This is a genomic window from Promicromonospora sp. NPDC050249 (assembly GCF_040656015.1).
Lineage (GTDB): Bacteria > Actinomycetota > Actinomycetes > Actinomycetales > Cellulomonadaceae > Promicromonospora.
The window spans coordinates 1-53,899 of the sequence record NZ_JBFAKY010000037.1; the positions used below are offsets into that span (position 1 = coordinate 1).

Annotated in this window: 46 protein-coding genes; 37 read left to right on the forward strand and 9 right to left on the reverse strand. The window is 71.9% G+C overall.

Translation table 11 applies throughout. From position 1 onward, the window contains the following. Positions 1-64 precede the first annotated feature (64 nt). Complete coding sequence (locus AB0I32_RS22910) at positions 65-931, reverse strand: hypothetical protein (RefSeq protein WP_357510263.1); 867 nt, start codon at positions 929-931, stop codon at positions 65-67. Positions 932-1,056: 125 nt separating this feature from the next. Continuing rightward, positions 1,057-1,338: a YciI family protein gene (locus AB0I32_RS22915; RefSeq protein ID WP_116675615.1), complete on the reverse strand. Its 282-nt coding sequence runs from the start codon at positions 1,336-1,338 to the stop codon at positions 1,057-1,059. Positions 1,339-1,465: 127 nt separating this feature from the next. Here AB0I32_RS22915 and sthA point away from each other — a divergent pair, with 127 nt between their 5' ends. Continuing rightward, a complete protein-coding gene (sthA, locus tag AB0I32_RS22920) occupies positions 1,466-2,884 on the forward strand; it encodes a Si-specific NAD(P)(+) transhydrogenase (protein ID WP_357510265.1) in 1,419 nt (472 codons plus the stop codon). A gap of 119 nt (positions 2,885-3,003) precedes the next feature. On the opposite strand, the gene AB0I32_RS22925 is transcribed toward sthA, so the two are convergent. Continuing rightward, positions 3,004-3,240: a hypothetical protein gene (locus tag AB0I32_RS22925; RefSeq protein WP_357510267.1), complete on the reverse strand. Its 237-nt coding sequence runs from the start codon at positions 3,238-3,240 to the stop codon at positions 3,004-3,006. Positions 3,241-3,511: 271 nt separating this feature from the next. On the opposite strand from AB0I32_RS22925, the gene AB0I32_RS22930 reads away from it, so the two are divergent. The 25 genes from AB0I32_RS22930 to AB0I32_RS23050 all read left to right on the forward strand — a co-directional run bounded on the left by AB0I32_RS22930 (position 3,512) and on the right by AB0I32_RS23050 (position 33,850). After that, complete coding sequence (locus tag AB0I32_RS22930; protein WP_357510269.1) at positions 3,512-6,304, forward strand: tetratricopeptide repeat protein; 2,793 nt, start codon at positions 3,512-3,514, stop codon at positions 6,302-6,304. Between the two features lie 93 nt (positions 6,305-6,397). Continuing rightward, positions 6,398-9,343, forward strand: a complete 2,946-nt coding sequence (gene uvrA, locus AB0I32_RS22935; protein WP_357510271.1) for an excinuclease ABC subunit UvrA — start codon at positions 6,398-6,400, stop codon at positions 9,341-9,343. A 133-nt stretch (positions 9,344-9,476) separates the two neighbouring features. Further along, positions 9,477-9,962, forward strand: a complete 486-nt coding sequence (locus tag AB0I32_RS22940; protein WP_357510273.1) for an OsmC family protein — start codon at positions 9,477-9,479, stop codon at positions 9,960-9,962. A gap of 120 nt (positions 9,963-10,082) precedes the next feature. Next, the gene (uvrC, locus tag AB0I32_RS22945; protein ID WP_357510275.1) at positions 10,083-12,044 is read left to right on the forward strand and encodes an excinuclease ABC subunit UvrC; all 1,962 of its coding nucleotides are present in this window, start codon (positions 10,083-10,085) and stop codon (positions 12,042-12,044) included. A 19-nt stretch (positions 12,045-12,063) separates the two neighbouring features. After that, the gene (gene rapZ / locus AB0I32_RS22950) at positions 12,064-13,002 is read left to right on the forward strand and encodes an RNase adapter RapZ (RefSeq protein ID WP_357510277.1); all 939 of its coding nucleotides are present in this window, start codon (positions 12,064-12,066) and stop codon (positions 13,000-13,002) included. Beyond that, positions 12,999-14,009, forward strand: a complete 1,011-nt coding sequence (gene yvcK / locus AB0I32_RS22955; RefSeq protein WP_357510279.1) for a uridine diphosphate-N-acetylglucosamine-binding protein YvcK — start codon at positions 12,999-13,001, stop codon at positions 14,007-14,009. Before rapZ ends, yvcK begins: the two co-directional genes overlap by 4 nt. A gap of 457 nt (positions 14,010-14,466) precedes the next feature. Next, positions 14,467-16,098: an ABC transporter substrate-binding protein gene (locus tag AB0I32_RS22960; protein WP_357510281.1), complete on the forward strand. Its 1,632-nt coding sequence runs from the start codon at positions 14,467-14,469 to the stop codon at positions 16,096-16,098. Further along, positions 16,098-17,060, forward strand: a complete 963-nt coding sequence (locus tag AB0I32_RS22965) for an ABC transporter permease (protein WP_357510283.1) — start codon at positions 16,098-16,100, stop codon at positions 17,058-17,060. The genes AB0I32_RS22960 and AB0I32_RS22965 overlap by 1 nt, the downstream gene beginning before the upstream one ends. Beyond that, entirely contained in the window at positions 17,057-17,869 is an 813-nt protein-coding gene (locus AB0I32_RS22970; protein ID WP_357510285.1) for an ABC transporter permease, read from the forward strand. Before AB0I32_RS22965 ends, AB0I32_RS22970 begins: the two co-directional genes overlap by 4 nt. Next, positions 17,866-19,659, forward strand: a complete 1,794-nt coding sequence (locus tag AB0I32_RS22975) for an ABC transporter ATP-binding protein (protein WP_357510287.1) — start codon at positions 17,866-17,868, stop codon at positions 19,657-19,659. Before AB0I32_RS22970 ends, AB0I32_RS22975 begins: the two co-directional genes overlap by 4 nt. Then, a complete protein-coding gene (locus AB0I32_RS22980) occupies positions 19,656-20,543 on the forward strand; it encodes a DUF1684 domain-containing protein (RefSeq protein ID WP_357510289.1) in 888 nt (295 codons plus the stop codon). The genes AB0I32_RS22975 and AB0I32_RS22980 overlap by 4 nt, the downstream gene beginning before the upstream one ends. Continuing rightward, on the forward strand, positions 20,540-21,175 hold the full coding sequence (locus AB0I32_RS22985) for a GNAT family N-acetyltransferase (RefSeq protein ID WP_357510291.1): 636 nt from the start codon (positions 20,540-20,542) through the stop codon (positions 21,173-21,175). Before AB0I32_RS22980 ends, AB0I32_RS22985 begins: the two co-directional genes overlap by 4 nt. After that, positions 21,172-22,281, forward strand: coding sequence for an amino acid ABC transporter permease (locus AB0I32_RS22990; RefSeq protein ID WP_357510293.1), 1,110 nt, complete (start codon positions 21,172-21,174; stop codon positions 22,279-22,281). Before AB0I32_RS22985 ends, AB0I32_RS22990 begins: the two co-directional genes overlap by 4 nt. Further along, entirely contained in the window at positions 22,278-23,042 is a 765-nt protein-coding gene (locus AB0I32_RS22995; protein WP_357510295.1) for an amino acid ABC transporter ATP-binding protein, read from the forward strand. The genes AB0I32_RS22990 and AB0I32_RS22995 overlap by 4 nt, the downstream gene beginning before the upstream one ends. A gap of 95 nt (positions 23,043-23,137) precedes the next feature. Next, complete coding sequence (locus AB0I32_RS23000; RefSeq protein WP_357510297.1) at positions 23,138-24,154, forward strand: ABC transporter substrate-binding protein; 1,017 nt, start codon at positions 23,138-23,140, stop codon at positions 24,152-24,154. An 8-nt stretch (positions 24,155-24,162) separates the two neighbouring features. Further along, entirely contained in the window at positions 24,163-25,392 is a 1,230-nt protein-coding gene (locus tag AB0I32_RS23005) for an LLM class flavin-dependent oxidoreductase (RefSeq protein ID WP_357510299.1), read from the forward strand. A 55-nt stretch (positions 25,393-25,447) separates the two neighbouring features. Next, complete coding sequence (locus AB0I32_RS23010) at positions 25,448-26,584, forward strand: LLM class flavin-dependent oxidoreductase (protein ID WP_357510301.1); 1,137 nt, start codon at positions 25,448-25,450, stop codon at positions 26,582-26,584. Further along, on the forward strand, positions 26,584-27,741 hold the full coding sequence (locus AB0I32_RS23015) for an LLM class flavin-dependent oxidoreductase (protein ID WP_357510303.1): 1,158 nt from the start codon (positions 26,584-26,586) through the stop codon (positions 27,739-27,741). Before AB0I32_RS23010 ends, AB0I32_RS23015 begins: the two co-directional genes overlap by 1 nt. Further along, positions 27,738-28,271: an NAD(P)H-dependent oxidoreductase gene (locus AB0I32_RS23020; RefSeq protein ID WP_357510305.1), complete on the forward strand. Its 534-nt coding sequence runs from the start codon at positions 27,738-27,740 to the stop codon at positions 28,269-28,271. Before AB0I32_RS23015 ends, AB0I32_RS23020 begins: the two co-directional genes overlap by 4 nt. 101 nt (positions 28,272-28,372) lie before the next feature. After that, a complete protein-coding gene (gene whiA / locus AB0I32_RS23025) occupies positions 28,373-29,353 on the forward strand; it encodes a DNA-binding protein WhiA (RefSeq protein ID WP_357510307.1) in 981 nt (326 codons plus the stop codon). A 322-nt stretch (positions 29,354-29,675) separates the two neighbouring features. Further along, complete coding sequence (gene gap, locus AB0I32_RS23030) at positions 29,676-30,680, forward strand: type I glyceraldehyde-3-phosphate dehydrogenase (protein ID WP_357510309.1); 1,005 nt, start codon at positions 29,676-29,678, stop codon at positions 30,678-30,680. 132 nt (positions 30,681-30,812) lie between these two features. Then, complete coding sequence (locus AB0I32_RS23035) at positions 30,813-32,012, forward strand: phosphoglycerate kinase (RefSeq protein ID WP_357510312.1); 1,200 nt, start codon at positions 30,813-30,815, stop codon at positions 32,010-32,012. Between the two features lie 93 nt (positions 32,013-32,105). Then, positions 32,106-32,876 carry a triose-phosphate isomerase gene (gene tpiA / locus AB0I32_RS23040; RefSeq protein ID WP_357510338.1) on the forward strand — a complete coding sequence of 257 codons (771 nt, stop codon included), beginning with the start codon at positions 32,106-32,108 and terminating at the stop codon, positions 32,874-32,876. Between the two features lie 314 nt (positions 32,877-33,190). Beyond that, positions 33,191-33,433, forward strand: a complete 243-nt coding sequence (secG, locus tag AB0I32_RS23045) for a preprotein translocase subunit SecG (protein WP_020014806.1) — start codon at positions 33,191-33,193, stop codon at positions 33,431-33,433. Between the two features lie 54 nt (positions 33,434-33,487). Further along, complete coding sequence (locus AB0I32_RS23050; protein WP_116675600.1) at positions 33,488-33,850, forward strand: RNA polymerase-binding protein RbpA; 363 nt, start codon at positions 33,488-33,490, stop codon at positions 33,848-33,850. 128 nt (positions 33,851-33,978) lie between these two features. Here the strand turns inward: AB0I32_RS23050 and pgl are convergent, their stop codons facing one another. The 5 genes from pgl to tkt are packed head-to-tail and all read right to left on the reverse strand — an operon-like array spanning position 33,979 to position 40,549. After that, positions 33,979-34,764, reverse strand: a complete 786-nt coding sequence (gene pgl, locus AB0I32_RS23055; RefSeq protein WP_357510314.1) for a 6-phosphogluconolactonase — start codon at positions 34,762-34,764, stop codon at positions 33,979-33,981. Beyond that, positions 34,761-35,690: a glucose-6-phosphate dehydrogenase assembly protein OpcA gene (gene opcA, locus AB0I32_RS23060; RefSeq protein WP_357510316.1), complete on the reverse strand. Its 930-nt coding sequence runs from the start codon at positions 35,688-35,690 to the stop codon at positions 34,761-34,763. Before opcA ends, pgl begins: the two co-directional genes overlap by 4 nt. Next, positions 35,690-37,252 (reverse strand): glucose-6-phosphate dehydrogenase, encoded by a 1,563-nt coding sequence (gene zwf, locus AB0I32_RS23065; RefSeq protein WP_357510318.1) that lies wholly within the window; start codon positions 37,250-37,252, stop codon positions 35,690-35,692. The genes opcA and zwf overlap by 1 nt, the downstream gene beginning before the upstream one ends. Then, the gene (gene tal / locus AB0I32_RS23070) at positions 37,249-38,406 is read right to left on the reverse strand and encodes a transaldolase (RefSeq protein ID WP_357510320.1); all 1,158 of its coding nucleotides are present in this window, start codon (positions 38,404-38,406) and stop codon (positions 37,249-37,251) included. Before tal ends, zwf begins: the two co-directional genes overlap by 4 nt. 37 nt (positions 38,407-38,443) lie before the next feature. Further along, positions 38,444-40,549, reverse strand: coding sequence for a transketolase (gene tkt, locus AB0I32_RS23075; RefSeq protein WP_357510322.1), 2,106 nt, complete (start codon positions 40,547-40,549; stop codon positions 38,444-38,446). A gap of 349 nt (positions 40,550-40,898) precedes the next feature. Here tkt and AB0I32_RS23080 point away from each other — a divergent pair, with 349 nt between their 5' ends. The 11 genes from AB0I32_RS23080 to AB0I32_RS23130 all read left to right on the forward strand — a co-directional run bounded on the left by AB0I32_RS23080 (position 40,899) and on the right by AB0I32_RS23130 (position 52,813). Further along, positions 40,899-41,909 carry a heme o synthase gene (locus AB0I32_RS23080; protein ID WP_357510324.1) on the forward strand — a complete coding sequence of 337 codons (1,011 nt, stop codon included), beginning with the start codon at positions 40,899-40,901 and terminating at the stop codon, positions 41,907-41,909. Positions 41,910-42,131: 222 nt separating this feature from the next. Further along, positions 42,132-42,983 carry a CoA ester lyase gene (locus AB0I32_RS23085; protein WP_357510340.1) on the forward strand — a complete coding sequence of 284 codons (852 nt, stop codon included), beginning with the start codon at positions 42,132-42,134 and terminating at the stop codon, positions 42,981-42,983. A 97-nt stretch (positions 42,984-43,080) separates the two neighbouring features. Further along, positions 43,081-44,037 (forward strand): site-specific tyrosine recombinase XerD, encoded by a 957-nt coding sequence (gene xerD / locus AB0I32_RS23090; RefSeq protein ID WP_357510342.1) that lies wholly within the window; start codon positions 43,081-43,083, stop codon positions 44,035-44,037. A 111-nt stretch (positions 44,038-44,148) separates the two neighbouring features. Beyond that, positions 44,149-45,045: an AAA family ATPase gene (locus AB0I32_RS23095; protein ID WP_116675594.1), complete on the forward strand. Its 897-nt coding sequence runs from the start codon at positions 44,149-44,151 to the stop codon at positions 45,043-45,045. Positions 45,046-45,274: 229 nt separating this feature from the next. After that, positions 45,275-46,126, forward strand: coding sequence for a ScpA family protein (locus AB0I32_RS23100; protein ID WP_357510344.1), 852 nt, complete (start codon positions 45,275-45,277; stop codon positions 46,124-46,126). Continuing rightward, positions 46,123-46,782 carry an SMC-Scp complex subunit ScpB gene (locus tag AB0I32_RS23105; RefSeq protein ID WP_357510326.1) on the forward strand — a complete coding sequence of 220 codons (660 nt, stop codon included), beginning with the start codon at positions 46,123-46,125 and terminating at the stop codon, positions 46,780-46,782. Before AB0I32_RS23100 ends, AB0I32_RS23105 begins: the two co-directional genes overlap by 4 nt. A 65-nt stretch (positions 46,783-46,847) precedes the next feature. Then, positions 46,848-47,771, forward strand: coding sequence for a pseudouridine synthase (locus AB0I32_RS23110; protein WP_357510328.1), 924 nt, complete (start codon positions 46,848-46,850; stop codon positions 47,769-47,771). 86 nt (positions 47,772-47,857) lie between these two features. Then, complete coding sequence (gene cmk / locus AB0I32_RS23115; protein WP_357510330.1) at positions 47,858-48,574, forward strand: (d)CMP kinase; 717 nt, start codon at positions 47,858-47,860, stop codon at positions 48,572-48,574. 94 nt (positions 48,575-48,668) lie between these two features. Then, on the forward strand, positions 48,669-50,228 hold the full coding sequence (gene der / locus AB0I32_RS23120) for a ribosome biogenesis GTPase Der (RefSeq protein ID WP_357510332.1): 1,560 nt from the start codon (positions 48,669-48,671) through the stop codon (positions 50,226-50,228). Between the two features lie 148 nt (positions 50,229-50,376). Then, on the forward strand, positions 50,377-51,462 hold the full coding sequence (gene lgt / locus AB0I32_RS23125) for a prolipoprotein diacylglyceryl transferase (RefSeq protein WP_357510334.1): 1,086 nt from the start codon (positions 50,377-50,379) through the stop codon (positions 51,460-51,462). Positions 51,463-51,568: 106 nt separating this feature from the next. Further along, positions 51,569-52,813: an MFS transporter gene (locus AB0I32_RS23130; protein ID WP_357510336.1), complete on the forward strand. Its 1,245-nt coding sequence runs from the start codon at positions 51,569-51,571 to the stop codon at positions 52,811-52,813. Between the two features lie 220 nt (positions 52,814-53,033). On the opposite strand, the gene AB0I32_RS23135 is transcribed toward AB0I32_RS23130, so the two are convergent. Continuing rightward, on the reverse strand, positions 53,034-53,882 hold the full coding sequence (locus tag AB0I32_RS23135) for a DUF222 domain-containing protein (protein WP_357510346.1): 849 nt from the start codon (positions 53,880-53,882) through the stop codon (positions 53,034-53,036). Positions 53,883-53,899 lie beyond the last annotated feature (17 nt).

The following is a 53,899-nucleotide window of genomic DNA, read 5'->3' on the forward strand; positions in this document are numbered from 1 at the left end:
CAGCAGGCCGACGGCCGCGTCCACCACGGTGGCGCGGCCGTCGGCCTGCTGTACGGCTGTGGGCTCAGACCGTCGTGTAGTCCACCTGGATCGAGAAGATGTCGTGGTCACCGGACCGGAGCGTCCCGGTGAACGCGCTCTCGTGCGCCTCGGGCTCGATGGGGGCCGACGGCTCGACGTCCACCGTGCAGGTCTGGCCCGCCGCCGCGAGATGGTCGGCCCGCAGCCGGAAGAGGCCTGCCTGCCACCGGGCGCCTGGCCCGGCCGCGGCCTCCAGGACGTGGTCGAACAGCGCGAACGTCGCGTAGCCCGCCACGGAGACGGGCAGAGCGGGGAACCCGTCGAAGTGCCCCCGGCACATCGTGGCCTCCACGGCCAGCTTGGCCGTGGCGCTGCGGGTGTCGGCCGCGACGTCGACGAGCGGCGCCGGGGCGCTGTACGGGCTGGCCGGCTCCGTCGCGTCCGGTGCGGTGGCCGGGCCCATCAGGCGCCGGAACACGGGTGCCGACATGACGAGGTACTCGAGATCGAGCCGAGCCACGAGATTCCCGTCGGCGTCGCGCAGCTCGGTCTCGGCGACCGCGCGGTTCCGGCCGGTCATGCGGGCGGTCGCGCTCCCGTGGAGCGTGGTCAGTGTCCCGGTCGGCGGGTACATCCGACCCACCCCGCGGTGCGCCAGGTAGTAGTGCCGTCCGGTGCCCGGGTTGATGGCCGCGGCGGCGGAGAGCCCGAGGATCGCGAGGTGCCGCCCTGCCTCCGCGATGTTGATCAGGGTCGCCTGGCGTCCGGTGGGCGTCTGGACCGGGACCGTGGCGGCGGCCAGCCCAGGGGCGGGACTGACCAGCTCACCGAGCGCGTAGTACGGCGGCGTCACGCAGATACGCGAAGCGATCTCCGCGTAGGCCACCGTGGTGCTGTCGACAGAGGTCATGCGCGTGCCTCCCGAACATAGCCAGCAGTGCTCCAACTGGCATCATGTGCACCAGAGGCTGCTCAAGACCATTGCCCGATCAGGACTTCTCGGTCAAACTTTCCAAATGGCGGAGTATTGGCGGCTTACTCCGCGAGGCCGCCGATCACCACGTCCCACTGGCGCACGCCGCGCTCGGCGATGACCCCCCGTACCTGGAACGGGTCGGCGTCCAGGATCCGCAGCGCGTCCTCTGCGGACTCCGCCTCGAGGACGACCAGCGCGCCGATCCCGCCGTCGACCGGTCCAGAGGCGCGGACGACGCCCTCCGCGTTGAGCCCGCGCAGGAAGTCGCGGTGGCTGGGGCGGACCTCGTCACGGGTCGCCACGTCGTCGGAGTAGGTGTAGCTCACGGCGTAGATGCTCATGGCGCAAGCCTGCCATCACGAGGGCGGGGCCGGTTAATCGGGGGCGGGCCGGTTAATTCTTGATGAAGTTGCACCTTGTTCGACGAAGTCCCTCGTCACGAGGCCACCGCACCGCCACACTCGGACGATGGACGCACGTGAGAACCACTTCGACCTCGTCGTGATCGGCTCCGGCCCCGGCGGGCAGAAGGCCGCCATCGGTGCCGCCAAGCTCGGCAAGCGGGCGGCAGTGGTCGAGCAGCGCGACCACGTCGGCGGCGTCAGCCTGCACACCGGCACCATCCCGTCCAAGACCCTGCGCGAGGCCGTCCTGTACCTGACCGGCCTGCACATGCGGGACGTGTACGGCTCCAGCTACCGGCTCAAGGAACGCATCACCGTCCAGGACCTGCTCGCGCGGCTCCAGCACGTCATCGGCCGGGAGATCGAGGTGGTGCGCAACCAGCTCGCGCGCAACCAGGTCGAGACGGTGGTGGGCAGCGCCCGGTTCACGGGCCCGCACGACCTCGAGGTGACGGACGGCGAGGGCGACGTCGTCCGGCGGCTGACCGCCGACAAGGTGGTCGTGGCCGTCGGCACGAGGCCCGCCCGGCCCGCGAACATCGCGTTCGACGGCGTCCGCGTGGTCGACTCCGACGGCATCCTCGACATGACGGAGGTACCGCGGACCATGGTCGTGGTCGGTGCGGGCGTGATCGGCATCGAGTACGCCTCGGTGTTCGCCGCGCTCGGCACGCGCGTCACCGTCGTCGAGGCGCGGGACAGGATCCTCGACTTCTGCGACTCCGAGGTCGTCGAGGCGCTCAAGTTCCAGCTGCGCGACCTGTCGGTGACCTTCCGGCTGGGCGAGACCGTCGAGTCGGTGACGGCAGGCAGCGGCGGCACGGTCACGGCCCTGGCCTCCGGCAAGCGGATCCCCGCCGACTGCGTGCTCTACTCCGCCGGGCGGCAGGGTTCCACCGACGGCCTCGACCTCGCCGCGGCCGGGCTCGAGGCGGACCGGCGCGGTCGCCTGCAGGTCGACAAGCAGTTCCGGACCGCCGTCGAGCACATCTACGCCGTCGGCGACGTGATCGGCTTCCCTGCGCTCGCTGCCACCTCCCAGGAGCAGGGGCGGCTCGCGGCGTACCACGCGTTCGGCGAGCCGATCTCGTCCCTGCTGGAGCTGCAGCCGATCGGGATCTACACGATCCCGGAGATCTCCTACTGCGGGGACACCGAGGACCAGCTCACGACCGCCGGCGTGCCGTACGAGGTGGGGGTCGCGCGGTACCGCGAGCTGGCGCGCGGGCAGATCGTCGGCGACTCCTACGGGATGCTCAAGCTGCTGGTCTCGACGGAGGACCGCAAGATCCTCGGCGTGCACGTGTTCGGGACCGGCGCCACCGAGATCATCCACATCGGCCAGGCGATCATGACCACCGGCGGCACCGTGGACCACCTGGTCGACACGGTGTTCAACTACCCGACGCTCTCGGAGGCCTACAAGGTCGCCGCCCTCGACGCGACGAACAAGATGCGGGACGTCGAGCGGTTCGGGTTCTAGCGGTTCGGCGTCCAGCGGTCCGGCCTCTGCGGGCTGCGGACCTGGGCACGGCCGAGGCGCCCGCCCACCGCGAGGTGGACGGGCGCCTTCGTGCGTCTACCGCGACAGGTGAGCCAGGCTCACTTGTCGCCGGCCACCGAGAGGACCTCGGCATCGGCCAGGGTCACGAGCGCCTGCGCGTGGACCGCGTGCTGCCACTTGCCCAGGTCCTCGATCGTCTTGATCTTGAGCTCGGCGAGCATCTCGTCGTGCTTCGGCGTGAGGCCGAGCAGCGCCGACGGCGGAGCCGCCAGGATCGCGGCGATGCTCTGGTCCTTGTAGGCCTTGTCGACGAGCTTGTTCAGGTTCAGGCTCACGTGCCTGCCTTTCGTCCGTGCGGTCGTGGAGCGGCCGGGCTTTCACCCGGCCGAGGGAAGGATGTCCTGGTCAGGGTCGGTATGCAACTTTCGTCCGAAATGCCGGTTCGACCGGGAGGGCGGTGCGTGACTTTCGGCGCTGTGACGCCGTTCACGAGCGGCCGGCCGACCGTTACGCCGTGTTCGTCTGTGCACGGTTCTGATCACCGGGTGAACCAGTCTTCCCGTTCCCCTTGCAGTGTTGGACGTTCGTCCGGTTGACTTGCTCATCGTGGTGGTCTCGGAAGTGTCGACCCGGTTGGCCGCCGCGGTCCGGGCCGCCCGCACGGTGGTCCGCCGCGGCCCGCTCACGGCTGCTGCGGACGAGCCCTTTGACGGCTTCCGGCGGCCGACCGCGCTGCTCGACCCGGCCCGGGCGGTGGTCCCGTTCCTGGGCCGCGAGCAGGAGCTCGACGAGCTCCGCGCGTGGGCCGAGAGCCCGGCGACGATCAGCCTGCGGCTCATCGTCGCTCCCGTCGGCTTCGGCAAGACCCGCCTCGCGAACGAGTTCGGCAGCCGCATGGGCGAGTCCGGCTGGACCGTCGTCCCCGTGCCGCGCGGCCGGGAGGCCGCCACGGTGCGCGCACGGCCGCAGGGCGACGTGCTCTTCGTCGTGGACAACGCGGCGACCCGGCTGGGCCTCGGCGCGATGCTCGACGCCCTGGCGCGCCCGGCGCGTGGCCGCGTCCGCGTCCTCCTGCTCGCCCGGGTCGCGGGGGAGTGGCTGCGCCGGCTGCGCTGGGGCTCGACGCTGTGGCCGCTGCTCGAGCGTGACGGCGCGACGCAGACACCGCTGGACCTCGCACTGGCGCCCGGCCTGCCGGACCGTGCGGTGCTGGAGGCCGCGACCGCCGCGTTCGCCGAGTGCCTGGGCGTCGAGGACCCCGGCGCGTCCGCCGTGCGGACGCCGGAGCCGGTCGGCGGGACCCGCGTGCTCGACCTGCACGCAGCCGCCGCCCTCGCGGTCCTCGAGACGGCAGGGGTCCAGGTCCCGGCCACCGAGCTGAACCCGGTGCGCGGGCTCCTGGAGGTGGCCGCGAGCTCGTGGACCCGGTCGGCGCGCGAGGCCGGTCTGGAGCTGACCGTCGACGAGGTCAAGGACGTCGTGGCCGCCGTCTGCCTGCTGGGCGCCGACGACGCCGCGAGCGTGCGTGACGTGCTGCGCCGGGTGGTCCCTGGCGTGCCCGGACGCGCCGGTGCGCAGTGGCTGCTCGGCCTGCAGCGTCCGGTGACGGGGCTCGACGCGAACGCCGTCGGGCACGGACGCGTCGGCGACATGCTCATCGCCGACCGGTTCGGGCGGTCGGTGGCGCTGGTCGGCTCGTGCACGTGGGGCCTGTCCCGGAAGGCGGCGCTGCGCGTGGTCCACGTCGCCCGCCGGCTGGAGATCGAGCTGTCGGAGACGCCGGGGGTGGGCGCGCTGGCGGCAGAGCTGCTGCGCCGCGCGGGTGACTCCTACGGCGACGACCCGCGCGCGCTGCGGACGTCGTTCCTGCTCAAGCCCCGCGGCGTCATGGACGTGTCGACCGACGACGTGGACCGGGCCGAGCGGGCGGTGGCGGCGGCCCGGGACGCCGTGGGCAGGGCGGAGGCGCTCACCGACCTGGGCATGGCGCTCAGGGACGACGCCCGCCTGGCCGAGTCGCTGGACGCGCTGGAGGCAGCGGTGGCCGCGTGGCGCCGCCTCGCCGCCGGCGACCCCGACCGGTACCGCACGGCCCTGGTGGGGGCGATCAACGCCCTCGGCGTCGCGCACTGGCGAGCCGGGATGACGAAGGACGCGCTGGCCGCGCAGCTGGAGGCGGTCGAGCTGACCCGGACGGCCGAGGAACGGGACACGGGCTGGATCGAGGCGGAGCTGGCCCGCGTCCTGATGAGCCTGACCGTCGTCCTGAACGACACGGGCCCTCCCCAGGAGGAGGACGCGCGGTTCATGGAGTTGCTCCCGATCCTCCGGAACCTGGTGCAGCGCGACCCTCGGCAGTGGGGCGTCTTCCTGACGACCGCCCTGTCCAACCGCGCGGTGACGCTCACCGAGAGCCGCCCGGAGGAGGCCCCGGCGTTCGCGCTGGAGGCCGTCGAGCTCAGCCGCAGGATGGTGCTGCAGGCGCCCGAGCGGTACCGGCAGGAGCTCGGGTTCGCGCTGACGAACCTCGCCAACTCGTACGCGGCGCTCGGCCGCGACCGGGAGGCGATCGAGCCGCTCGGCGAGGCAGCGGCCCTGCGCCGTCAGCTCGCCCGCGAGAATCCCGCCGCGCACACCTGGACGCTCGCCTACACGCTCGCGTCGCTGGGCGCGGTGCGGTCCCGGCTCGGCGACCTGGACGAGGCGATCTCTCTCGAGCGCGAGGCCGTGCTGCTGCGCCGTCGGCTCGCGCGCGAGAATCCCGCGCGGTTCCGCAGGATGCTCGCCGCGTCGCTGTCGAACCTCGCGGTCACGCACTCGCGGGCCGGGGAGCCGGACGAGGCGCTGCCCCTGGAGCAGGAGGCGGTGGCGATCCGGCGCGGCCTGGCCGCTGAGGGGCACCCGGGCGAGGAGTACCTGGCGCGCTCGCTGTCCAACCTGGGGGTGCTCTACTCGGAGCTCGGCCGGGCCGGGGACGCCGTCGCGCCGACCGAGGAGGCGGTGGCCCAGCTGCGGCTGCTCGCCGTGGGCGACCCCGAACGCTTCGAGCCGGACCTCGCCGACGCGCTGCTCAACCTGGGCGCCGCGCTCATCGACGCGGGTCGCCCGGAGGAAGGCGTCGAGCCGACGGCGGAGGCCGTGCGCGTACGCCGGGGGCTCGCGCGCCGGAGCCCCGACCTCCACCTGCCGGGTCTCGCCTCCGCGCTCTCGAACATGGTCTCCGTGCACCTCGACCTGAAGATGCTGGACTCCGCGGCGGAGTACGCCCAGGAGGTCGTGGACGTACGGCGCCGGCTCGTCGACGGGTCCTACGCCCACGAGCAGGACCTCCTGCGGGCCCTCGACCTGCAGGCCCGCGTACGACGGTCGGGCGTCTCCGACGGCCGCGCGGTGCGCTGAGACCCTGCGGGCGTCGTGCGGGTGTGACGAGTCTGTCAGCGTGACTTCTAGAACAGGCGTGCGAATGTCAGTGGGTCGCCCTAGGATGCCTCTGTGAGCAATCGTCTCGTCGTCTCGGGTGCCCGAGAGCACAACCTGAAGAACGTATCCCTGGACCTGCCCAGGGACCAGCTCATCGTGTTCACCGGGCTGTCGGGCTCCGGCAAGTCGTCGCTCGCGTTCGACACGATCTTCGCCGAGGGGCAGCGCCGGTACGTCGAGTCGCTGTCCGCGTACGCGCGTCAGTTCCTGGGCCAGATGGACAAGCCCGACGTCGACTTCATCGAGGGGCTGTCGCCCGCGGTGTCGATCGACCAGAAGTCGACCAACCGCAACCCGCGCTCCACGGTCGGCACCATCACCGAGGTCTACGACTACCTGCGCCTGCTGTACGCACGCGCGGGCACGCAGTACTGCCCGGTGTGCGGCGAGAAGGTCCAGTCGCAGACGCCGCAGCAGATCGTGGACCAGATCCTCGAGCTGCCCGAGAACACGCGGTACCAGGTGCTGGCACCCGTGGTGCGCGGCCGCAAGGGCGAGTACGCGGACCTGTTCAAGGAGCTGCAGGCCAAGGGCTTCTCCCGGGCCCGGGTCGACGGCGAGGTCGTGCAGCTGACCGACCCGCCCACGCTGGAGAAGAAGCTGAAGCACGACATCGAGGTGGTCGTGGACCGGCTCGTGGCGCGCGACGGCGTGCAGCGCCGGCTGACGGACTCCGTCGAGACCGCGCTGACCCTGGCGAACGGCCTCGTGATGATCGAGCTCGTCGACGCCGACGTCGACGACCTGACGCGCACCCGCAAGTTCTCCGAGAAGCGGGCCTGCCCGAACGAGCACACCCTCGCGCTCGACGAGATCGAGCCGCGGACGTTCTCGTTCAACGCGCCCTACGGCGCGTGCCCCGAGTGCACGGGCATCGGCTTCCGGCTGGAGGTCGACCCCGACCTCATCGTGCCGGACGACGAGCAGACGCTGCGCGGCGGCGCCGTCGCCCCGTGGGCGCAGACGTCGTCGGAGTACTTCGAGCGCGTGCTGACGGCGCTCGCGGAGGAGATGAAGTTCTCCATGGACGTGCCGTGGCGGGCCCTGCCCGAGCGCGCCCGCGAGGCGATCCTGCACGGACGCGACCACAAGGTGCACGTCAAGTACAAGAACCGGTGGGGCCGCGAGCGGCAGTACTCGACCGGGTTCGAGGGCGCGGTGACGTTCCTGGAGCGCCGCCACCGCGAGACCGACTCGGACCTGTCCAAGGACAAGTACGAGGCCTACATGCGTGAGGTGCCGTGCCCCACGTGCGGCGGCGCGCGGCTCAAGCCCGAGGTGCTCGCGGTCAAGATCGACGGGCTGTCCATCGCCGACGTCAGCCGCCTGCCGGTGGGCGAGGCCGCCGAGTTCCTCAAGGGCATAGTGCTCGGGGTGCGCGAGGCGCAGATCGCGACCGAGGTCCTCAAGGAGATCCACGCGCGCCTCGGCTTCCTGCTCGACGTCGGTCTGCACTACCTCACGCTGGAGCGCCCGGCCGGCACGCTGTCCGGCGGCGAGGCCCAGCGGATCCGGCTGGCCACCCAGATCGGTTCCGGGCTGGTCGGCGTGCTGTACGTGCTCGACGAGCCGTCCATCGGGCTGCACCAGCGGGACAACCGCCGCCTGATCGACACGCTCACCCGCCTGCGGGACCTCGGCAACACGCTGATCGTCGTCGAGCACGACGAGGACACGATCCGCGCGGCCGACTGGATCGTGGACATCGGCCCGGGCGCCGGCGAGCACGGCGGCGAGGTCATCCACTCGGGTGACTACGCGGGCCTGCTCGCGAAGAAGGAGTCGATGACCGGCGCGTACCTCTCCGGGCGCCGCTCCATCCCGGTGCCGGCCGTGCGGCGGCCCATCGACCACGACCGGCAGGTCACGGTGATCGGCGCGCACGAGAACAACCTGCGCAACGTCGACGTGTCGTTCCCGCTCGGTGTGCTGACCGTCGTGTCGGGCGTGTCCGGCTCGGGCAAGTCCACGCTGGTCAACTCGATCCTGTACACGGTCATGGCGAACCAGCTCAACGGTGCTCGGCGGGTGGCAGGGCGGCACCGGCGCGTGACGGGTCTGGACCAGCTCGACAAGGTCGTGCACGTGGACCAGGGGCCGATCGGGCGTACGCCGCGGTCCAACCCCGCCACGTACACGGGTGTCTGGGACCGGATCCGCAAGATCTTCGCGGAGACCGAGGAGGCCAAGGTCCGTGGTTACGGTCCGGGCCGGTTCTCGTTCAACGTCAAGGGCGGCCGCTGCGAGGCGTGCGCGGGTGACGGCACCATCAAGATCGAGATGAACTTCCTGCCGGACGTCTACGTGCCGTGCGAGGTCTGCCACGGCGCGCGGTACAACCGCGAGACGCTCGAGGTGCACTTCAAGGGCAAGACGGTCGCCGACGTGCTCGACATGCCGATCGAGGAGGCCGCGGAGTTCTTCAAGGCGTTCCCTGCGATCTCCCGGCACCTGTCCACGCTGGTCGACGTCGGCCTGGGGTACGTGCGGCTCGGGCAGCCGGCGCCCACGCTGTCCGGTGGCGAGGCGCAGCGCGTCAAGCTGGCGGCGGAGCTGCAGAAGCGGTCCTCGGGCCGTTCGGCGTACGTGCTGGACGAGCCGACGACCGGCCTGCACTTCGAGGACACGCGACGCCTGCTCGGTGTGCTGCAGTCACTGGCCGACAAGGGCAACACGGTGATCGTGATCGAGCACAACCTGGACGTCATCAAGAGTGCCGACTGGGTCATCGACATGGGGCCAGAGGGCGGCAGCGGGGGCGGCCTCGTCGTCGCGCAGGGCACGCCAGAGGTCGTCGCGGCGGTCCCGGAGAGCCACACGGGTACGTACCTCGCGGAGATCCTCGAGGGGCACGCCCAGGCCGGCGAGGTCCCGGTGCTGCCGCCGGCGAACGGCAAGCCGAAGCGCAAGCCCGCGGCGAAGGGCGCGACCAAGGCGAAGGCGGGGGCCACCGCCTGACCGTGCGTTCCCGGGACGACCTCGGCTACCGGATCCGTCGTGGACCGGTACCCGGGGTCGTCCTCGGTGTGGACCTGCGGGAGTCGCGTGCCAGCCATGGCTTCCGGGCCGGGTCACCCCTAGGGTGGGGCACATGAGCGGAGCCACCCATGACTATGCCGTCACCGTCCGGTGGACAGGCGCGGGGGACACGGGGACGTCGTCGTACACGTCGTACTCGCGGGACCACGAGATCGACCTGCCGCACAAGCCGCCGCTGCTCGGTTCGGCCGACCCCGCGTTTCGTGGGGACCCGGCGCGGAACAGCCCGGAGGAGCTCTTCGTCGCCAGCCTGAGCCAGTGCCACATGCTGTGGTTCCTGCACCTGGCGGCGGAGTCTGGCCTGATCGTGCGCGAGTACCGGGACTCGGCGACCGGCACCATGCGGGTCGAGGCGCGGGGCGAGGGCGCGTTCACCGACGTGACGCTGCACCCGAAGGTCGTCGTGGACCCGGGTGAGCTCGCGACGGACGAGCACCTCGCGGCCCTGCACCACAAGGCGCACGCGATGTGCTTCATCGCCCGGTCGGTCAACTTCCCGGTCCGCGTCGAGCCGACCCCGGTCCACGTCACCGTCTGATCCCACCCCGGCGCTGAGTGCTGGCTGTCTGCGCCTCCGGAGCCGGATCAGGCGCAACGAGCCAGCACTCGGCGCCGGCGCACGTGCGTCACTGTCAGTGGCACGGCATAGGTTTGGGGCATGGCGGATCCAGCTACCTATCGACCCAAGGCGGGAGAGATCCCGACCTCGCCCGGTGTCTACCGGTTCCGTGACGAGCACGGCCGGGTCGTCTACGTGGGCAAGGCGAAGAACCTGCGCCAGCGTCTGGCGAACTACTTCCAGGACGTCGCGAACCTGCACGAGCGCACCCGGCGGATGGTGACGACCGCGGCGTCCGTCGAGTGGACGGTGGTGGGCACAGAGGTCGAGGCGCTCGCCCTGGAGTTCACCTGGATCCAGCAGTACGACCCGCGGTTCAACGTGAAGTACCGGGACGACAAGTCGTACCCGTACCTCGCGGTGACCCTGGGGGAGCAGGTGCCGCGCGCCCAGGTCATGCGGGGGGCCAAGCGCAAGGGCACCCGCTACTTCGGCCCGTACGGGCACGCCTGGGCCATCCGCGAGACGCTCGACCTGCTGCTGCGCGTGTTCCCGATCCGGACCTGCTCGGCCGGCGTCTACAAGCGGGCGGGCCAGTCGGGCCGGCCGTGCCTGCTCGGGTACATCGACAAGTGCTCGGCACCCTGCGTCGGCCGCATCAGCGTCGACGACCACCGGGCGCTCGTCCTGGACTTCTGCGACTTCATGGCGGGCGACACCGCCAAGTTCGAGCGCCGGCTCACCAAGCGTATGCAGGAGGCCGCCGCCGAGATGGAGTACGAGCAGGCGGCCCGCCTGCGCGACGACATCGAGGCGCTGCGGCGTGCCACCGAGAAGAACGCGGTGGTCCTCGGCGACGCCACGGACGCCGACGTGTTCGCCCTCGTGGGCGACGAGCTCGAGGCCGCCGTCCAGGTGTTCCACGTCCGCGGGGGCCGCATCCGCGGACAGCGCGGCTGGATCGTCGAGAAGGTCGAGGACATCACCGACGGCGAGCTCGTGGAGCACCTGCTGCAGCAGGTCTACGGGGCAGCCGACGAGGTGGACGGGGAGGAGGCCCGCGACGCGGTGCCGCGCGAGGTCCTCGTGCCGGTGCTGCCGCCCGACCTGGAGCAGGTCGGCACCTGGCTCAGCGGGCTGCGGGGCGCACGCGTCGACGTGCGGGTACCGCAGCGCGGCGACAAGAAGGAGCTCGCGGCCACCGTCCGCAAGAACGCCGAGCACGCGCTCATGGTGCACCGCACACGCCGCGCGGGTGACCTCACGACCCGCAGCCAGGCCCTCGCGGAGATCCAGGAGGCGCTCGACCTGGAGTCGGCGCCCCTGCGGATCGAGTGCTACGACATCTCGCACACGCAGGGCACCTACCAGTCGGCGTCGATGGTCGTGTTCGAGGACGGCCTGGCCCGCAAGAGCGAGTACCGCTCGTTCAGCATCCGGGGATCGGACGGCGACGGCGCCCGCGACGACACGGAGGCCATGCACGAGGTCATCACGCGCCGCTTCAAGCGCTACCTGGCCGACCGCCTGAGGTCCAACGACGTCGAGATGGCCGCTGAGCTGTCGGGCGGCGGGCTGTCCGGCGGTGAGGTGGCAGCCGACGCGCCGGAGGAGAAGGCGCGGTTCGCCTACCCGCCGAGCCTCGTCGTGGTCGACGGCGGGCCGCCCCAGGTCGCCGCCGCGAAGCGGGCGCTGGACGAGCTCGGCATCACCGACGTCGCGCTCTGCGGCCTGGCCAAGCGGCTGGAGGAGGTGTGGGTGCCGGGGGAGGACTACCCCGTCATCCTGCAGCGCTCCAGCGAGGGCCTGTACCTGCTGCAGCGCGTCCGGGACGAGGCGCACCGGTTCGCGATCACGCAGCACCGCAGACGGCGCAGCAAGGGCATGACCGCCTCCGTGCTCGACGACGTCCCCGGGCTCGGTCCGGCGCGCAAGAAGGTGCTGCTCACCCACTTCGGCTCGCTCAAGCGGCTCAAGGCCGCGAGCGTCGAGGAGATCGCCAGCGTGCGGGGCATGGGGGACAAGACAGCCGAGGCGGTGGTCGCAGCCCTCAAGGCCTGACGCTGGCATGCTTGGCTCCATGAGCAACACCGAGCCGTCACCCATCACCGCACCGGACGGCATCGCCGAGGTCGAGGCCGCCACGCACGGTCCGGAGCACAGCGAGCCGCAGGTACTGGTGATCACCGGAATGTCCGGCGCCGGCCGGTCGCGAGCCGCGGCCGTCCTGGAGGACCTGGACTGGTACGTCGTCGACAACCTGCCCCCGATGATGCTCGTGCCGCTGGTCGATCTCATGGCCAAGGGTTCGAGCATCGAACGCGTTGCGGTGGTCGTGGACGTTCGCGGCAGGCAGTTCTTCTCCGAGCTGGACAAGGTGCTCGCGCACATGACGGAGGCAGGGGTCGCCTACCGGATCCTGTTCCTGGACGCGAGCGACGAGGTGCTCGTCCGCCGGTTCGAGCAGGTCCGCCGGCCGCACCCGCTGCAGGGTGAGGGCCGCATCCTCGACGGCATAGCGGAGGAGCGGTCCGTCGTTGCGACCCTCGCCGCGCGGGCCGACCTGCGGATCGACACCTCGGACCTGTCGGTGCACGACCTCGCGAGGGAGATCCGCGCGTGGCTGGCGCACGACATCAACGAGGTGCTGCGCGTCAACGTCATCTCGTTCGGGTTCAAGTACGGCATACCCCTGGACGCCGACCACGTGGTGGACGTACGGTTCCTGGCCAACCCCTACTGGATCACCGAGCTCCGGCACCTCACGGGGCGTGACCAGCCAGTACGCGACTACGTGCTCGCCCGGCCGGGCGCCGTCGAGTTCATCGACCGCTACGTCGACGCCCTGGCCCCGGTGCTCTCCGGCTACCTCAACGAGGAGAAGCGCTACGTGACCATCGCCGTGGGATGCACGGGAGGCAAGCACCGCTCCGTCGCCATCTCCGAAGCCATCGCCGACCGACTCCGTGCCCGAGGCCAGCTCGTCTCCGTCTCGGCACGTGATCTGGGCCGCGAATGATCCCGCACGCGCCCGGGGTGCCGGACGTCCCAGCGCCGGAGTGGAGCAAGAACCCGTCGGTGGTCGCCCTGGGCGGCGGTCACGGCCTGTCCGCGAGCCTGTCCGCCCTGCGCCTCATGTCCGACCGCCTCACGGCCGTGGTGACGGTCGCCGACGACGGAGGCTCCTCCGGGCGCCTGCGTGACGAGCTCGACGTGCTGCCGCCAGGCGACCTGCGGATGGCGCTCGCCGCCCTGTGCGACGACTCCGAGTGGGGTCGTACCTGGAGCGCGATGCTGCAGCACCGCTTCGCGTCGTCGGGCGAGCTGGACAACCACGCCATGGGCAACCTGCTGATCGTGGCGCTGTGGGAGCTGCTCGGTGACGAGGTCGAGGGTTTGGACTGGGTCGGACGGCTGCTCGGTGCCAGGGGCCGCGTGCTGCCGATGGCGTCGGTGCCGCTGGTGGTCGAGGCGGACGTGCGGCACCCCGCCGCGCCGGGGGAGCCGGAACCCGCGCTGGAGACGGTGGTCGGGCAGAGCCGCGTGGCCGTCACCGAGGGCCGGATCGAGCAGCTGCGCCTGCTCCCGGCGGACCCGCCCGCGCCCCCTGAGGCGGTCCAGGCGGTGCTCGACGCGGACTGGGTGGTCCTTGGCCCCGGGTCCTGGTACTCCTCGGTGCTGGTGCACCTGCTGGTGCCGGCGATCGCCGAGGCCCTGCACGTCACGAAGGCGCGACGCTGCGTGACGCTCAACCTGTCCGCGGAGAACGGTGAGACGGAGGGCCTCACCGCCGTCGACCACCTGGAGGCCCTGCACAAGCACGCGCCCGGCCTCAGGATCGACGCGGTGCTCGCCGACCCGTCGGCGGTCGAGGACGTCACGGCCCTGGAGGCCGCCGCCGCGTCCATGGGCGCGCGCGTGATCATGCGCCAGGTCCGGCGCGGCGACGACACGACCAAGCACGACGGGCTGCGCCTGGCCGCCGCCTACCGCGACGTGTTCGAGGGCGTCTACGGCGACGTCTGACGTGGCGGGCCGTTCGTGCGGCTCCGCTGCCGCGCTCGGTCGCGCTCGCCCCCGCGCCCGGTGGGCGTTCCGTCCGAGATGCGAGACCCTTCCCGACCACCGTTGACATGCTCTGTGGGCCGACGTACTTTCCCGCATACCGAATCCCTATCAAACCGATAGGGAATTCGAATCGGAGGGAGACCGGCATGGAACGAGCGACGAACGGCACGGTGCGGACCGCGCACCCGCGCTCCATCCGCCCCGTCATGCGCGAGCGTCACGTGATGTGTCCCGTGACGTGTCCCGTCGACGAGTGTTGCCCCGCCTGTCGCTGACCGTCCCCCGGTAGGACCGAGCAGCGCTCCCCGTCGCCCCACCTCACGCTACTCCCCAGCAGCCCTCACCCCACGTCCGGTGACCGACCTGCGCGCACCCTCGCGCGGGTCTGCTTCGCCGTGCCCCGAGAGGACACCCCATGGTCCCGACCCACACCCGCCCCACGAACATCCCCGCCGCCCTCGCGACCGCCATGGTCGTGGCGCTCACGCTCGCCGGCTGCGCCGGGCCCGACGCAGCCTCCGGCGCCGCACCCACCGACCCCACCCCTGGCGGCACCCTCCGGTTCGCGCTCGGCGCGGCGCCCCAGGGGGTCGACCCGCAGCAGGTCGGTACGAACGTCAGCATCTACGTGGCCCGCCAGCTGGCAGACTCCCTCACCGACCAGGACCCGGAGACGGGCGAGATCGGGCCATGGCTCGCCGAGAGCTGGGACGTCAGCGACGACCTGACCCGCTTCACGTTCCACCTGCGCGACGGGGTGACGTTCTCCGACGGCAGCCCGCTCACCGCCGACGACGTACGGGCCAGCTTCGACGCCGTCGCGGGCGACCTCGGGGCGACGGCGCCCCTCGCGGCCAGCTACCTCGCGGGCTACACGAAGACCGAGGTCGTGGACGAGCACACCGCGACGGTGGTCTTCGACGAGGCCAACGCGCAGTTCCTGCAGGCCACCTCCACGGTCTCGCTGGCGATCCTGTCCGAGGAGACCGCCGCGGTGGACCCCGCCGAGCGGCTGCAGGGCGACGTCGTCGGCTCGGGGCCGTTCGTCCTGGACAGCTACACCCAGGACCAGGGCGCCGTGATCACCCGGCGCGAGGGCTACGACTGGGCGCCCGGGTCGTCGGAGCACGACGGCGACGCCTACCTCGACAGCATCGAGTTCACCGTGGTCCCGGAGTCGGGGGTGCGCGCCGGCGGGCTCGCGTCCGACCAGTTCGACGCCGTCGGCGACGTGCTGCCGCAGGACGTGCCGCAGGTCGAGGGCTCGGGTGGCGAGGTGCTGACCCGCGCCAACCCGGGCGTGCCGTTCGTGCTCCAGCCCAACGTGACCCGGCCACCGCTGGACGACCCGGACGTGCGGCGTGCGCTCCTCGTGGCGGTCGACCGCCAGGAGCTGGTCGACACCGTCCTCTCCGCAGCGTTCAAGCCCGCGACCAGCGTGCTCGCCTCCACGACGCCCGGGTACGCCGACCAGTCGGACCTGCTGGTCTCCGACCCGGACGAGGCGGGCCGCCTCCTCGACGCCGCCGGCTGGAAGAAGGGCCCGGACGGTATACGTGAGAAAGACGGCGAGCCGCTCGAGATCGAGGCGACCTACACCCCCGTGTTCACCGGCAGCGGCGCGGTGCTGGAGCTCGCCGCCCAGCAGCTGCGCGCGGTGGGGATCGACCTGAAACTGCGGCAGCTCACCGCCGCCGAGCAGACCACCGCCCAGGAGTCCGGCGACTACGACCTGTACTACTACAACGTCACGCGGGCCGACGCCGACATCCTGCGCACCCAGTTCTCCACCGCCCAGCGCAACCTCAGCCTGCGCGAGCCGGACGACGCCGTCGACCCGCTGCTCGACGAGCAGCTCGGCGAGGCCGACCCCGCCGCACGCGAGGCCCTCGTCGCGGACGCCCAGCGCGAGATCCTCGACCAGGGGCTCGCGATCCCGCTGTTCGAGCTCGCCCAGTCCATCGGGGTGCGCGGCGACGTGCACGGCGTGACCTTCGACGCCTCCTCGCGCCTGCTGTTCCACGACGCGTGGATCGAGCAGGAGTGATGCTCGCCCACGTCCTGCGCCGCATCGGCGGCGCCGCCGCGGTCCTCTGGGCGGCGTTCACCGTGTCGTTCGTCATCCTGTACCTGCTGCCCAGCGACCCCGTGGCGATCATGCTCGACCAGGGCGCCGGGGGAGAGCGCGTGGACCCCGCACGCGTCGCCGAGCTGCGCGAGCGCTACGGGTTCGACCAGGGCCCGCTCCAGCAGTACCTCACGGTGCTCGGCCGCACCCTCACGGGCGACCTCGGCACCTCCATCAGCAGCGGCGCCCCCGTGACCCGCCTCATCGCCGACGCCTTCCCGGAGACGGCGAAGCTCGCCGGCCTGGCGCTCGTGCTCGGCGTGGCGGCCGGCGTCGGCATCGCGACCCTCGCCTCCTGGACCAGGACCGCCTGGCTGCGCGACCTGCTGCTGGCCCTGCCGCCGCTGGGTGTCGCGGTGCCAGGGTTCTGGGTGGGCCTCGTGCTGCTCCACCTGTTCTCGTTCACCTGGTTCGTCTTCCCCGCTGTCGGCAACGAGGGGTTCGCCTCGCTGGTGCTCCCTGCGGTGACGCTCGCGGTAGGGCTCGCCGCGATCGTCGCCCAGGTCCTGTCCCAGGGCCTGCGCGAGGCCTGGCGGGCGCCCTACGTCGAGACGGCGTTCGCCAAGGGCGCCGGCCGCGCCCGCGTGCTCGGCGCGCACGTCGCCCGCAACGGCTCCCTGCCGACCGTCACGGTGCTCGGCGTGCTCGTGGGCAACCTGCTCGGCGGCACCGTGGTGGTCGAGACGGTGTTCTCCCGGCAGGGCTTCGGCAGGCTCGTCGAGAACGCCGTGACCACCCAGGACATCCCGGTCGTCCAGGGGCTGGTCGTGGTCGCCGCGGCGGTCTTCGTCGTCACCAGCCTCCTCGTCGACCTCGCCCACCCGCTGCTCGACCCCCGGGTGCTGTCCGGCGCCCCCCGCGGCCGGGGAGGCGTCCGATGATCCGCACCCTCACCCGGCCCGCCCCGCTGGTGGCGCTCGCGGCCGTCGCCCTCGTGCTGGTCTGGGCGCTCGTCCCCGGCCTGTTCAGCGGCTACGACCCGATCACCGGAGTCCCCGCCGACAAGCTCCTCCCGCCGGACGGCGCCCACTGGTTCGGCACCGACCACCTCGGCCGCGACCTGTTCGCGCGCACCGTGCACGGCACGAGCCTGTCGGTGCGGGCCGCGCTGCTCGCGATCGGCGTCGCGCTGGTGGCCGGATCCGGCATCGGCCTGGTCGCGGGCTTCGTCGGCGGACCGGTGGACGACGCGCTCATGCGCGCCACCGACGTCCTGCTCGCCATCCCCGGCCTGCTCCTCTCGCTCGCGGTGGTCACCGCACTCGGCTTCGGGACGGTGAAGGTCGCGATAGCCGTCGGCATCGCCTCCGTCGCGACGTTCGCCCGCGTCATGCGCAGCCAGGTGCTGCGCGTGCGGCACGCCACCTACGTCGAGGCGGCCCGGCTGGCCGGCTCCGGCCGCACCGCCGTCCTGCTGCGGCACGTGCTGCCGAACGCGGCGGGCCCGGTGCTGGCGCTCGCGGCCGTCGAGCTGGGGGCCGTGATCCTCGCGGTCTCGGCCCTGAGCTTCCTCGGCTACGGCGCCACGCCACCCACCCCCGAGTGGGGCTCGCTGGTGGCGGAGGGCCGCGACTACCTGGCCGTCGCCTGGTGGTACTCGACACTGCCCGGCCTGGTCATCGCCCTGTTCGTGCTCGCAGTGGGCGTGCTCGGGCGGGCGCTCACCCGCGACGGAAGGACCGACCGATGACAGTCACGACGAGGACGCCCGCAGTGCCTGCGTCCCAGGCATCGACCGGCCGGACGTCCGCACGGCCGACGGCGGTACCGCCCGCGCCGTCGGGCGGCCTGCTGCGTGTGCGCGGCCTGCGCGTCGCCTATCGCGACCACGAGGTGGTGCACGGCGTGGACCTCGACGTACGCCCGGGCGAGGTGGTCGCGCTCGTGGGCGAGTCGGGGAGCGGCAAGTCCACGACGGCGCACGCCCTGATCGGCCTGCTGCCGGACGGCGGACGCGTGACCTCGGGGGAGATCGCACTCGGCGCCGGGCCGCGCTCGACGCCGCTCACCGGCCTCCTGCCCGACGCCTGGCGGCGCGTGCGCGGCGTCCGCGTGGGGTTCGTGCCGCAGGACCCGGGCACGGCGCTGGACCCGGTGGTGCGCGTGGGGGAGCAGGTCGCCGAGGCGCTCGTGGTGCACGGGACGCCGCGCCGGGCCGCGCGCGAGCGGGCCGTCGAGATCCTCCGCGAGGTAGGGCTCGACCGGCCGGCGGAGCGGGCGCGGCAGTACCCGCACCAGCTCTCGGGCGGTATGCGGCAGCGCGTGCTCGTGGGCATCGCCATGGCGTGCGAGCCGGAGCTGGTGATCGCCGACGAGCCGACGTCGGCCCTGGACGTCACGGTGCAGCGCCGCGTGCTCGACCTGCTCGGCGACCTCACGTCGCGCGCGGGAACCGCGGTGCTGCTCATCACCCACGACCTCGCGGTGGCGGCCGACCGCGCCGACCGCGTGGTGGTCCTCAAGGACGGGCTGGTGGTCGAGGAAGGGCCGGCGGCCCGCGTGCTGGGCAGCCCCGAGCACCCCTACACCCGCGAGCTGGTCGAGGCGACGCCCGGCAGAACGACGTCCGGCAGAAATACTGTGCCAAGCGCGCGCGCCGAAACAGCCGTCACCACCGCGGCGGCGTCCGGACCAGCCACGACGACGGACCGGACCTCGGCCCCCGGCACGGCGGACGCCGACGGCACGCGGCGGCCCGTCCTGCTGAGCGCGCGCGGCCTGGTCAAGGAGTTCCGGCTGGGCCGCCGCGACCGGCTGCGCGCCGTCGACGACGTCTCGTTCACCGTGCCGCGCGGCTCCGCGTTCGCGCTGGTGGGGGAGTCGGGTTCGGGCAAGTCGACCACCGCCCGCCTGGTGCTCGGGCTGGAGCGGCCCGACGCCGGCGTCGTCGAGCTGGACGGCGTCCCCGTGGGCGACGACCGGGCCACCCGGCGCCGCACCCAGCTGGTGCACCAGGACCCGTACTCCTCGCTGGACCCCCGGTTCACCGTCGCCGCCGTCGTGGAGGAGCCGCTGCGCGCGCACCGCGTGGGGGACCGCGCGGAACGTCGAGAGCGGGTGGTGCACCTCCTCGAGCAGGTGCACCTCTCGCCGGACCTTGCCCGACGCCGGCCCGCCGAGCTGTCGGGCGGCCAGCGCCAGCGGGTCGCGATCGCGCGGGCGCTCGCCCTCGACCCGGAGCTGCTCGTGCTCGACGAGCCCACCTCGGCGCTCGACGTGTCGGTGCAGGCCCGCGTGCTGGACCTGCTGGCCCGCCTGCGCGCGGAGCTGGGCCTCACCTACCTGTTCATCTCGCACGACCTGGCGGTGGTGCGGCAGGTCGCCGACCACGTCGGGGTGATGAGCGAGGGCCGGCTCGTGGAGACCGGCCCCGTCGGGCAGGTCTTCGACCACCCCACCCGCCCGTACACCGCCGAGCTGATCGCGGCGATCCCTGGTGCGCGCCCCACCGCGCACCTCGACCCGAAGGACCTGACATGACCGAGACGACCAACAGCGCGACGGACCGTGGTGGGCGCGATGCCACCGACGCCGCGGTGCGCGAGCACCGGGCCTGGCGCGCCGCTCGCGAGCGTGTCCTGCGAGCGCCGCACGGGCCGCTGAGCCACACGGCGCTGCACTGGCCGACGGCGCGCCCCCGGCGGCTGCCCGGCCTGCCCGGCGAGTGGTGGGTGACCGACGGGACACTGTTCGTCCGGCAGGCCCCCGGCGACGGCACGGTGCTGACGGGCGAGGACGTCGAGCCGGACGGTCTGACGGCGATCGGTGTCGCGGAGGGGCGCAGCCGCATCCTCGGCACGTTCGTGCCGGAGGACCATGTCCGGTCGGCCGCGGGCGACGAGCCGGCGGACTCCGAGCGGGACGTGGCCGTCGAGGTGATCCTGCGCACGGGCCGGTACGGCGTCCGGCCGCACGACCCGCAGTCCGCCACCCGTGCCGCGTTCGACGGCGTCCCCGTGTTCGGCTACGACCCGGCGTGGGTGCTGTACGCCCCGGTGCGCTGGTACGACGTGCCGGAACCGGTGACGGTCGGCGCGGCCCTGCCACGCCTGGTGCACCACGTGGCGGTGGTCGGCGAGGTCGACGTCGCGCACGGCGAGACGGTCACCACCCTGTCCCTGACGGGGAGCCGCACCGCGCCGACGCTCCTGTTCAGCGACGAGGCCGACGGCGTGGCGCCCTGGCGGATCCTGCGGGCCTCGGCGCCGGAGGCCGCGCCCGGTACCTCGGACACGCTGCGCCTGGACCTGAACCGGGCGGAGAACCTGCCCTTCGTGTTCACCGGCTTCGGCACGTGCCCGGCCCCGCTGGTCGGCAACCACCTGCCGTTCGCCGTGACGGCGGGGGAGAGGGCACCACGATGACCGCACTCTCGACGGGGACGTCCGCTGCGACCCCCGTGGAGCCGTCGTCCGGGCTCGAGGTCCGGGAGGCTCGCCTGTCGGACCCGCTGGTCGAGCCGCTGCTGGCCGGCCTCTCCGTCGAGTACCGGTCCCGGTACCACGACGTGCTGACCGAGGAGCAGCACCGGGCCGAGATGGCGCACTACGGCGCCGAGGAGTTCGCCCCGCCCGTCGGCTCCCTGATCCTGCTGCTGCAGGACGGCGTTCCGGTGGCGGGCGGCGCGTTCCGCCGTCGGCTCGAACCGGAGCTCGGGGAGGCAGCACGCCTGGCGCGGGCCGACGCCCGGGACGCGGACGGCACGCCCGCCGTGCCCACGGCGGAGCTCAAGCGCATCTGGACCGACACGGCGCACCGCCGTCGTGGCCTCGCCCGCCGGGTCCTGACCGAGCTCGAGGCACGGGCGCTGCAGCTCGGCTACCCGCGCCTCTACCTGACCACGGGCCCCCGCCAGCCGGAGGCGGCGGCGCTGTACCGGACCGCCGGCTACACGCCGCTCTCGGCGGCCGCGGCCGGCCAGGGAGCCGCGCCGTCGGGCACGGAGCCGGTTCCGTTCATGCCGTTCCCCTTCGAGAAATGGCTGGTAGCGACATGAGCGCCGACCTCGCCGAGGGCGAGTCCCGCCTCCTGTACCCGCCGCCCGGCCTGCCGCCGAGCGGGGGCGGTGCATCGTCCGCGGGGCCGGCCGACGAGGACCTGCGGGTCGTCGCGGCCCGGCACCCGGGCCGGTGGCTCGCGACCGGCGTCGTCGCCGTGCTGCTCGCCATGGTGGTCTCCTCCCTGGTCACGAACGACCGCTGGGAGTGGGACGTCGTGGCGCGCTACCTCACGTGGCCATCGATCCTCGAGGGTGCCTGGGCCACGGTCCGGCTCACGGTGACGGCGTCGATAGTGGGCTTCGCGCTCGGCACCGTGCTGGCGCTCATGCGGCTGTCGCGCTCGCCGCTGCTGCAGGGGGTCTCGTGGGCCTACACCTGGGTGTTCCGCTCCGTGCCCCTGCTGCTGCAGCTGCTGCTCTGGTACAACCTCGCCTACCTGTACCCGGTCCTCAGCCTCGGCATCCCGTTCGGGCCGGAGCTCCTGTTCTTCGACACGCTCGACCTGATCGACAAGTTCTGGGCGGCGATCCTCGGCCTCGGCCTGTCGCAGGCCGCGTACAGCGCGGAGATCGTCCGGGCCGGGATCCTCGGCGTCGACCAGGGCCAGCACGAGGCCGCGGCGTCGCTGGGCCTGCCGCGCCACCGCCAGGTGCGGCGCATCATCCTGCCGCAGGCCATGCGCTCCATCGTGCCCACCGCCGTCAACGAGGTGATCGGCCTGCTCAAGGGCACCTCGATCGTCTACGTGCTCGCGTACGGCGAGCTGTTCTACATCGTGAGCGTCATCTACGGCCGCAACGGCCGGGTCGTGCCGCTGCTCATCGTCGCGGCGATCTGGTACCTGGCGCTCACGACGCTCATCACGGTGGTCCAGTACTACGTCGAGCGGCACTACGCGAAGGGGGCGCTGCGCACCCTGCCGCCGACGCCGCTGCAGCGGGCGCGGTGGGAGGCCCAGGTCGGCTGGGCCCGCCTCACCGGCGCTCCGGTGCCCGACGGCGTCCCGCCCGCGTTCGCCGCACGCGTCCGGGTCGGGCGCTGGGTCGCCCCGCGCGACGGCGGTCCGCGCACCGGGACGTCTTCCGGAAGGGGTGCCGCATGAGCGGGGGCCTGCTCGAGATCAGGGGCGTGCACAAGTCGTTCGGCCTGCTCGAGGCGCTGCGCGGGGTGGACCTCACCGTCCGGCCCGGCGAGGTCGCCGCGATCATCGGCCCGTCCGGGTCGGGCAAGTCGACGCTGCTGCGCGCGATCAACCACCTGGAGAAGGTGGACCGCGGGTTCGTCTCCCTGGACGGCGAGCTCATCGGCTACGCCCGGCGCGGCAGCACGCTGCGGGAGCTGACCGAGCGCGAGATCCTGCGCCGCCGCACCCGGATCGGGTTCGTCTTCCAGAACTTCAACCTGTTCCCGCACCTCACGGCGCTGGAGAACGTCGTGGAGGCGCCGATCCACGCGCAGGGCCGGCCCCGCGCGGAGGCCGAGGCGGAAGCGCGCGAGCTGCTGGCCCGCGTCGGGCTGGCCGACCGCGCGGACGCCCGGCCGCGGCAGCTCTCGGGCGGCCAGCAGCAGCGCGTGGCCATCGCCCGGGCGCTCGCCCTGCGGCCCGCTGTGGTGCTCTTCGACGAGCCGACCTCCGCGCTCGACCCCGAGCTCGTCGACGAGGTGCTCCAGGTCATCAAGGAGCTCGCGGGCACGGGCACCACGCTCGTCGTCGTCACCCACGAGGTCGCGTTCGCCCGCGAGGTCGCTGACACCGTCGTCTTCATGGACGAGGGCGTCGTGATCGAGCAGGGGCCGCCCGCCGAGGTGCTCGACAGCCCCACCAACCCGCGAACCAAGGCCTTCCTGGAGAAGGTCCTGTGACCCCGGACCCTGCTTCCGATTCTGCCGCCCACCCAGCCCCGAACCCAGCCCCGAACCCTGCCCCGAACCCTGCCCCGAACCCGAAGGGAACCACCGTGACCGTCACCCGACGAGCCGCCCGGAACCGACTGCTCGCCCTGGCCACCGTGCCGCTGCTCGCGCTCACCGCGGCCTGCTCGGCCGCCAGCACCGAGCGGCCCGAGGCGGCGGACGGCGCGGCGGGCCTCGCAGAGAACGCCCCCGAGTCGGCGGGCCTGCAGGTCAGCACCGCCCCCGACCAGGAGCGGGTACGCACCACGGAGTCAGCGGAGGCGGTCGACCTGCTGCCCGCCGAGTGGGCGGACAAGGACGAGATCACCGTCGCCGTGAGCGCGAGCGCCTCCCCGCCGCTCGCCTTCCTCGCCGACGACGACAAGACGCCGATCGGCCACGAGACCGACATCGCGCAGCTCGTGGCCGACGCCCTCGGCAAGGAGCTGCGGCTGGAGGTCAAGGCCTGGGCCGACTGGCCGCTCGCCCTCCAGTCGGGCGACGTCGACGCCGTCATCTCCAACATCACGGTGACCGAGGAGCGCAAGGAGACCATCGACTTCTCCAGCTACCGCATCGACGAGCTGGGCTGGCTCACGGCCGCCGACTCGGACCTGACCATCGACTCCCGCGAGGACATCGCCGGGCTGACGGTGGGCGTCGGGTCCGGGACCAACCAGGAGAAGATCCTGCTCGAGTGGGACCGCCTCAACCAGGCCGACGGGCTGGAGCCCGTGGGCGGCCCCGACTACTACGAGCAGCTCTCCGACGTGCTGCTGGCCCTCCAGTCCGGGCGGCTCGACGCCTACGTGGGCCCCAACGCCTCGCTCGCGTACCAGTCGGCGGTCTCCCCGGACGACTTCAAGGTGGTCGGCACGCTGAACGGCGGCTGGCCCGACACGGCGCAGATCGCCGTCGCCACCAAGAAGGGCGCCGACGCCGCCGAGGCGGTCACCGCAGCCCTCAACCATGCCATCGAGGACGGGTCCTACCAGCAGGTGCTGGACCGCTGGGGACTGGAGTCCGAGGCAGTGGAGCGCTCCGAGACCAACCCGCCGGGCCTGCCCAAGACCGAGGAGTGAGAAGCACCATGAGCAACCCGAGAGTCCCGCTGTCCGTCCTCGACCTGGCCCTGGTCGCCGAGGGCTCCACCGGCGTCCAGGCGGTCCAGCGCGCCGTATCGCTCGCCGTCGACCTCGACGCCCTCGGCTACCAGCGCGTCTGGTACGCCGAGCACCACCTGGCGCCCGGCGTCGCCTCGGCGGCACCGGCAGTCCTCGCGGCGGCGGTCGCCGCCCGCACCTCGCGTATCCGGGTCGGCTCCGGCGCTGTCCTGCTGTCGACGACGTCGCCGCTGGTCGCCGCCGAGCAGTTCGGCACCATCGCCGCGCTGCACCCCGGCAGGGTCGACCTGGGGCTCGGCAGGGCGTTCACCGTCCCGCCGTCGGGCCAGGGCGCGCCGCCTGCGCCGGCCCAGCCGCCGCGTCCGCCCGCCCCCGCCGTCCCGCGCCTGGTCGACGGGCTCTACGTGCCGCCTGCACCGCCGAACGGGCTCAACGACCCCGCGCTGCGGGAGCGGCTCCTGGCCCAGCAGGAGGTGATCGGCGCCCACCGGAAGCCCGCCGGGTTCCGGGACGAGGTGGAGCTGGTGCTCGCGCTGCAGCGGGGCACCTACCGCGACCGGACCGGCAACGCCTACGGGAGCCCGCCGGTCGAGGGCGCCGCGTTCGACCTGTGGCTGCTCGCGTCCAGCGGCGGCGAGAGCGCCGTCGTGGCGGGCGAGCTCGGGCTGCCGCTCGCGGCCAACTTCCACGTCAGCCCCGCGACCGTCCTGGACACCGTGGCGGCCTACCGGGCCGCGTTCCGGCCGGGCGTCCTGGCCGAGCCGTACGTCGTGGTCTCGGCCGACGTCCTGGTCGCCCGGACCCTCGAACGGGCGCGCGTGCTCGCCGAGCCGTTCGCCGACTGGGTGCTGTCCATCCGCCGCGGCGAGCGCGGCGCGATGGCCTATCCGTCGCGGTCCGCCGCCACCGCGTGGACCGACCGGCCGGACGCCGAGCGCGCCCTGGTCGCCGACCGCGTCGACACGCGGATCGTCGGCGACCCGGCCACCGTCGTCGAACGCCTCGACACGCTCGCGCGCGTCACGGGCGCCGACGAGCTGCTCGTCACCACCGCCACCCACGACCCTGCCGAGACCCGCCGCTCCTTCGAGCTGCTGGCCGGGGCCTGGGGCATCACCGGCCGGGCCGACGTCGACCAGTCCGACGCCAAGCCTGCCGGCGCCGAGCGCGCCGACGCGTCCGTCAGCGCGGCCTGACCGGGCACCCGCCCCCGCACGCCGACCCGAATCCCCACACCGAAGGAGCATCACCATGCCCGTCGAGTTCCTCGGCATCGCCACCACCAGCGACGCCTCCGAGACGAACGAGCGCACCACCGCCCCCGTCGACCACGACTACCTGGTCCGCATCGCCCGTGCCCACCGGGACAACGGCTGGACCCGCGTCCTGTTCGCCTACGGCTCGTCCGGCCCGGAGCCGGCGGTCCTCGCGGCGCACGTCGCGGCGCACGTGCCGGATCTCGAGCTGCTGCTCGCGCACCGGCCCAACGTCTCCTACCCGACCTACGCGGCCAAGACGTTCGCGACCCTGGACCAGGTCTCGGGCGGCCGGCTGTCCGTGCACTTCATCTCGGGCGGCAACGACCACGAGCAGGGCCGCGAGGGCGACACCCTGACCAAGGACCAGCGGTACGCCCGTACCCGCGAGTACATCCAGATCGTGAAGCGGGCATGGACCAGCGCCGAGCCGTTCGACCACCACGGCGAGTTCTACGACTTCGACGACTTCGTCCTGGACGCCAAGCCGCATCCGGGGCACGTGCCCACCATCTCGTTCGGCGGCTCGTCCGACGCCGCGTACCCGGTCGGCGCCGCCGAGGCCGACATCTACGCCGTCTGGGGCGAACCCCTTGACCGCACCGCCGAGCAGATCGCCCGCGTGCACGCCGAGGCCGAGGCAGCAGGCCGGGCGACACCGCCGCGGATCCACGCGGCGTTCCGGCCGATCATCGCGCCGACCGAGGAGCTCGCCTGGGAGAAGGCGCACGGCATCCTGGGCCGGATCGAGGCGCGCAAGGCGGCGCAGGGCGGCATCCTGAGCCGGCGGCACCCGATCGACAAGCCAGAGAACGCCGGCTCGCAGCGCCTCCTGGAGATCGCCGCGCAGGGCGAGCGGTTCGACACGGCGCTCTGGACCGCCACCGCCAAGGCGACCGGCGGCGCCGGGAACTCCAACGCGCTGGTCGGCACCCCCGAACAGGTCGCCGAGGCGCTGCTCGCGTACTACGACCTGGGCGTCCGCGTCATCTCGGCCCGCGGCTACGACCTGCTCGACGACGCCATCGACTTCGGCCGGTACGTCATCCCGCTGGTCAAGGAGGGCGTGGCGCAGCGCGACCGGGCTGCCGAGGGTGCGGCCGGGACCGCAGATGAGAGCGCGGCGGCCTGATGCGCTTCCAGGTCCTGGACATCGCGTTCAACCCACCGCACCCGGTCACGGGCGAGCAGGTCGCGCCCGCCGACCGGCTGCACCGGATCGTCGACACGGCGGTCCTCGCCGAGGAGCTCGGGTTCGACTCGTTCGCGGTGGGGGAGCGGCACGCGGGCCCGGTGCTGTCCTCGGCCCCGACGGTCATCCTGGGGGCGATCGCCGCCCGCACGTCCCGCATCCTGCTGTCGACGGGCGTCACCGTGCTCTCCCTGCACGACCCGATCCGGCTCGCGGAGGACCTGGCGACCGTCGACCAGCTCAGCCGCGGCCGCCTGGAGATCGTCATCGGCAAGGGCAACGAGGACCTGCAGTACCCGTTGCTCGGCCTCGACATCGCCAGGCAGTACGAGTACCTGCGCGAGAACTACGAGCTGCTGCGGCTCCTGCTCTCCTCGGAGGACGTCACCTGGGAGGGCAGGCACCGGCACCGGCTGGAGCACGCGACCACGCTGCCGCGGCCCTTCGCCGGCCCGTTCCGCATCTGGCACGGCTCGGCGACGTCGCAGTTCGCCGTCGACCTGGCCGCCGAGCACGGCGACCCGATAGTCACCGCCAACGCGCTGCAGCCCCGGGAGAACTACGGCGTGCTCATCGACCGGTACCGCGAGCGGTACGCGGCCGCCGGGCACGACCCGGCCTACGGGTTCGTCGGCGCGGGGTCGGGCGGTCTGTTCCTTGCCGACACCACCGAGGAGGCCGTCGAGCAGTACCGGCCCATCTACGAAGGTCAGGTACGTCAGCAGGACGCACGCAAGCACGCACCCGGTGCCGTCGGCAAGGTGACCAGCTTCCGCACGCTTCAGGAGGCGGTGGAACGCGGCCCGGCGCTGGTGGGTTCCCCCGAACGGGTGGCCGAGAAGATCCTCGACTACCACTCCTCGTTCGGGCACGTGCTGCAGGCCGTCTCCGTGAACCACTTGCTCGCGCCCGCGCACCAGGAGGACGTGCTGCGCCGGTTCGCGGCCGAGGTGATCCCGCAGGTCCGGGCCGAGGTCAGGACGGACCTCTGGGGTCCGCGCGACGAGCGGCGGGCCGCGGGCCTCACCGCCGTCGACACCGGAGAAGGCATCAGAGAGACAGGCACGACCACGACGAAGACGGAGGTGACGGTATGACCACGCACACGGATGACCTGGTGGTCGTCAGCGGCAACCCGCGGCCCGGCTCGCGCACGCTCGCTCTGGCCGAGGAGGTCGGCCGCCGGATCGCGGACGAGCTGGGCCTGACCGCGTCCGACCCGGTCGACCTGGCGCTGCTCGCCCCGGAGGTCCTCACCGGGTCGCCGGCGGTGGCCGCCGCCCGGGACCGGGTGGCGACGGCGCGCGTCGTCGTCGTCGCGACGCCGGTCTACAAGGCGTCCTACACGGGCCTGCTCAAGGCGTTCCTCGACGGTTACGGCCCGGACGCGCTCGCCGACGTCGTCGTCGTGCCCGTCGTGGTCTCCGCGAGCCCCGCGCACGCGCTGGTGGGCGAGGTGCACCTGCGGCCGGTGCTCGTCGAGCTCGGCGCCGTGGTGCCCGCGCGGACGTTCGCGGTGACCGAGGGCCAGCTCGCCGACGTCGGGCCGCTGCTCGCGGCCTGGCTCGACCGCTGGGCGGCGACCCTCGGCCTGGCCGTCCCCACGCCGCTGCCCCACGGCGGATAACCGCCGGGGGAGAACCGTGCAGGCGACACGCCGGGACAATTCGCCCGAGTATCCGCGATTCCACCGGGTGCCCTTGCGCTCGACCATGGCAGGATGACGCCATGGCGCTCACGGCACAGGTCAAGGAGGAGCTCGCGCGGGTGAGGGTGGCGAAGACATCCTGCCGTAAGGCAGAGGTCTCCGCGACGCTGCGGTTCTCCGGCGGCCTCCACATCATCTCAGGTCGGGTAGTGATCGAGGCGGAGCTCGATACGGAGCACGCCGCGACCCGGCTGCGGCATGCCATCCACGACCTGTACGGGCACACGAGCGAGCTCATCGTCGTCCAGGCGGGCGGCCTGCGGAAGAGCTCGCGCTTCGTGGTGCGCGTGGTGCGCGAGGGGGAGTCGCTCGCCCGGCAGACGGGGCTGCTCGACGCCCGCGGCCGGCCTGTGCGCGGGCTCGCGCCCGAGGTCGTGTCGGCGGGCGTGCAGGAGGCAGAGGCCGTGTGGCGCGGCGCCTTCCTGGCGCACGGCTCGCTGACGGAACCCGGCCGGTCCATGGCGCTCGAGGTGACCAGCCCCGGACCCGAGGCGGCGCTCGCGCTGGTCGGCGCGGCCCGCCGGCTCGGTGTGGCGGCCAAGTCCCGCGAGGTGCGCGGCATCGACCGCGTGGTGATCCGCGACGGCGACTCGATCGGCCGGATGCTGGAACGCATCGGCGCACCCGAGACCCTCAAGATCTGGGAGGAGCGCCGCGAGCGCCGCGAGGTGCGCGGCACCGCCAACCGCCTGGCGAACTTCGACGATGCGAACCTGCGCCGCTCCGCGCGGGCCGCCGTGGCCGCGGGCGCGCGGGTCCAGCGGGCGTTCGAGATCCTGGGCGACGAGCTGCCGGAGCACCTGCGTCAGGCCGGTGAGCTGCGGCTCGCGCACAAGCAGGCGTCGCTCGAGGAGCTGGGCCGGCTGGCCGAGCCGCAGCTGTCGAAGGACGCGGTGGCGGGCCGGATCCGCCGTCTGCTGTCGACCGCGGACAAGCGTGCGCTCGAGCTGGGTATCCCCGACACCGAGGCAGGGCTGCCCGCTGACCTGCTCGACCTCTGAGACCGGCCGCTGAACTTCACCTCCGGACCGGACCCCTGGCCGGACCTCTGGGACTTGACCGCCCGATCCGTCTTGTGAGATCGAACAGAACCCTGAGTTCCACACTGTCTGGGCTCGGGTCACGGTTCGGCCGGGTTCGGGTATAGGCTCGAAATCGTCAGGTGACGACGCCGTGACCATCGCGTTTCCCGTTCGGGTCGTCGCGGGGTCGCGGCGCCCGGATCACCCTGCAACGCACGCTCCGTCGGGCATCGACGGCAGTGGCGACAGATACAAGGAAACGTGTGCGCCGGGACGGCCGGCGCCCCCTGAGGAGGGCATTGTGACCATCCGCGTCGGCATCAACGGCTTCGGCCGTATCGGCAGGAACTTCTACCGGGCTCTCGTCGAGTCGGGTGCAGACATCGAGGTTGTCGGGGTCAACGACCTGACCGACAACAAGACGCTCGCGCACCTGCTCAAGTACGACACCGTCCTGGGCCGCTTCGGCAAGTCTGTCGACTTCGACGACGAGAACATCATCGTGGACGGCAAGAAGATCCGCGCCCTCGCCGAGCGCAACCCCGCCGACCTCCCCTGGGGCGAGCTGGGTGCGGACATCGTCATCGAGTCCACGGGCTTCTTCACGGACGCCACCAAGGCGAAGGCGCACATCGACGCCGGCGCCAAGAAGGTCATCATCTCGGCTCCGGCCAAGAACGAGGACGCCACCTTCGTCATGGGCGTCAACAACGAGCTGTACGACCCGGCCGCGCACCACATCATCTCGAACGCGTCGTGCACCACGAACTGCCTCGCCCCGCTGGCGAAGGCGCTGAACGACTCGATCGGCATCGAGCGTGGCCTCATGACCACGATCCACGCCTACACGGGTGACCAGAACCTGCAGGACGGCCCGCACGGCGACCTGCGTCGCGCCCGCGCGGCCGCGCAGAACATCGTCCCGACGACGACGGGTGCGGCCAAGGCCGTCGCCCTGGTGCTGCCGGAGCTCAAGGGCAAGCTGGACGGCTACGCCCTGCGCGTGCCGGTCATCACCGGCTCGGCCACTGACCTGACCTTCGAGGCCTCGCGCGAGGTCACGATCGACGAGGTCAACGCCGCCGTCAAGGCTGCCGCCGAGGGCCCGCTCAAGGGTGTCCTGGAGTACGTCGAGGACGAGATCGTCTCCTCGGACATCGTGACCAACCCGCACCAGAGCATCTACGACTCGAAGCTCACCAAGGTGATCGGCAACCAGGTCAAGGTCGTCGCCTGGTACGACAACGAGTGGGGCTACTCGAACAGCCTCGTCAACCTCACCGTGTTCGTCGGCGAGAAGCTCTGACGGCTCTAATCCCAGCGTGAACCCCGACGTCCGCGTGCGCATCGGCCAGCCGGCGCGCACGCGGACGTCGTCATGTCCCGGAACCCGACTGGCGACGCCCTGCATGCCGGTCCCTCGATCTGGAGTGCTCCTATGAAGACCATCGACTCCCTCGGCGACCTGCGCGGCAAGCGCGTCCTGGTCCGCTCAGACTTCAACGTCCCGCTCGACGGGACCACCATCACGGACGACGGCCGCATCCGCGCCGCCCTGCCGACCCTGAAGCGGCTGACGGACGCCGGCGCCCGCGTCGTCGTGCTGGCCCACCTCGGCCGCCCCAAGGGCACGCCGGACCCGCAGTACTCCCTCGCGCCCGTCGCCGCCCGACTGGGCGAGCTGCTGGGCCAGGACGTCGCGCTCGCGGAGGACCTCGTCGGCGCGTCGGCGAAGGCCACCGTGGACGGTCTGGCCGACGGCCAGGTGGCACTGCTGGAGAACGTCCGCTTCGACGCCCGCGAGACCTCCAAGGTCGACGCAGAGCGTGCCGAGCTCGCCGGTGAGCTGGCGCAGCTCGCGGACGCGTTCGTCTCCGACGGCTTCGGCGTCGTGCACCGCAAGCAGGCGTCGGTGTACGACGTCGCGCAGGTGCTGCCCGCAGCGGCGGGCGACCTGGTCCTGAACGAGGTCCAGTCGCTGTCGAAGGCGACCGGCGACCCCGAGCGCCCCTACGCCGTCGTGCTCGGCGGGTCCAAGGTGTCGGACAAGCTGGGCGTCATCGCGAACCTGCTGACCAAGGCGGACCGCCTGCTCATCGGCGGCGGCATGCTCTTCACCTTCCTCGCGGCCAAGGGCCTGTCGGTGGGCAACAGCCTGCTGGAGGACGACCAGATCGACGCCGTCAAGGGGTATATCGAGACCGCCGAGAAGAACGGCGTCGAGATCGTGCTGCCCGTCGACATCGTCGCGGCGGACTCGTTCGCCGCCGACGCGCCGCACCAGGTCGTGTCCGCCGACGCCATCCCTGACGGCACCATGGGCCTCGACATCGGCCCGGAGTCGGGCAAGCTGTTCGCCGCGAAGCTCGCCGACGCGAAGACCATCGCGTGGAACGGCCCCATGGGCGTCTTCGAGTTCGAGGCGTTCGCCGCGGGCACCACGGCGGTGGCGCAGGGCATCATCGACGCGACGTCCGACGGCGCGTTCTCCATCGTGGGTGGCGGCGACTCGGCAGCGGCCGTGCGTGCGCTCGGCTTCGACGAGGCCGGCTTCAGCCACATCTCGACCGGCGGCGGCGCGAGCCTCGAACTGCTGGAGGGCAAGGAGCTCCCGGGCCTCACCGTCCTCGCGGACTGAGTCCTCGCCGACTGACGCGCGCACCGACCTGCCGTACCCCACAGAACTCAGAACGAAGGAAGAAAACACGTGGCTACCACCCGCACGCCGCTGATGGCGGGCAACTGGAAGATGAACCTGGACCACCAGCAGGCGATCAGCACGGTCCAGAAGCTCTCCTGGTCCCTGAAGGACGCCAAGCACGACTACAACGCGGTCGAGGTGGCGGTGCTGCCGCCGTTCACCGACCTGCGGTCGGTGCAGACGCTCGTGGACGGCGACAAGCTCGAGCTCGTCTACGGCGCCCAGGACCTCTCCAAGCACGAGTCGGGCGCGTTCACCGGTGAGATCTCCGGCGCGATGCTCGCGAAGCTGGGCTGCACCTACGTGGCGATCGGGCACTCCGAGCGCCGCGAGCACCACGGCGAGTCCGACGACCTGGTCAACGCCAAGGTGCGCGCCGCCTTCGCGCACGGCCTGACGCCGATCCTGTGCGTCGGCGAGGGCCTGGACGTCCGCAAGGCCGGTGACCAGGTCTCGTACACGCTCGCGCAGGTGGAGGCCGCGCTGGTCGACGTGCCCGCCGAGCAGATCGCGAAGATCGTCATCGCCTACGAGCCCGTGTGGGCCATCGGCACGGGCGAGGTCGCCACGCCGGAGGACGCGCAGGAGGTCTGCGGCGCGATCCGCCGCGTGCTCGGCGAGCTGTGCGACCCCGACATCGCCGCCGGCGTCCGCGTGCTCTACGGCGGCTCGGTGAAGTCGGGCAACGTCGCGCAGATCATGGCGCAGCCCGACGTCGACGGCGCGCTGGTGGGCGGGGCGAGCCTCGACCCGGAGGAGTTCGCACGGATCGCCCGCTACCAGTCCCACGTCACCGCCTGAGTCACTGCCTGAGTCACTGCCTGAGGCGCCCCCGTCGGTCGGGCTTGTCGAGACCCCTGGTGGTCTCGACAAGCCCGACCAGCGGCTGGGGCCCGTGCACCTGACACGTGTCGTTCCGAGACACTCCCGCAACCTCGCTGATGTACTCTCGCTCGGGCGTGATGTTCCGGGTGTGACTCCTGCTCAGGGCTCTATGAGACCTCAAAGAGGTTCTGAACAGGGGGTTCGCACTGTGAGGTGCGTCTCGCTTACTCTTGACCGATCCGCCGCCGGGAAAACGCCCCGGCACCACCTACAACCGAGGACGTGAACCCGTGGACGCGCTCCGCATCATCCTGGAAGTCCTGCTGGTCCTGACCAGCGGCTTCCTCACCATGCTCATCCTGCTCCACAAGGGCAAGGGTGGCGGACTGTCCGACATGTTCGGTGGCGGTATCTCGATGGGCGCCGGTTCCTCCGGTGTCGCCGAGCGGAACCTCAATCGCATCACCATCGCCTTCGCCCTCGTGTGGGCAGTGGTGATCGTCCTGCTCGGGCTCATCCAGAAGGTCAGCTGAACCGGTCGCCAAGCGCCTAGCAGCTGACGGCCACACACAGAGGGGACGACAGACGTGGCATCAGGCGGTCATGCGATTCGGGGGAGCCGGGTAGGCGCCGGCCCTCTCGGGGAGACGGAGCGGGGCGACACTGCGCCACGTATCCGAGTTTCTTACTGGTGTGCCAACGGGCACGAGACGGCACCGAGCTTCTCGGTGGGCGAGGACGTAGAGGCCCCCGCCCAGTGGGACTGCCCGCGTTGTGGTTTCCCCGCGGGGATGGACCCGGTCAACCCGCCGTCGCCCGTGCGGAACGAGCCGTACAAGACGCACCTCGCCTACGTGAAGGAGCGCCGGTCCGAAGAGGACGGCGCCGCCCTCCTGGAGGAGGCGCTAGAGGCACTGCGAACCCGCCGTGGCGGCCGCGTAGCGCGCTAAGGCTTTTCAAGTCGGCGAACGAGAGCCGCGAAGCAACTGGGCGGGACACCTGATCAGGTGTCCCGCCCAGTTCTGCTTCGCCAGTTCTACCTGGCCAGAGTGCTCCGCCGCGGTGCCACTTCGCAGTGCTACTTCGGCGTGCTGGCCGCTTCCGCGTCCAGGAGCCACAGCGTGCGGGCCTGGCCGACGGCGCCCGCCGCCGGCACCTCGGTCACCGGGCCGTCGGCCAGCGCGGCGGCCACCTGCTCCGCCTTCTCGGCCCCCGCCGCGACGATCCACACCTCACGGGCGGACCGGATCGCGTCGAACGTGAGCGACACACGCTCCGGCGGCGGCTTGGGCGAGGCGTGCACGCCCGTCGTCGTCCCCTGCGCGGCCAGGACCTCGTGGCCGGGGAACAGGGAGGCGACGTGCCCGTCGGGACCCATGCCGAGCAGCAGGACGTCGAACGCGGGGACCGCGACGGTCCCTTCGCCCGCGTGCTCACGCAGGAGCTCGGCGTATGCCGCCGCGCCGTCCTCGGGCGTCGCCACCGACGTCGGTCCCGGCATGGGGTGGACGTTGGCGGCGGGGAGCCCGTGCTCGGCGACCAGGCCGTCGAGCAGGGCCTCCCGCGCCTGTGTCTCGTTGCGGTCCGGGTCGCCGTCCGGCAGGAACCGCTCGTCGCCCCACCAGAGGTGGACGCCCGACCAGTCGACGGCCGGCACGAGCGGGCTCGCGGCGACGGCCGCGAGCGTCGCGATGCCCACCGAACCACCCGTGAGCACGACGTGCACGGGGGAGCGGACCGACTGCACGTCGAGCACCCGCGTGAGCAGCCGGGCGGCCGCTGCCTGGGCAAGCACCTCCTTGTCGGGGTGCACGACGACGAGTCGTACCCCCGGCGCCGAGCCGGTCGTCCCGCCGGGCGTCACGCCGCGTTCCGCGTGGTGACGTGCTTGAGACCCCGGATGAGGGTCTCCTCGAAGATCTCGTCCGGGTCGAGCCGGCGCAGCTCCTCGATCAGGGCCTCGTTGAGGGCCCGGATCGGCAGCGCGATCCGGCGGGCCGGCTTGCCCGGCTGCGTGATCGTGACCGTGCGGCCGTCGGGGCGGTCGAGCACGATGGGCCCGCTCTTGCGCTCCAGGGTCACGCGGGTGATCGCGTCGTCGCTGTCGGTGCGCAGCACCTCGGCAGGGCAGCTCAGCCGGGTACCGAGCCAGCCGGCGAGCAGGTCGAGCGACGTGTGCCGCTTCTGCCCCTCGACCGTCACGGAGAGCACGGGCTCGAACGGCGGCTCCTCCACGGCGGCCGCGATGAGCCCCCGCCACAGGGTGACGCGCGCCCACGCAAGATCGGTGTCCCCGGGGGCGTACGTCCCGGCGAGGTTCTCCAGCATCTTCACCGGGTTCGTGGCGATGGTGCTGTCGATGATCCGGCGGGCCGCCATGCGGCCCACAGGGTCCTCGGACGGGACGGACGGCGCCTCACGCGGCCACCAGGCCACGATCGGCGCATCGGGTAGCAGGAGCGGCATCACGAGCGTGTCGGTGCGCTCCAGGAGCGGAGCGGAGGCGCGCAGCACCACCACCTCCGAGGCGCCGGCGTCACCGCCCACGCGGATCTGGGCATCGAGGTGGGCGCTCGAACCGTCGGCCGTCGGGGCGACGACGATGACGCGGCACGGGTGCTCACGGCTCGCGTCGTTCGCGGCCTCCACCGACTCCTCGACGTCCTGCTCGTCGGCCAGCACCACGAGGGTGAGCACGCGGCCGAGGGCCACCGCGCCGCCCTCGTCGCGCAGGCGGACCAGACGCTTGTTGATCAGGTTGGTCGTGGTATCCGGCATGTCGATGATCATCAGGGACGCCTCCAGGTCCTGCCGTCGCGCTCCATCATGGCGTCAGCCGACGCCGGGCCCCAGGTGCCCGACGCGTACGGCTCGGGCTTGCCCTTGCGCGCCCAGTACGACGTGATCGGGTCGAGGATCTTCCAGGAGAGCTCGACCTCCTCGCGCGTCGGGAAGAGCGGCGGGTCGCCGAGCAGCACGTCGAGGATGAGCCGCTCGTAGGCCTCGGGCGAGGACTCGGTGAACGAGTGCCCGTACCCGAAGTCCATGGTCACGTCGCGCACCTGCATGGCGGTGCCCGGCACCTTGGCGCCGAACCGCATGGTGACGCCCTCGTCGGGCTGCACGCGGATGACCAGGGCGTTGTTGCCGAGCTCTGACGTCAGGGACGACTCGAACGGCAGGTGCGGCGCCTTCTTGAACACCACTGCCACCTCGGTGACGCGGCGGCCCAGGCGCTTGCCGTGGCGCAGGTAGAACGGGACGCCCGCCCAGCGGCGGTTGTCGACGTCGACCCGGACCGCCGCGAAGGTCTCCGTGGTGGAGTCCTTCGCGATGCCGTCCTCCTCGAGGAAGCCGGGCACCTGGTCGCCACCCTGCCAGCCGGCCTCGTACTGGCCGCGGGCGGTGTGCTTGCCCAGGTCACGCGGCAGGCGCACGGAGGAGAGCACCTTGATCTTCTCGGCACGCAGCTCGGCGGCGTCGAAGTTGACCGGCTCCTCCATGGCCACAAGGGCCAGGAGCTGGATCAGGTGGTTCTGGATGACGTCGCGCGCGGCGCCGATCCCGTCGTAGTACCCCGCGCGGCCACCGATGCCGATGTCCTCGGCCATGGTGATCTGCACGTGGTCCACGTAGTTCGAGTTCCAGATGGGCTCGAACATCGTGTTCGCGAAGCGCAGCGCCAGCAGGTTCTGGACGGTCTCCTTGCCCAGGTAGTGGTCGATGCGGAACACCGACTCCGGGTCGAAGACCTTCGAGACCACCGCGTCGAGCTCACGCGCGCTGGCCAGGTCGTGCCCGAACGGCTTCTCGATGACCACCCGGCGCCACGCGTCCACCCCGTCGCCGTCGGCGTCGTTGTCGGGGTGCGACAGCCCGTGCTTCGAGAGCTGCTCGCACACCACGGGGAACGCCGAGGGCGGGACCGACAGGTAGAACGCGTGGTTGCCACCCGTGCCGCGCTCCCTGTCGAGCGTCTCGACGGTCTCGCGAAGACGCTCGAACGCGGCGTCGTCGTCGAAGGAGCCCTGCACGAACCGGATGCCCTCCGCCAGCTGGCGCCACGTCGCCTCCCGGAACGGGGTGCGGGCGTGCTCCTTCACGGCGTCGTGCACCACCTGTGCGAAGTCCTGGTCCTCCCATTCACGCCGGGCGAAGCCCGTCAGGGCGAAGCCAGGCGGCAGGAGGCCACGGTTGGCGAGGTCGTAGACGGCGGGCATGAGCTTCTTGCGCGCCAGGTCACCCGTCACGCCGAAGATCACCAGGCCGCTCGGCCCCGCGATGCGCGGCAGCCGCAGGTCGAGGGGGTCGCGCAGGGGGTTGATCCCCTGCGCGATCTTCGCCGGCCTCACCGGTCGCCGGCCCCTGCACCGGCGAGCCCGGTCTTGGTGGTCGTCAGGAGCTCGTCCCAGCTGACCTCGAACTTCGTCACGCCCTCGTCCTCCAGCTGTGCGGTTACCTCGTCGATGGAGATGCCCTGCGCCTCGATCGCCGCGATGACCGCGGCGGCCTGCTCGCCCGAACCGGTGACGGTGTCGGCGAGCACGATGCCGTGGTCGGCGAACGCGTCGAGCGTCTTCTCGGGCATGGTGTTGACCACGCCCGCCACGACGAGCTCGTCCACGTACATCGTGTCGCGGTAGCTCGGGTCCTTCACGCCGGTCGACGCCCACAGCGGACGCTGCGGCTGGGCGCCCGCTGCCTGCAGGGCCGCCCACCGCTCCGACGCGAAGACCTCTTCGTAGGCCGCGAAGGCCAGCCGGGCGTTCGCGATGGCGGCCTGGCCGCGCAGCGCGAGCGCCTCCTCCGTGCCGATCGCGTTCAGGCGCTTGTCGATCTCTGCGTCCACACGGGACACGAAGAACGACGCGACCGAACCGATGACGGACAGGTCGTGGCCCGCCTCCTTGGCCTGCTCGAGACCGGCCAGGAACGCGTCCATCACCGCCCGGTACCGCTCGATCGAGAAGATCAGCGTCACGTTCACACTGATCCCCTTGGCGAGGGTGGACGTGATCGCAGGCAGACCCTCGACCGTGGCCGGGATCTTGATCATCACGTTCGGCCGGTCGACGGTCTCCCACAGGCGGACGGCGGTGGCTTCCGTCGCCGCCGTGTCGCGGGCCAGCCGCGGGTCCACCTCGATGGACACGCGGCCGTCCACGGCACCGGTGGCGTCGTAGACCGGGCGCAGCAGGTCTGCCGCGTCGCGGACGTCGTCGGTGGTGATGCGCTCCACCGCCGCCTCGACGTCGCCGTTGTTCGGCGGCCCGGCCAGCTCGGCCAGTATGCCGTCGTACGCGTCGCCCTGCGCGAGGGCGGCGGCGAAGATCGTCGGGTTGGTCGTGACCCCGACGACGTTCTTGGTGCTGATGAGCTCGGCGAGGTTGCCGGTCCGCAGGCGCTCACGGGACAGGTCGTCCAGCCAGATGGCGACACCCGCCTCGGACAGCCGCTGGGTGGGACTGACGTTATCGCCTGTGCTGTCTGTCGTGCTGTCGGTCATCATGCCCTTCCTCTCGTGTCCGTGATCACGCCGTGGCTCAGGAAGCCGCGGCGATCGACTCCTTGGCGGCCAGGGCGACAGCCTCCGCCGTGATGCCGTACTCGGCGTAGAGCTTCTTGTAGTCCGCCGAGGCGCCGTAGTGCTCGAGCGAGACGATGCGGCCGGCGTCACCGACCACCTCGCGCCAGCCCTGTGCCACGCCTGCCTCGACCGAGACACGTGCCTTCACACCGGACGGGATGACCGACTCGCGGTAGGAGTCGTCCTGCTTGTCGAACCACTCGCGCGAGGGCATGGAGACGACGCGGGCCTGCACGCCCTCGGCGGCGAGGATCGCGCGCGCCTCGACGGCGAGCTGCACCTCGGAGCCGGTGCCCACGAGGACGACGTCGGGCGTGCCGTCGGTGTCCAGGAGGGTGTAGCCGCCCTTGAGGGTGCCCTCGGCCGAGGCGAAGCCCTCGGTGCCGCGCGGGTAGGTGGGCACGTTCTGGCGGGTCAGCACGATGCCGGCCGGGTTGTCGCGGTTCTCGAGGATGCCGCGCCAGGCCCAGGCGGTCTCGTTCGCGTCAGCGGGGCGGACGACGTCGAGGTTCGGGATGGCACGCAGCGCCGCGAGGTGCTCGACCGGCTGGTGGGTCGGGCCGTCCTCGCCGAGGCCGATCGAGTCGTGCGTCCAGACGAACGTGGTCGGGATGCCCATCAGCGCCGCCAGGCGGACCGAGGCACGCATGTAGTCGGCGAACTGCAGGAACGTCCCGCCGTAGGGGCGGGTCAGACCGTGCAGCACGATGCCGTTGAGGATCGAGCCCATGCCGTGCTCGCGGATGCCGAAGTGCAGCGTGCGGCCGTACTCGTTGCCCGGGAACTTCTTGGTCGCGTGCTCGGCGGGCACGAAGGACGGCACGCCGTCCATCGTCGTGTTGTTGGAGCCGGCGAGGTCGGCGGAGCCGCCCCACAGCTCGGGCAGCACGTCGGCAAGGGAGGAGAGCACCTTGCCCGACGCCGCACGGGTTGCCACGCCCTTCTCGCTCGCCTCGAACTCGGGCAGCGAGTCGGTCCAGCCGGCGGGCAGCTCGTGGGCGCGCAGGCGCTCCAGCAGGGCCGCCTGCTCCGGGTTGGCGTCCTTCCAGGCGGCGAAGGCGGACTCCCAGGCCTCGCGCTGGGTGGCCTGGCGCTGCGCGACGGAGCGCGTGTACGACAGGACCTCGGAGTCGATGGCGAACGTCGCCTCGGGGTCGAGACCGAGCACGGACTTGAGGCCCTTGACCTCGTCGGCGCCCATGGCCGAGCCGTGGATGCCGCCCGTGTTCTGCTTGGTGGGCGCGGGCCAGCCGATGATCGTGCGCAGCGCGATGATCGAGGGCTTGCCGGTCTCCGCCTTGGCGGCGTCGAGCGCGGCGGCCAGCGCGTCGGTGTCCTCCGCGTAGCCCTCGCCACCCGAGGTCCAGTCCACGCGCTGGGTGTGCCAGCCGTAGGCCTCGTAACGCTTCAGGACGTCCTCGGTGAACGCGATGTTCGTGTCGTCCTCGATCGAGATCTTGTTGTCGTCCCAGATCAGGATCAGGTTGCCGAGCTGCTGGTGGCCCGCGAGCGACGAGGCCTCGGAGGTCACGCCCTCCTGCAGGTCGCCGTCGGACGCGATGACGTACACGTGGTGGTCGAACGGCGACTCACCAGGTGCGGCGGCGGGGTCGAGCAGGCCGCGCTCGCGGCGGGAGGCCATCGCCATGCCGACGGCGGACGCGAGGCCCTGGCCGAGCGGGCCGGTCGTGATCTCGACGCCGGCGGTGTGGCGGTACTCCGGGTGGCCGGGGGTCTTGGAGCCCCAGGTGCGCAGTGCGGCGATGTCGTCCATCTCGAGGCCGTAGCCGGCGAGGAAGAGCTGGAGGTAGATCGTCAGTGACGAGTGGCCGGCGCTCAGCACGAACCGGTCGCGGCCCAGCCATTCGGGGTCGGACGGGTCGTGGCGCATAGCCTTCTGGAAGAGGAGGTAGGCGGCCGGTGCGAGCGAGATCGCGGTTCCGGGATGTCCGTTGCCCACCTTCTCGACGGCGTCCGCAGCCAGTGCCTTGATGGCCTTGACCGCTCGCTCGTCGAGCTCCGACCACTCCAAGGGCTTCAGCACGGGGTCGAAAGCGTTCACGAGTCCTCTTTCTCTCCGCCGCCGACCCTGGCCCTGCCCGGAGAGCGGACGAGCCGGAGAGCCGCGCAGCGTGCGTGCGGCGGCGGCGGAATGCCGGCCGCCCTTCGTTCGATTGCGAAATCAACCCTATACGCGCACCCCAGCCCCCGCGCAGGCCTGTCCACAGTGGGGATGGTCACCGCGCTCGGACAAATCTCACACGGCGTCGCGGGAATGCGGTGCGCGGCCACGTCAGGCCGCGACGTACGATGGGCGAGCACCCGTGAGGCGACGCTGCCAGCAGCACCGCCACCAGGTGCGTTATCGAACCAGGACCCCGAAGAAACTCCCGAACGGAACTGCGACGCGCGTGAGAACGAGCCACACGACGACCGGCCAGACCGCGCGTCCCCAGACATCCGGCACCGAGCGGTCCGCCACCGAGCCGTCCGGAAGCGAGCCGTCCGCCGTCGACGTCGGGCCGCGTCCTGGGGGATGGTTCCTGAGCCGGGCCGGCGCGTACGTGGCGCTGACCAAGCCGCGCGTCATCGAGCTGCTGCTCGTGACGACGGTGCCGACCATGATCCTGGCGAACGACGGCATGCCGAGCTTCTGGCTGATCCTCACCACCCTCATCGGCGGCGCCGGCGCCGCCGGGAGCGCCAACGCGTTCAACATGTGGTGGGATCGGGACATCGACCAGGTCATGAACCGGACCAAGAAGCGTCCGATGGCGACCGGCGAGATCACGCCGCGTGCGGGCCTGGTGTTCGCGTCGATCCTCGGCCTGCTGTCGCTGACCTGGTTCGCGCTGGTCATCAACTGGGCGGCGATGTGGCTCACGCTGGCCGCCATCGCCATCTACGTCGTCGGCTACACGATGATCCTCAAGCGCCGCACCCCGCAGAACATCGTGTGGGGCGGCATCGCGGGCTGCATGCCCGTCTTCATCGGCTGGGCGTCGGTGACCGGCGAGCTGAGCTGGGCGGCGCTGGCGCTGTTCGGCATCATCTTCTTCTGGACGCCGCCGCACTACTGGCCGCTGTCGATCAAGTTCAAGAAGGACTACGCGAACGCGAACGTCCCGATGCTGCCGGTCGTCAGCGACGACAAGCGCGTGGCCGCCGAGATGGTGGGCTACACGCTCGCGATGATCGCCTGCTCGCTCCTGCTGACGCCGCTCGCGGGCATGTCGTGGGTGTACACCGCTGTGGCCGCGGCGCTCGGCGCGTGGTTCCTCTGGGCGACCATCGCGATGCTGCGCAGGGCGCAGGGCAAGGCGAGCGGCAAGCTGGGCGCCATGAAGGTGTTCCACGCGTCGATCACGTACCTGTCGCTGCTGTTCGTGGCCGTCGCGGTGGACGTCTTCCTGCCGTTCTGACGCGCTTTGTCCGCTGCTGTGTCAAGGCGGTCTTCTGTTCATATTGTTCGCACCCATGTAGTGGTTCATGATTCGGCCCGTGTCGGTGTCCGCGCCTAGGCTGAGGGTGTGACCGAGACCCCAGCCGACCGAACCACCGCCCTCGCCGATCAGTCTGCCCAGCAGTCCGGGAGCTACTCCGCGGGCCTGCCGACGTCGTCCTCCGCCGTTCCCGAGGTCGACCTGGCTCCCCGCCGGGCGGCCCGCGAGAAGTCCCGCGTGGCCCCCGACTACGCGCGTGCGTGGCTCCTGCTGTCCGCGATGCGGACCGAGCTCTTCGACAAGGCGCAGCTGTCCCGGGCGGACCAGGTGATCCTCGACTGCGAGGACGCCATCGACGACTCGTTGAAGGACGAGGCGCGCGAGAACGTCATCCGGTGGATCAAGAACGGTGGCAGTGCCTGGGTCCGGATCAACGACCGCCAGGCGTCGTCGTGGGCCGACGACGTCGCTCACCTGCGGGGCCTCAAGGGCCTCAACGGCGTCATGCTCGCCAAGACGGAGAGCGCCGACGACGTCATCGACACCGCGCAGCGCCTCGGCGGCGACGTGCCGGTCATCCCGCTCGTCGAGTCGGCGCTCGGCATCGAGGAGGCCGTCAACATCGCCAGGGCCCGCGGCGCGTTCCGCCTCGCGTTCGGCTCCGGCGACTACCGCCGCGACACCGGCACCGCCAACGAGCCCATGGCCATGGCGTACCCGCGTACGCGCCTCGTGGTCGCCAGCCGCATCGGCGGCCTGCCCGGCCCCGTCGACGGTCCGACGGTCGGCTCGTCGCACGCGCTGCTCCGCGAGCAGTCCGCCGACGCCGTCATCCTCGGCATGACCGGCAAGCTCTGCCTGGACTTCGAGCAGCCGGCGGTCATCAACGAGTCCTTCGCACCGACGTCGTCGGACGTGGCCTGGGCCGTCGACTTCTTCGCCGAGTTCGAGGCCGCTGGCTCCGTCATCCGCGACGGCAGCGACAAGCCGCGCCTCGCCCGCGCACAGGTGATCCGCTCGCGCGCCGAGCTGTTCGGCATCAACCCCTCCTGACGCGGGAGCAACCTCGCACACCGGTCACCCGGCGTGGCCTGCCCGAACGGCAGGCCACGCTCGGCATGATGGGGCGGTGTCAACCGCCCAGGCCCACCTGCAGACCCTCCGTGAGCCCGCACCGGGTCCGGACGTCAGCGCCCGGCTCGACCGCGCCCTGCAGGACTACCTCGCGCACCTGAGCGTGGAGCGCGGCCTCTCGGCCAACACCGTCGCCGCCTACCGCCGCGACCTCGTGCGCTACCTGGCGTTCCTCACGACGTCCGGCCGGCCCGGCCTCGGCGACGTCACGGAGGCCGACGTCACCAGCTTCGTCGAGTCGGTGCGCCAGGGGGCCGACGGCGGACGCCCGCTGTCGGCGTCGTCCACCGCGCGCGCCCTGGCCGCCGTGCGGGGCTGGCACCGGTTCGCGCAGGCCGAGGGCATTGCGGTGGACGACCCGTCCGCCGAGGTGCGCGCACCCACCCAGCTGCGCCGGCTGCCGCACGCGCTGTCCGTCGACGACGTCGCCGCCCTGCTCGACGCCGCGGGCACGGGTGATGGCCCGTTGCCCCTGCGCGACCGGGCGCTCCTCGAGCTGCTGTACGCGACGGGCGCGCGGATCTCCGAGATCGTGGGGCTCGACGTCGACGGCGTCAGCGACAGGACCTCCGTCCGGCTGCTCGGCAAGGGCGCGAAGGAGCGTGCGGTGCCGGTCGGCTCGTTCGCGCGGGACGCGCTCGAGGGTTACCTGGTCCGGTCGCGGCCGGCGCTGTCCGCCGCGGGCCGGGGCACGCCCGCCCTGTTCCTCAACACGCGCGGTGCCCGGATGTCGCGGCAGACCGCGTGGGCCGCGCTGCAGGCCGCCGCGGCGCGCGCGGGACTCAAGGAGCACGTCTCGCCGCACACGCTGCGGCACTCGTTCGCGACCCACCTCCTGTCGGGCGGGGCGGACGTACGGGTGGTCCAGGAGCTGCTGGGGCACGCGTCGGTCACGACGACGCAGATCTACACGATGGTCACCCCGGACGCGCTGCGCGAGGTCTACGCGGCGGCGCACCCCAGGGCCCGGTAGCGGTCTGACGGCCGAAGGACGCCACGCCGAGGCTTTCGCGGAGCAGCGCCCACACTCTGGTATAGCGTGGCGGGCGTGAGCGAGGCACCCAGCCAGGAGGGAGCGAACACGATGACCGACATGCTTCTCGGCAAGACGGTCGTCGGCGCACCCACGGACCCGGAGATCGTGCGCGACGTCGTCGGACGCGTCATGCCGGAGCTCCCGGAGCCGGCGCCGCTGACGAGCCACGGTCCTGCGCGCATCATCGCGATGTGCAACCAGAAGGGCGGGGTCGGCAAGACGACCACCACCATCAACCTCGGCGCGTGTCTCGCCGAGTACGGCCGCAAGGTGCTCCTGGTGGACTTCGACCCGCAGGGCGCCGCGTCGGTGGGCATCGGCGTCAACCCGCACGAGCTCGACCTGACGGTCTACAACCTGCTCATGGAGCGGGACGTGGACATCAACGACGTGATCATCTCGTCGGGGATCGAGAACCTCGACGTGCTGCCGGCGAACATCGACCTGTCCGCCGCGGAGGTGCAGCTCGTGGGTGAGGTCGCCCGTGAGTCCGTGCTGTCCCGCGCGCTGCGTCCCGTGCTCGACGACTACGACGTGATCCTCATCGACTGCCAGCCGAGCCTCGGCCTGCTCACCGTGAACGCGCTGACCGCGGCGCACGGCGTGCTGATCCCGCTGGAGTGCGAGTTCTTCGCGCTGCGCGGCGTCGCGCTGCTCGTGGAGACCATCGAGAAGGTGCGGGACCGGCTCAACCCGGCCCTGGAGATCGACGGTATCCTCCCCACCATGTACGACTCGCGCACCCTGCACTCCCGCGAGGTGGTGGCGCGCGTGTACGAGGCCTTCGGCGACACGCTGCTCCACTCGATCATCGGGCGCACCGTGAAGTTCCCGGACGCCACGGTCGCCGCCGAGCCGATCACCGACTACGCGCCGGGACACCCGGGCGCCGCCGCGTACCGTCAGCTCGCCCGGGAGCTCGTGGCCCGTGGCGACGCTGCCTGAGGCGGAGGTGGCGCGGAGTGTGGGGGTCGAGGTACGAGACACCCGGACGGAGCAGAACCGCAGCCTCAGGCAGCAGACGGTAGAGCCTGACGTGGCGGTGGATGGGTCGGACGTCCTTGAGGCGGAGACTGACGTCGCCGCCGGGCCGGACGCCGTCGTCGTCACGGAACCGGACGCCGACCAGGCGCCCGTCGACGAGCGCCGCAGCTCCCGGACGTTCCAGGTCCACCTGCACAACTTCGAGGGCCCGTTCGACCTGCTGCTCTCGCTGATCGCGAAGCACAAGATGGACGTCACCGAGGTGGCGCTCGCCGTCGTGACCGACGAGTTCGTCGCGCACATCCGCGAGGCGGAGCGGGCCTCGCGCGAGGCCGCCGCACGCGGCGAGGAGCACGCGTCCTGGGACCTCGGCGTGGCCAGCGAGTTCCTCGTGATCGCGGCGACGCTGCTCGACCTCAAGGCCGCCCGGCTGCTGCCCGGCGTCGTCGACGAGGACGCGGAGGACCTCGAGCTGCTCGAGGCCCGCGACCTGCTGTTCGCGAGGCTGCTGCAGTACCGGGCGTACAAGGAGGTCTCGAAGGTCATCGCGGAGCAGATGGCGTCGGCCGGCCGCCGCGTGCCGCGCCTGGCACCGCTCGAGCCGCACCTCGCGGCGATCCTGCCTGAGCTGGTCTGGGACACGACGGGGGAGCAGCTCGCCGAGCTGGCCGCCCGGGTGCTCGCCCCGAAGCCGCCGCCCGTGGTGGGCCTGGCCCACCTGCACGGCTCCGCGGTGAGCGTGCGCGAGGAGGCTGGCGTCATCGTGCAGCGCCTGCGGAACGAGCACTCGCTGACCTTTCGGTCGCTGACGGCCGGCACTGAGCGCCTCGTGACGGTCGCCCGGTTCCTGGCGCTGCTGGAGCTGTTCCGCGACTCGCTGGTCGCATTCGAGCAGATCAGCCCGCTGGGCGAGCTCACGGTGCGCTGGACCGCCGGGCCGGAGGACGGCGAGAAGTACCTCGATCCGCAGGCGGGTCCGAGCGAGTTCGACGAGGGTGACCTGGTGACCGCGGAGCCCGGAACGGAGGCGACAACAGCATGACCGTCGAAGAACAGGCCCCGGAGGCCGTGCAGGTGGACGCCCCGGCCGAGGGCTCGACGCAGGACGAGCTCGCTCTCGTCGACGTGCACACGCTCCCGGGCGGCGCGCACGCGGCGGTCGAGGCGGTGCTCATGGTGGCCGACGCGCCGATCGGCGCGGACCGCATCGCCGCGGCGCTGAACCTGCCGCAGCACGAGACCGACGACATCCTGCACGAGCTGGCCGACGAGTACGCGGGCCACCTCGGCTCCCGTCCGCGCGGTTTCGAGCTGCGCCGGACCGTGGACGGCTGGCGCATCTACTCGTCGGCGGCGCACGCGGACCCCGTCGGACGCTTCGTGCTGGACGGCCAGTCCGCCAAGCTGAGCCAGGCCGCGCTGGAGACGCTCGCGGTGGTCGCCTACCGTCAGCCGGTGACGCGTGGCCAGGTCAGCGCGGTGCGCGGGGTCAACGTGGACGGCGTCGTGCGGACGCTGCTGACGCGCGGACTGATCGCCGAGATCGGCCAGGATCCGAGCTCGGGTGCGGTTCTGTTCGGAACCACGGGATACTTCTTGGAGCGGATGGACTTCTCGTCGCTCGACGAGCTGCCTCCGCTGGCTCCGCACCTGCCCGACCTCGACACGTTCGAGGGCCTCGACGGGCTGGACTCCTAGCCGGATCCCGGTCCGACCTGCAGGCAGGTCGCAGTGCCCTTCCCGACTCACCGAGAGACGTAACCATGAGCAACGAACGCCGCGGCGGGAGCCGCCGCGAATCCAGTGGTGGCCAGCAGCCGCGCCGACCCGACCACTCCGGCCAGTCCGGCAAGGGCGGCAAGAACTTCCGGGGCGGCAGCTCGGCCAAGAGCCGCGCCCAGGCGAACGCGCCGCGCCGCAGGCCCGCGCAGCCCGCCGAGCAGGGCCGCGACGTCCACGTCGACGGCGGCGTGCGGCTGCAGAAGGTGCTCGCCCAGGCCGGGCTCGGGTCCCGCCGGGCGAGCGAGGAGCTCATCGCGAACGGCCGCGTCGAGGTGGACGGCCAGATCGTCACCGAGCTGGGCGTGCGGGTCGACCCCGCCACCGCCGTCATCCACGTGGACGGGCTCCGGATCCAGCTGGACCAGACGAAGGTGACCATCGCGCTGAACAAGCCGCTGGGCGTGGTCTCCACGATGGACGACCCCAAGGGTCGGCCGACCGTCGCGGACCTCATCAAGAACCGCGAGGAGCGGCTCTTCCACGTCGGGCGGCTCGACGCCGACAGCGAGGGCCTGCTGCTCCTGACGAACGACGGCGAGCTCGCCAACCGTCTGTCCCACCCGAAGTACAAGATCGCGAAGACGTACCTCGTGACCGTCGAGGGCGAGATCTACCCGCGCGTCGGGCGCGAGCTCCTGAAGGGCATCGAGCTCGACGACGGCATCGCCAAGATGGACGCGGTGCAGGTGATCCAGCAGATCGACGGCTTCGCGATGCTGGAGGTCGTGCTGCACGAGGGACGCAACCGGATCGTGCGCCGGATGTTCCAGGCCGTCGGGCACCCGGTGACGCGCCTCGTGCGCACCCGGATCGGTCCGATCCCGCTGGGCGACCTGAAGTCCGGCCGCACCCGCGTTCTGGGCCGCACGGAGCTGGGCACCCTGATGGGTGCCGTAGACCTGTAACCTCGACCGCTGAGTGCTGGGTATCTGTGCCCGTGTACGCACTCCGGCAGCAAATACCCAGCACTCAACGGAAAGCGAGCGGGACTGTGACCAGCCCTGTGGTTGTGGCGATCGACGGACCTTCCGGGTCCGGCAAGTCGAGCGTGTCGAAGGCGGTCGCCGCACGGCTCGGTCTGGCTTACCTCGACACGGGGGCCATGTACCGGGCGGCCACGGTGTGGAGCATGGAGACTGCGGACCTGGACGACGCCGCATCGGTCGCCGCCGCGGTCCGCGCGATGCCGCTGGTCATGGGCCTGGACCCGGCCGCGCCCGGCGTCGAGCTGGACGGGCGGGACGTCGCCGTGACGATCCGCACCACCCAGGTCACGACCGCCGTCTCGAAGGTCGCGTCCAACCTCGACGTGCGGGCCGAGCTCAAGCGGCTCCAGCGCGAGATCATCGACCAGGAGTCCAGCGCCCGGGCGGTGTTCTCGGGCGGCCGGGGGATCGTGGCCGAGGGCCGCGACATCACCACGGTCGTCGCGCCCGACGCCGACGTCCGCGTGCTGCTCACCGCCTCCGAGGAGGCACGCCTGCGCCGCCGGTCGCTGGAGGTGCACGGCGCGGCCGACGCCACGGCGGTCGACGCGACGCGCGACCAGGTGCTGCGCCGCGACCAGGACGACGCGAAGGTCACGCAGTTCCACGTCGCCGCCGACGGCGTGGCGACCGTCGACTCCAGCGACCTCGACTTCGAGCAGACGGTCGACGCCGTGCTCGCCGTCGTCGCGCAGTCCGAGACGGCGACCAGCAGGGCCTGACCAGCAGGGCCTGACGGTCCGTGGCGCGCCGGAGCGACGCAGGTCATATGGCCGCGAGTCGGCCGGAGCGCGTCAGGCCTGCGACAATGAGGGCATGACCCACGACCCCTCTGCATCGGAGGCTGCTGCGCTGGACGCGACGGCCCGAGATGATGCTGCCCTGGACGCGGCCGCCCCGGCCGCACCCGACCTCGAGCTCGCCGACGCCCTCGCCGAGACCGAGGACGACGTCGCGCGCGAGCGTGCGCTGCGCGTCGGCCTCGAGGAGTTCGAGCTCGACGAGTCGGACCAGGCGCTGCTCGACTCCGAGTGGAGCGACGAGCAGGCCGAGGCGGAGCAGGCACTGCCCGTCCTGGCCGTCGTAGGGCGTCCGAACGTCGGCAAGTCGACGCTGGTCAACCGCATCCTCGGCCGCCGCGAGGCAGTGGTGGCCGACAAGCCGGGCGTGACGCGCGACCGCGTGTCCTACCCGGCCGAGTGGGCCGGTCGCCCGTTCATGCTCGTCGACACGGGCGGCTGGGAGGTCGACGTCGCCGGCATCGAGTCCAAGGTCGCCGAGCAGGCCGAGGTAGCGATCTCCCTCGCCGACGCCGTCGTGTTCGTGGTCGACGCCACCGTGGGCGCCACCGCCACCGACGAGCGTGTGGTGGAGATGCTGCGCCGCTCCGGCAAGCCTGTCGTGCTGTGCGCCAACAAGGTCGACGGCGCCTCGGGCGAGGCGGACGCCACGTACCTGTGGGCGCTGGGCCTGGGGGAGCCGCACCCGGTCTCCGCCCTGCACGGCCGCGGTACGGGCGACCTGCTCGACGCCGCCGTCAAGGCCCTGCCGACGACGTCGGAGCACGGCACCGTGCGTCCCGCCGGTCCGCGCCGCGTGGCGCTCGTCGGGCGGCCGAACGTCGGCAAGTCCTCGCTGCTGAACAAGATCGCCGGCGCGGAGCGGGTGGTGGTCGACGAGGTCGCCGGCACCACGCGCGACCCGGTCGACGAGCTCATCGAGCTGCGCGGCATCCCGTACTGGTTCGTGGACACCGCCGGCATCCGCCGCCGTGTGCACCAGACCAAGGGCGCGGACTTCTACGCCTCGCTGCGCACGCAGGCCGCCATCGAGAAGGCGGAGATCGGCGTCGTCCTGGTGGACGCGTCCGAACCGCTGACCGAGCAGGACATCCGCGTGATCCAGCAGGTCGTGGACGCGGGCCGTGCGCTCGTCATCGCGTACAACAAGTGGGACCTCATGGACGAGGACCGGCGCCCCTTCCTCGAGCGTGAGATCGAGAAGGAGCTGGTGCAGATCACCTGGGCGCCGCGCGTCAACCTGTCGGCCCGTACCGGCTGGCACAGCGAGCGGCTGGTCCCGGCGATCGAGCGTTCGCTCGCGTCCTGGGACCGGCGCGTCCCGACGGGCAAGCTCAATGCGTTCCTGGGCGAGCTCGTGGCCGCGCACCCGCACCCGCTGCGCGGCGGCAAGCAGTCGCGCATCCTGTTCGCGACGCAGGCCTCGACCCGTCCGCCGCGGTTCGTCATCTTCGCCACCGGGTTCATCGAGGCGGGCTACCGCCGCTTCATCGAGCGTCGCCTGCGCGAGACGTTCGGTTTCGAGGGCACGCCCATCGAGATCTCGGTGCGGGTGAGGGAGAAGCGCAAGCGCTGACTCCGCCGCAAACCAGCTCCGCCGCAACCCAGCGATTCGGCCCGGAAGTCACGCGACGTCCGGGCCGAATCGCTGGGTTGCGGCGGAGTTTTTTGTGCGCGCCGAGTTCGATGCCCACGATGTCGGTCAGTCGCGGTACCTTCGGGTCGTGCTTCCGGCCAGTATCCCCAGCCCCGATCCGGTGTGGTCCCAGATCCACCTGGGTCCGCTCACCATCCATACCTACGCCCTGTGTCTGCTGGCCGGCATCGCCGCCGCCGCGTACATCACGGACCGGCGTCTCCGCGCACGCGGAGCCGCCCCCGGGCTCGCCCTCGACATCGCGATGTGGGCAGTGCCCATCGGCATCGTCGGCGCCCGGATCTACCACGTGCTCACCCACCTCGGGGACTTCACCGGCCCCGGCGTCGACCCGTGGGCCTGGGTCAGGATCTGGGAGGGCGGCAACGCCCTGTTCGGGTCCCTCCTCGGCGGCGCCGTCGGCGTCTGGATCGGCTGCCGTCTGACGGGCCTGCGGTTCTGGTCGTTCGCCGACGCCCTGGCGCCGGGCCTGCTCGCCGCCCAGGCGATCGGGCGGCTGGGCAACTACGTGAACCAGGAGCTGTTCGGCCTGCCGACCACGCTGCCCTGGGGCCTGGAGATCCGCTCCGACGCGCCGATGTTCCCGGCCGGGACCCCAGAGGGCACGCTGTTCCACCCGTTGTTCCTGTACGAGATGATCTGGAACCTCATCGGCATCGCGCTGCTGCTCGCCATCGAGCGGCGGGTGGTCCGCCGGGACGAGGCACTGCGGGCCGACGGTGGCACGCCCGGCGCAGGCATGCGCTGGGGCCGCATGTTCGGCCTCTACCTGATCTGGTACGGCCTCGGCCGCAGCTGGCTCGAGACCATCCGGATCGACCCGACGAGCGACGCTCCGCTGGGCGTCCCGGCGAACGTGTGGACGTCGGGGGTGGCGATTCTCCTGGGCATCGCGATCGTCGTGCTGCAGGGCCGGCGTCACCCGGAGCCCGAGCCCTCGGTGTACCAGCCGGGGCGGGAGCCCGAGGACGAGGACGCCGAGACCGAGCCTGAGAAGGACACCGAGCCCGCGGGCTCGGCCGACGACGACGCTTCGGCGAGCACCGCCTCCGACGACGCGACGTCCGAGGGTGCGGACTCGAAGAGCACCGCCTCCGGGAACGCGGCCACCGCGGAGCCTGCCGAGGCGAACGGCTCCGCCGACAGCAAGTAGCCCGCAGCTTCTCCTGCCGTGACCCCGTGGGGCTGTGACGTGCCTGTGCGCACGCTCACAGCCCCACGGGTTGTTCCACCCGGCGCGCATTGCGGAGGATGAGGTCATGCCACCTTCGCGCCCCGGGGACACCTCTGCCTCGTTCCCGCTTTCCGTGGGACGGCGCACCTGGTGGCCGGTCGCCGCCGTGCTCCTGGCCGTGGCCTGGGGCGGCAACGAGTTCACCCCGCTGCTCGTGATGTACCGCGAGCAGGGCGTCATGGGACCCGTCACCGTCGACGCGCTCCTCGCCGTCTACGTGTTCGGCCTCGTTCCCGCGCTGCTGCTGGGCGGGCCGCTGTCCGACAGGTTCGGCCGCCGCCCGCTGCTGCTGCCCGCGGCGCCGCTCTCTGCGCTCGGGTCGCTCGTGCTCGCGCTGGACCCGGAGAGTCCCGTGGTGCTCTCCATCGGCCGTCTGCTCTGCGGCGTCGCGCTCGGGCTGGCCATGGCCGTGGGATCCACCTGGCTCACGGAGCTCAGCGCCGCCACCGGCGAGCGTGCCGCCGGGCCCCGTCGCGGATCGCTCTCCCTGACCGCGGGATTCCTCTCCGGGGCGGGCATCGCCGCGATGCTCGCGCAGTTCGCCCCGTGGCCCACCCTCCTGTCGTACGTGCTGCACGCGGCCGGATCCCTGCTCGCCGGCCTGGTGCTGCTCCGCGTCCCGGAGACCCGCCGGCGCCTCCCGCGCGACGAACGGGCCCGGCTGCTCGACGACCTGCGCATCACCGCCGTCCGGCACCCCAGGTTCCTGCGGGTGGTCGTGCCCCTCGCGCCCTGGGTGTTCGGCTGCGCCGGCTGCGCGTTCGCGGTGCTGCCGAGCCTGCTCACCGACCAGGTCGGCGGCTTCCCCATCGCCTTCGCGGGCGTCATGGCCATCCTCGCGCTCGGCTGCGGTATCGGCATCCAGGTCGTGGCCCGCCGGATCGACACGCCGTCGTCGGCTCGTGCCTCGATCGTGGCGCTGACCATCGTCGGCGCGGGGATGGCGCTCGCCGCCTGGGCGTCCACCGCGCTGTCGCTGCCGATCGGCGTGGTGGCGGCAGTGGTCCTCGGAACCGGCTACGGGCTCGCGCTCGTGGCCGGGCTCAGCGAGGTCGCACGGATCGCCGGCCCGGGCCAGCTCGCCGGGCTGACCGCCGTGTTCTACTCGCTGACCTACATCGGGTTCTTCGTCCCGATGGCGCTCGCCTGGCTGCGCGACACCTGGTCCTACGGTGAGATGTTCGGCTTCGGTACGGTCACCGTCGCGCTGTGCCTGACCATCGTGGCCGTCTCCTCGCGCACGGCGCTCCCGGACCGGCTCCGGCGTTAGGGCCTGAAGACGATCAAGCTGAGTCGTTGACTCCGGTGGCAGGCGTTCAGGTCAGGGGTGGCACGTGAAGTGCCATGTGGTCCTGCGGCTGCCAGGTCCAAATAAGAAGCGGTCCCCCGGCCGACAGCCATGCCTAGAAGCTCCCCGTAGGTGCCTGAATCGGTAGTCCAGTGCTGAGGGCCTGGTGTGTGCAGGCCCTGCCATCGCGGCGACCCGTAGGTCAGGCGGCGTCGGCTGGTGGTGGGGCTTCGATGGGTTCGGGTAGTTGGATGCGGTGCCCGCGGGCGTCGGTGAAGGCCCACCCGGTCTCGAGCAGGGCACCGGCTGTGGTGTCGGTGGTGGCCTTGCCGGTCCAGTGCATGGTGATGCCTTTGGTGTCGACGAGTTGGTGGTGGTACCAGCACAGCAACGCACTGTTGGTCACCGAGGTGTTCCCGCCGTGGGCCCAGTGGGTGATGGCGTGGTGGACCTCGCACCGTGACGGTGGTTGATCACACCCGGGGTAGACGCAGTGCTGGTCGCGGGCGATGACGGCGCGTCGCATCTGTCCTGACACGGTGCGTTGGGCGCGTCCGACGTCGAGGACTGCGCCGTCGGGTCCGAACACGATCCGGGTGATCGCACTGTGACACGCCAACCGGCGCAGCAGGGCGCGTGGGGCGCGGCCGCCGGTCTCGGTGAACACCGGACCACCGGGCGATAGCAGCGTGGATAGTGTCGGCTCCGTTGTATCCCAGCCACCCGGACCTCCACCCCGACTCGGACTACCGGTCGAACGTCCACCCAGGCTTCCGGCTGGACTACCGGTCGGGCTATCGGCCGCAGGGCGTGTGTCCAGCGCGCCTGCATCGGCATCCGCAGCCGAGCTGGTGCCAGCGCCAGGGCTGGTGCCGATGCCTGCACCTGCACCTGCACCTGCACCGGTGCCTGTGCCTGTGCCTGTGCCTGTGCCGGGGACCTTCGCACCAGCGCCTGGGCGGTTGCTGCGACCGGGTGTGGCCTGTCCGCACGACAGGCACAGCCCGTCACGGGTCTTCGTGACCTGGGCGACCAGCTCGTTCCAGGACACCGTGACGTTCAGGTGGG

Excerpts from the sequence above, each read along its gene's own strand:
- yvcK (WP_357510279.1), top strand. The coding sequence starts at position 12,999 with ATGATCCCGCACGCGCCCGGGGTGCCGGACGTCCCAGCGCCGGAGTGG.
- whiA (WP_357510307.1), top strand. The coding sequence starts at position 28,373 with ATGGCGCTCACGGCACAGGTCAAGGAGGAGCTCGCGCGGGTGAGGGTG.
- AB0I32_RS23095 (WP_116675594.1), top strand. The coding sequence starts at position 44,149 with ATGACCGACATGCTTCTCGGCAAGACGGTCGTCGGCGCACCCACGGAC.
- AB0I32_RS23010 (WP_357510301.1), top strand. The coding sequence starts at position 25,448 with ATGCCCGTCGAGTTCCTCGGCATCGCCACCACCAGCGACGCCTCCGAG.
- rapZ (WP_357510277.1), top strand. The coding sequence starts at position 12,064 with ATGAGCAACACCGAGCCGTCACCCATCACCGCACCGGACGGCATCGCC.
- AB0I32_RS22975 (WP_357510287.1), top strand. The coding sequence starts at position 17,866 with ATGACAGTCACGACGAGGACGCCCGCAGTGCCTGCGTCCCAGGCATCG.
- AB0I32_RS23015 (WP_357510303.1), top strand. The coding sequence starts at position 26,584 with ATGCGCTTCCAGGTCCTGGACATCGCGTTCAACCCACCGCACCCGGTC.
- AB0I32_RS22995 (WP_357510295.1), top strand. The coding sequence starts at position 22,278 with ATGAGCGGGGGCCTGCTCGAGATCAGGGGCGTGCACAAGTCGTTCGGC.
- AB0I32_RS22915 (WP_116675615.1), bottom strand. The coding sequence starts at position 1,338 with ATGAGCATCTACGCCGTGAGCTACACCTACTCCGACGACGTGGCGACC.
- AB0I32_RS22990 (WP_357510293.1), top strand. The coding sequence starts at position 21,172 with ATGAGCGCCGACCTCGCCGAGGGCGAGTCCCGCCTCCTGTACCCGCCG.
- AB0I32_RS22960 (WP_357510281.1), top strand. The coding sequence starts at position 14,467 with ATGGTCCCGACCCACACCCGCCCCACGAACATCCCCGCCGCCCTCGCG.
- AB0I32_RS23105 (WP_357510326.1), top strand. The coding sequence starts at position 46,123 with ATGACCGTCGAAGAACAGGCCCCGGAGGCCGTGCAGGTGGACGCCCCG.
- opcA (WP_357510316.1), bottom strand. The coding sequence starts at position 35,690 with ATGATCATCGACATGCCGGATACCACGACCAACCTGATCAACAAGCGT.
- AB0I32_RS23005 (WP_357510299.1), top strand. The coding sequence starts at position 24,163 with ATGAGCAACCCGAGAGTCCCGCTGTCCGTCCTCGACCTGGCCCTGGTC.
- der (WP_357510332.1), top strand. The coding sequence starts at position 48,669 with ATGACCCACGACCCCTCTGCATCGGAGGCTGCTGCGCTGGACGCGACG.
- uvrC (WP_357510275.1), top strand. The coding sequence starts at position 10,083 with ATGGCGGATCCAGCTACCTATCGACCCAAGGCGGGAGAGATCCCGACC.
- AB0I32_RS23020 (WP_357510305.1), top strand. The coding sequence starts at position 27,738 with ATGACCACGCACACGGATGACCTGGTGGTCGTCAGCGGCAACCCGCGG.
- tal (WP_357510320.1), bottom strand. The coding sequence starts at position 38,406 with ATGACCGACAGCACGACAGACAGCACAGGCGATAACGTCAGTCCCACC.
- AB0I32_RS22910 (WP_357510263.1), bottom strand. The coding sequence starts at position 931 with ATGACCTCTGTCGACAGCACCACGGTGGCCTACGCGGAGATCGCTTCG.
- sthA (WP_357510265.1), top strand. The coding sequence starts at position 1,466 with ATGGACGCACGTGAGAACCACTTCGACCTCGTCGTGATCGGCTCCGGC.
- tpiA (WP_357510338.1), top strand. The coding sequence starts at position 32,106 with ATGGCGGGCAACTGGAAGATGAACCTGGACCACCAGCAGGCGATCAGC.
- AB0I32_RS23130 (WP_357510336.1), top strand. The coding sequence starts at position 51,569 with ATGCCACCTTCGCGCCCCGGGGACACCTCTGCCTCGTTCCCGCTTTCC.
- AB0I32_RS22970 (WP_357510285.1), top strand. The coding sequence starts at position 17,057 with ATGATCCGCACCCTCACCCGGCCCGCCCCGCTGGTGGCGCTCGCGGCC.
- AB0I32_RS22940 (WP_357510273.1), top strand. The coding sequence starts at position 9,477 with ATGAGCGGAGCCACCCATGACTATGCCGTCACCGTCCGGTGGACAGGC.
- AB0I32_RS23035 (WP_357510312.1), top strand. The coding sequence starts at position 30,813 with ATGAAGACCATCGACTCCCTCGGCGACCTGCGCGGCAAGCGCGTCCTG.
- AB0I32_RS22980 (WP_357510289.1), top strand. The coding sequence starts at position 19,656 with ATGACCGAGACGACCAACAGCGCGACGGACCGTGGTGGGCGCGATGCC.
- AB0I32_RS23110 (WP_357510328.1), top strand. The coding sequence starts at position 46,848 with ATGAGCAACGAACGCCGCGGCGGGAGCCGCCGCGAATCCAGTGGTGGC.
- AB0I32_RS22985 (WP_357510291.1), top strand. The coding sequence starts at position 20,540 with ATGACCGCACTCTCGACGGGGACGTCCGCTGCGACCCCCGTGGAGCCG.
- AB0I32_RS22965 (WP_357510283.1), top strand. The coding sequence starts at position 16,098 with ATGCTCGCCCACGTCCTGCGCCGCATCGGCGGCGCCGCCGCGGTCCTC.